The sequence below is a fragment of the Stenotrophomonas sp. YJH_SMC_122 genome (assembly GCF_059369535.1).
This window is the reverse complement of record NZ_JCAFST010000012.1, coordinates 56,817-113,019: the sequence shown is the minus strand read 5'-3', so window position 1 is coordinate 113,019 and position 56,203 is coordinate 56,817. Positions and strand designations below refer to the sequence as shown.

Genomic DNA, 56,203 nt, shown 5'->3' with positions numbered 1-56,203 from the left:
CCACAGGCCTGGGTGACCGACCTCAGCAATGGCCGCAGCCCGGCACGTCCCTACCTGCCGCATGTCTATGCGATGCAGCGCGTGGATGAACTGGCCGACTATGGTTTCACCGATGTGCCGGGGGCCTACAGCGACCTGGGTGGGCTGCTGATTCCCGAAGGTGCCGCGCTGGAGGCCGATGGCAGTGCCGTGCGCCTGGGGGATGACCGCTATTCCCTGCATTTCCAGCGCCAGCCGCACGCCGAAGATGATGGCGCACTGGACCGCTACACCTTGCAGGCGGGCGAGGGCGTGGCCCCGATCGTGGTTGAAGTGCCGTTCGGCACCTACTGATTGCAGCGCCGCGCTGGCTAGAATGCAGCGCGGCGCCGCCTGCCGTGCCTGTTCCGTGAGTCGCCGCCGTGTCCCTGCGCCCGTTGCTGCTGTCGCCCCTGCTGCTGTTGTCCGCCTGTGCGAGCGCGCCTCCGCCGCCCGCCCATTCCGATGCACTGTGGCGCCTGATCGAGCGTGACTGCCAGGCAGCTGACGGCCCGCGCGGCAGCTGCCTGCGGGTGGAGACGGCGGCCGGCCGCCGTGACGTGCTGGTCAAGGATGCACACGGTGACTACCAGTTCCTGCTGATGCCGCTGGACAAGGTAAGTGGCATCGAGAGCCGCGGTCTTTACCAGCGTGGGGCGCCCAACTATTTCGCGGCCGCCTGGCAGGCGCGCGCGCACACCGAACAGGCCCTGGGACAGCCATTGCCGCGCAACGTGGCCAGCCTGGCGCTGAACTCACCGCACGGACGGTCGCAGCACCAGTTGCATATCCATGTCGATTGCCTGCGCACGGACGTGTTGCAGGCCCTGGATGCACACGCCGGCACCCTGGGGCCACGCTGGTCACCGTTGCCGGTGCTTCTGCGCGGGCATCAGTACCAGGCCTATCTGTTGCCCGGTGCAGAAATGACCGCCAATCCGCTCAACCTGTTGGCCTATGGCCTGAGCGGCGTGGGCGATGTGGGCCAATGGAGCCTGGTGGTGGCCGGACGCGATGACGTGCAGGGCGGCCCCGGCTTCATCCTGCTGGCCACCCGCGTGGATGCCGCCAGCGGCAACGATGCCAGCGGCGAAGAACTGCAGGACCATGCCTGCACGGTGCTGACCGGCGCGGGTGCGGCACTGGAGCGGGTGCGCTAGCCGATCCGCTGCAGATTGCTGCGCCACGCCGGCGCGGTAAGCGCCAGCAGCTGGCGGTCATGCCATCCCTCGGCGTCCAGGTGGTAGTCGCGCAGGATGCCTTCGCGCATGAAGCCGTGGGCCTGCAGTGCCTGGGCGAAAGGGGTGGTGCAACCCGGCGGCAGTAGGACGAAGATGCGATGCAGGCCGACATTGTCGAACAGGAACGGGCACAGCGCGCGCAGCGTGGCCTGTGGATGCGCGTTGCGGTGCTGCAGCGACTGCAGTTCTGCGCAGCGCGAATGCAGCGACTGCAGGCGGACATGCAGCTGGTCGTGCAGGATGCCCTGCGCGTCGTCGAACACCCCCAGTACCAGCAGATCGTTGTCTTCCTGTAGGCGTGAACGATGGACGCTGGCGAGGAAGCGGGCCTCTTCATCAATGCCGTAGGACGGCCGTTGGCCGCGCTGGCGACGGTCGTCGAAGGTGCGCCAGCGCGGCAGATCGGTGCGCTGGAACGAACGCAGGGTGATGGGCGTTGCCTGTAGGTGCAGCAGGTGGCGGCGAAGGACGGGGCGCAGCGGGGCGAGGTGGGTGTAGGTGGCGCGGTTGGTCATCCATGCACGATGCGTATCCGAAAAGCGCCAGACCATGCAATTCATTGCAAAAGTGTGGCGGTGCCGTGGGTCCTTCTGATTCGGTTCAGGCATAAGCCCATCAGGGCTGGTCATTTCCGTTGAAACCACCCATTCAGGACACTTTCGTTACGGGATCGTTATGTGCCGCACAGGCCACGGCTCCCCCGTACCACCCGCCCACTCCCCCAGGAAGCCCATGTCCGCCTCCCACAAGGCGTTGCGCCCGCGTCCGCTGGTGCTCGCGCTGTCGTCCCTGATGCTGGTCTCGCTGCCGGCCTTCGCGCAGGAAAGCGCACCCACCACATTGCAGGAAGTGAAGGTCACCGGTTCGCGCATTCCGCGTGCCAGCGTCGAAGGGCCGTCGCCGGTAACGGTGATCAGCCGCGAGCAGATTGACGCGCAGGGCTACCGCAATGCCTTCGACGCGCTCAGTGCGTTGACCGAGAACACCGGCAACGTGCAGGGCGAGGACTTCGGCAATACCTTCACCCCGGCCGCCAACACCATCAACCTGCGCGGACTGGGTCCGAACCGCACGCTGGTGCTGGTCAACGGCCGCCGCCAGGCCGACTACCCGCTGGCCTACGAGGGCTCGGTGAACGTGGTCAACCTGGCCAACATTCCCAGCGCCCTGATCGAGCGCATCGAAGTGCTGGCTGCCGGTGCGTCGGCGGTGTACGGGTCCGACGCCATTGCCGGTGTGGTCAACATCATCCTCAAGGACCGTTTTGAAGGCGTGGACGTCAACGTGCGCGCCGGCGGCACCCAGCAGGGCGGGGGTGACAACCAGCGCGCGCAGGTGGTGGGCGGCAGTTCCGGCGAGCGTTGGGATGCGCTGTTCGGCTTCGAGTTCGATGTGCGCAAGGTGATCCACGCGCGCCAACGCGACTTCATGGATTCGCTGGACGATGATCCGGCCGGCAAGGCGCCGCAGGCAACGGCGATCGCCTACCGTCGCAACGCCGCCACCGGCCGCAACATCGATCCGGGCGTGAGCGGCTGCGACGCAGCGTCGGACATTTATGGCGGCAGCGTGTTCCGTGCCAGCAACCCGCGCCTGGGCTGGTACTGCGGCAGCAACGAGGCCGCGGCCAGCTACTGGACGGTGCAGACCGAGAAGCGAAACCTCAACGGCTATGGCCTGGCGACCTTCCACCTCAACGAGACCACCGACCTGTTCGCCGATGTCGCCGTGGGCAGCGCGCGCATCTACAACAACACGCGCGCGCCGACCTGGACGTCGTCACGCAACTACTTCTACAACCAGAACAGCGGGAACCTGGAGAGCTGGTACCGCCGCTTCGCGCCGGAAGAAATCGGTGGCCTGCCGCGCAATGCCAACCGGTTCCTGGAAAACTCGTGGTCGTTCAACGTGGGCGCACGCGGCCAGATCGGCGACAGCGGCTGGGACTACGAGGCGGTCTACAGCCGTTCGCGCTACGAGAACCGCACCCGTCGCCCGGTGCTGCTGGCCGGCATCAACGAGTACCTGCTGGGCCCGAAGCTGGGCGTGCGCAATGGCGTGGAGGTCTATGCGCCGGACCCGGCGCGCCTGTTCAAGCCTTTGACTCCGAACGAGTACGAGGGCCTGTCCGGCTACCAGGAAAGCCGCAACGCGGCGTGGCTGCAGACCTTCAGCGCCAGTGTCAATGGCCGCCTGTTCGCACTGCCGGGCGGCGATGCTGCGCTGGCGGCAGTGGTCGAGGCCGGCAGCCAGGGTTACCGCAACCGCCCGGACCCGCGGCTGGGCACCGGCGAGTTCTGGAACACCAGCGCCGGTATCGGTGCCGGCGGTGATCGTGACCGCTATGCGGCCGGCGTTGAACTGCAGTTGCCGTTGCTGCAATCGCTGACCACCACGCTGGCCGGCCGCTACGACCAGTACCGCGCAGGCGGCGAGCACATCGGCAAGGCGACCTGGAGCTTCGGCGTCGAGTTCCGCCCGATCGAGAGCCTGTTGATCCGCGGCTCTGCCGCGACCAGCTTCCGTGCGCCGGACATGAACTATGTGTTCGCGACCGAGACCCGCGGCTACAACCCGGGCATGACCGACTACTGGCGCTGCCGCACCGCAGGCCAGTCGTACGACAACTGCGACTACAACGGCCTGTCGATCGACTACAGCAACCGTGCCAACGCACAGCTGCAGCCGGAAACCGCCAAGTCCTATGGTTTCGGCGTGGTCTGGTCGCCGCTGTCCGGGCTGGACTTCAGTGCTGACTACTACGACATCCGCATCGACAACGAGGTCACCAGCCTCGACACCAGCCGCATCCTGCGTGATGAAGCCGATTGCCGCCTGGGCCGCACGCTGGGTGGCGAAGCGCGCGATATCGGTTCACCGCTGTGCCAGGACGCGCTGTCGCGGGTGATCCGCAACCCGTCAAATGCCACGGTGCAGCCGGACCAGGTAACCCGCGTGCTGATCAACCCGATCAACGCGGCCTCCGAATCGGTGCGCGGCCTGGACCTGAAGGGCAACTGGCGTTTCGATGCCGGCCGCTATGGCCGCTTCACCACGCGCCTGGCCTACACCGTGGTGCTGGAGCACACGTACCGGCAGTTCGCCGATGATCCGGAGCGTGACATCCGCAATTCGCTGGATGATTACCAGTGGCGCAGCAAGGCCAATGGCAGCATCACCTGGAACCAGGGAGACTGGACCACCACGCTGTACGGCAATCGTTTCGGTTCACTGCCGAAGACCGATGGCAGTGGCCGCATCGCGCCGTACATGACCTACAACGCCAGCGTGTTCCGCCAGTTCGGCGAGAACCTGTCGGTGGGCGTGATCGTCAACAACCTGCGTGACAGCCGCCCGCCGGCGGACAGGAACGGTGGCGGCTGGCCGTTCTACCCGGTCGGCAACTACGACCCCTATGGCCGCCAATACTGGGTACAGCTGGACTATCGGTTCCGCTGATCCGGCAGGCAGACAGAAGGCCTGGCAATGCCGGGCCTTCTGCTGTCGAGACACCGCGGTGATGGCGCGCGCCGGTCGCCTAGGGCAGCGCCTGTTGCAGGTACGACTCGATGACGTAGCTGAAGGGCTGCTGCTGGCGATCGCGTAGCAGCGCGCGCACTTCCAGGACCACGCCGTGGTCGCCTTGGCCACGCGGTGGCCAGAACGTCTGGTCGGCCAGTGTCTGGCGCTGGAAGCCGAGCGGGCCGACCACGCGGCCAAAGGGTTCGTCGGTGCTGTCCAGCACCTGGTTCATGGCCGGGCTGAGATGGTCCGGCAGGTACCAGTTGTCGGCCTCGGAGAGGACGCGGCTGCCACAGACCAGCTGTACCCGGCGGTAGCGCAGGGCGGTGCCCGGTTGCGTTGCGCCCAGCGCCTGCAGCACGTCGGCGGGGGCAGGCTTGTCCTGGCCGTGCACACGCACCGCGCGCACCCGCGCCTGTTCGGCCAGGCCGTGTTCGGCGCACCAGTGTTCCAGGGTGGCGGTGGCGCTCTGCCCGGACAGCACGCGCTGGTGCAACCGCTCGACCAGGGCAGCCGATGCGATGCGCTGTTGGCCAGGCGGTGCCTGCGGCGGCGCGGTAGCGGCCGCATCGGTGGCGGACAGGCTGGCGATCGGGGCAGCAGCGAGCAGGGACGCGGCCTGCCAGCGGCGGAGGCGATCGTGGCGGTCGGACGGGCCCATGCGGCATCACAACGGAAACAGGCGCCTATGGTACCCGTTCAGGCGTGTGCACGGCGTGGCTGCGAGCGATCGTGGCAGGGCGATCATCGGTCTGATGAATATCTGGCATCCAGATATTTCGTTGGCCGATGGTTTTGCGGAGGCGCACGCTGGCGCCATTCTTGGCTTTCCCGGAGTCCCCAATGACCCTCCAGTTCGTCCATGGCGGTGTAGACCGCTACGGCGCGCCACTGCATTTCCATATCCGTGGCGGCCGCATCAGTGGCCTCAATGGCGAGGCCTCGCCGGCCGACGGGGCAGAATGCGTCGACCTGCAGGGCTTCGCGGTCCTGCCCGGGCTGGTCGACGGCCACATCCATCTGGACAAGAGTTTTGTCGGCGACCGCTGGCACCCGCATCAGCCGGTGAACAGCCTGCGTGAGCGGCTGGCGGTGGAGAAGGCCGCGGTAGCGGGTGCCGCGCCGATGGTGGACCGTGCCGAGGCATTGATCCGCCAGTGCAGCCGCTTCGGCACCGTGGCGATGCGCTGCCACGTGGATGTGGATGGCAGCACCGGCCTGCGCCATCTCGAGGCGGTCCGCGAAGCGGCGCGGCGCTGTGCCGACCTCATGCGCATCCAGCTGGTGGCGTTCCCGCAGGCCGGGGTGATGTCCTGTCCGGGTACCGCCGCCGTACTGGAACAGGCGCTTTCCGCGGGCGTGGAGGTGCTCGGCGGCATCGACCCGACCACGCTGGATGGCGATGCTGAAGGCCAGCTGGCACTGCTGTTCGGCCTGGCCGAGCGCTATGGCGTGGGCCTGGACATCCACCTGCACGAGCCCGGCGAGACCGGACTGGCGCAGCTGCTGCGCATTGCCGCGCGGACCCGGGCCGCTGGCCTGCAGGGGCGGGTGGCGGTCAGTCATGCCTACTCGCTGGGCGACGTGCCGCTGGCGCGCGCGTTGCAGGTGGGCGAGGCGCTGGCGACGGCGGGCGTGGCGATCATGAGCAATGCCCCGGGTGATCATCCATTTCCGCCTTTGCGCGCACTGCATGATGCGAGCGTGCGCGTGTTCGCCGGCAATGACAACATCCGCGACTGCTGGTGGCCGTACGGCAACGGCGACCTGCTGCAGCGGGCGATGCTGCTGGGCTACCGTTCCGGGTTCTACACCGACGCCGACCTGATGCTGGCGCTGGACATGGTCACCACCCATGCCGCGCAGGTGATCGGCCTGCCGCAGCATGGCATTGCCGAAGGCCTGCCGGCGACGTTCGTGGCGGTTCGCGCCGACCACGGCCCGGCGGCGGTGGCCGGGGTGCCGGTGGAGCGCAAGGTGGTCGTTGATGGCCGCTGGCTGTAGATCCAGGCCGCGCGACCCCCTGTAGCGCCGAGCCATGCTCGGCGACCTTTCAGGCGTAATCGTCTGCGCGGGTGGCGACGAACTCTTCCAGCCACGCCAGCAGATGGGCGATGTCGATGACCTCGCCCTGCTCCACGCGCTTGAGCAGCAGGGTGCCGGCGCCGATCTGCAGGCTGCTGTCGGCGTAGCGCAGCACTGCATCGATGCCCCAGGCATCGGTGACCTGCATCCAGGCCAGGCCAGGCGCGCGCTGGGCCAGGGTGTCACCGAACGCGACGCCCAGGGCTTCCCAGCCGCCGCAGTCGTCACGATCGATCAGTTCGGCATCGACCACGCGCTGCAATGTGCTGGCGGCCAGCGGCCATTGCACCGGCAACGTCGGGAAGCTGGCGGCCACGCGTGCGGCGATCAGCGAGCGTTGGTGCTGCAGGTGCGTCTGCAGGGCGGCGGGCAGGGGATCGAAGCGGGTCGGGGTTTCGTCGGACATGGCGAGGCGCCGTGGAGCACGGAAACAAGGAGCACTTTACGAGGCGATGATGCCCGCCGTGCGGCAAGATTGATCAGATATCGATGATCAATGCGCGAAAGGCATCCACGCATGGCGTGGACCTACCGTGGTCAGTCCGGTTCGCGCTGCACCTGCCGCCACAGCTCGCTGGCCAGTGCCCGCACCGCATCATCGGCATCGGCACGATGCAGCAGGCCGATTTCGTAGTTGTCGATCACCGGCAGCCCACGCTCGCCATCGATGATGCGGTGCTCGCGCGTGACCGCGCGGCGCGGCAGCAGGCTGATGCCGATGCCATCGGCCACCGCGCCCTGGATGCCGCTCAGCGACGAACTGGTGAAGGCGATGCGCCAGCGCAGGCCCAGCGCTTCCACGGCGTGGATCATCTCGTCGCGGTACAGCCCGCGCGGCGGGAAGGTGACCAGCGGCAGCGGGTCCTGCTGCAGGCAGCTGCTGCGCAGGCTGTCGATCCAGTGCATCGGCTCGCGCCGGCAATGCACCGCCTGGCGGCTGTTGCGGCGTTGCTTGACCAGCACCAGGTCCAGCTCGCCGTGGTCGAAGCCCTGCGCCAGATCACGGCTCAGGCCGCTGCTGATCTCCAGCTTCACCTGCGGGTGGCGGCGGCTGAAGGCGGCCAGCATGCGGGTGGTCTGCGGGTTGACGAAGTCTTCGGGTACGCCGATGCGGACCGCGGTCTCCACCATCGCGCCGGCCAGCGCCTGGGCCATTTCCTCGTTCAGGTCGAGCATGCGCCGCGCGTAGCCGAGCAGGGTGTGGCCGGCGTCGGTGGGGTGCACATCGCGGTGGCCGCGCTCGAGCAGGCGATGCCCGGCCAGTTCCTCCAGCCGCCGCACCTTCTGGCTGACCGTGGACTGGGTCGAATGCAGGCGCGTGGCCGCCGTGGTGAAGCTGCCGCAGTCGGCCACCATCACCAGCGCCCGCAGCAGGTCCAGTTCGAACAGGGTTCTATTCGATTTGGCACTGTCTTGCATTTGAACATTTCACTTCTGGATACCCAGGCCGACTTCTACCATGCGGGGCAGGGGTCGGCAATGCGCGACCCCTGCGACCATCGCCCTGCGGCGATGGAGAAAAGGAGACACCGTGATGCGCTTCCATTGCCCCGCTGGCTGGCCTGCACCGTTCACGCGCGTGCTGCTGTGGTGTCTGCTGGCCATGGTCGCCCCTGCCTGCACTGCTACGTCCAGGGCCGACGCAGACGCGCGCCTGCGTGATGCCGCCAGTCGCGGCGACGCCGGGGCGGTGCGCGGAGCACTGGCCGATGGTGCTGATCTGGAGGCGCGTGACGGCCAGGGCCGCACGGCGCTGCTGCTGGCCACGCAGGGCAACAACGTGGATGCCGCGCGCGAACTGATCGAGGCCGGGGCGGACGTCAATGCCAAGGATGCGCTGCAGGACAGTGCTTACCTGTATGCCGGCGCGCGCGGCCTGGACGAGATCCTGGCGATGACCCTGGCGCACGGCGCCGATCTGCGCAGCACCAACCGCTATGGCGGCACCGCGTTGATTCCGGCCGCCGAGCGCGGCCATGTCGCCACCGTGCGCACGCTGCTGCGCGCAGGTGTGGCGGTGGACCATGTCAACCGCCTGCACTGGACCGCGCTGCTGGAAGCGATCCTGCTCGGCGATGGCGGTACACGCCATGTGCAGATCGTGCAGCTGCTGCTGGAGGCCGGTGCCGACCCGGAGCTGGCCGACGGCGATGGCGTAACGCCACTGGCGCACGCGCGCCAGCGTGGCTATGCCGGCATTGAAACCCTGCTGCGCCAGCACGGCGCGGCGCGCTGAACCGCTACTCCTTCCACCCGCACGCTGGCCGTGCCCATCAGGATGCTGTCCATCATGTTCCGTTCCCGTCCGTTGTCCCTTGCCATCCTCCTTGCGGTGGCGCCGCTGTCGGCATCTGCTGCCGAGCGCGCCGACCTGCTGATCCGTAACGCCACCGTGGTCGACGTCGAGCACGCCAGCACGCTGGCCGGGCAGAGCGTGGTGATCCGCGGCGAGGACATCGTTGCGGTGGGCCCGGACGCGCAGCTGCGCAGCCAGTGGAGCGCGGCCCGCCAGATCGATGCCAAGGGCAAATACCTGATCCCGGGGCTGTGGGACATGCACGTGCACTTCGGTGGTGGCCCGGCGCTGATCGAAGAGAACAAGGCACTGCTGCCGCTGTATATCGCGCACGGCATCACCACCGTGCGTGACTGCTCCGGCGATCTGCCCGAGCAGGTGCTGCAGTGGCGCGGCGAGATCGCCAGGGGCACGCTGTTCGGCCCGCGCCTGCTCAGTTCCGGCGCGAAGATCGAAGGCATCAAGCCGGTGTGGAAGGGCACGATCGAAGTGGGCAGCGAGGCCGACGTCGACAAGGCGATCACCCGCCTGCAGCACGACAAGGTCGATTTCGTGAAGATCACCGACAGCACGCTGAACCCGGATCTGTTCCTGTATTCGGCCAGCGCCGCGCGCAAGGCCGGATTCAAGGCGTCGGGCCACATTCCGATGGCACTGACCGTGGAGCAGGCGGTCGATGCCGGCCTGGCCTCGATCGAGCATCTGGACTACGCACTCAAGGCCGGCAGCAAGGACGAAGCGAAGATCGCCGCCGACTTCGGCGCCGGCCGCATCGACCGCGCCGAAGCCAACCGCCGCCTCGATGCCAGCTTCGACCGTGACACCGCGATGCGCGCCTACCGCGATTTCGCCAAGCGCGGCGTATTCGTGACCCCGACCCTCAACGGTGGCCGTATCCTCGATTTCCTTGACCAGGATGACCACGCCAACGATCCGTACCTGGCCTACATCGGCCCGGGCCTGCGCGCGACCTACCAGTGGCGCGTGGACCGCGCCGCGAAGGCGACGCCGGCACAGATCGAGGCGCGCCACGCGCAGTACCATCAGGTGGCGGCCGTGCTGCCGTTGCTGCAGGAGGCGGGCGTGACGATCATTGCCGGCACCGATGCGGGCTTCCTCAACTCGTTCAACTTCCCGGGCATCGCCCTGCACCAGGAACTGCAGCTGTTCGTGAAGGAGGGCCTGAGCGCGCCGCAGGCGCTGTCGGCCGCGATCCGTTCCGGCCCGGCCTGGTTCGGCCAGATGGACCGTTACGGTGGTGTCACGCAGGGCAAGGCCGCCGACCTGGTGCTGCTGACCGCCAACCCGCTGCAGGACATCGCCGCCACCGAGAAGATCGACAGCGTGATCCTGCGCGGCAACGTGTATGACCGCGCTGCGCTGGACAAGATGCTGGCCGAGACCAAGGCCAAGGTCGCAGCGTGGAACGCCGAGGCTGCGAAGGGGCAATGATCGACAGGGTCGGATCCCTTCCCGACGGGAAGCACCCTGACCCTGTGGTCTTGAACGAAATCCACGCCATGCGTGGATGATGCGGCCGGTGACCTAGCGCGGCGCCGGCCGCATTCCGTGCAGTTGCGGCAACGCGGCCTTCATCGCATCGATGAAGGCACGCAACCGTGGCGGTTGCTGGCGCGCGGCCGGGAACACCACGTGTACCGGCAGTGCCGGTGCCTGCCAGTCCGGCAGCAGCTGCACCAGCCGCCCTTGTGCGAGGTCGTCGGCCACCAGCCAGGCCGAGACCACCGCTGCGCCCAGCCCGGCGCGTGCAGCCTGCTGTACCACGAACAGGTTGTCGCTGAGCAGGCGTGGGCTGATTGACAGCGTATGCGCCCGGCCCTGCGCATCATGCAGCAGCAGGCGTTCGCGGTAGTAGGTGACCAGCGAGATCCACGGCAGTGATTGTGCCTGTTCCGGCGTACTGACCGCCGTGGCGTCCACCAGCGAGGGCGCTGCCACGACGATGCGCGGCACTTCTGCGAGTGGCAGTGCAACCATGCGCGGTTCGTCGACCGGACCCACCCGCACCGCGCAGTCGATACCTTCGGCGATGAAATCCGGGCGCCGATCTTCCAGGATCCACTCCAGGCTCAGCTGTGGGTGCTGGGCCAGGAACCCGAGCATGGTCGGCAGCAGCTGCGCCTGGCCAAAGGCGTGCGGCACCATCACCCGCAGGCGTCCGCGCAGCGTTTCCGGTTCGCCGTTCAGTTCGGCCTGCAGCGACTCCCATTCGTCGACCACGCGCTGCGCATGACGCTGGCAGCGCAGGCCGTCCTCGGTCAGTTGCAGGCCATGCGTGGAGCGCTGCAGCAGGCGCAGGCCGAGCTGCCGCTCCAGTGCCTGCAGGCGTCGGCTGACCGTCGGCTGGGTGGTGCCCAGCTGCAGGGCCGCAGCAGACAGGCTGCCGGCATCGACAATGCGCAGGAAGGTGCGCAGCAGATCCAGGCGATCAGCGCCGGTGGCGAGGTCATTCATGCGTGTGGCGTATGAAATATATGTGCCAGAGCCTACTACAGACGCTTGGCGAATACAGGCAGGATACGCCCACTTCCTCTACCGGGCTCCCCCATGTCTACCCCCTCGCTGTCTGTTGCGGCCGCACCGGCGACCGTACCTTCCACCCCATTGGTGCTGGCGATGGCGGCCGGTGCCGGCTTCTCGGTCGCGTCGCTGTATTACAGCCAGCCCATGCTGGGCCTGATCGCCCAGGACCTTGGCGCCGGTGAGCGCGCCGCCGGCCTGGTGCCAACCTTGACCCAGCTCGGCTACGCACTGGGCATCCTGCTGCTGGCACCGCTGGGCGATCGCTTCGACCGCCGCCATCTGATCCTGTTGAAGTCCGCGCTGCTGGCGCTGGCACTGGGCGCCGCCGCGATGGCTGGGCACCTGCCGGGCCTGCTGATGGCCAGCCTGCTGGTCGGGCTGATGGCAACGCTGGCGCAGGACATCGTTCCCGCCGCTGCGGTGCTGGCACCGGATGCGCAGCGCGGCCAGATCGTCGGCCGGGTGATGACCGGCCTGCTGCTCGGCATCCTGTTGTCGCGTGTGGTCAGTGGCGTGGTGGCTGAAGCGTGGGGTTGGCGCACGCAGTTCGTGCTGGCGGCGGTATCGGTGGCGGCGATGGGCGCGGTGATGGCGCGTGCGCTGCCGCGTTTTGCACCGACCAGCACGCTGCGCTATCCGGCGTTGCTGGGCTCATTGCTGGCGTTGTGGCGTGAGCAGCCGCAGCTGCGCCGTGCGGTGGCCAGCCAGTCGCTGCTGGCGGTCGGCTTCAGTGCGTTCTGGTCGACACTGGCGCTGATGCTGCATGCCCGCCTGGGGCTGGGCAGTGCGGCGGCGGGTGCGTTTGGTATTGCGGGTGCGGCCGGTGCGTTGGCCGCGCCGTTTGCCGGCCGTTTCGCTGATCGCCTGGGTTGCCATGCCGTGGCGCGGTTGGCGATCGCGGTGGCGCTGCTGGGCTTCGGCCTGCTGCTGGCCGAAGCCTGGTTGCCGGCCGCCGCGCTGCTGCCGCTGCTGGTGGTGAGTGCGCTGCTGTTCGACTTCGGCTTCCAGTCGGCGCTGGTGGCGCACCAGACGCTGGTCTACGGCCTGGTGCCACCGGCACGCAGCCGGCTCAATGCGTTGTTGTTCACCGGCATGTTCATCGGCATGGCCGCCGGTGGTGCGCTGGGCAGCCTGGCGCTGGCGCAGTGGGGGTGGCACGGCGTGGCCTGGCTGGCGGTGGTGTGTGCGGGCAGCAGCCTGCTGCTGCGTTTGAAGTAGGGGTGATTGGCAGGGCCTGCAGCGCTGCACCTGCGGTCTGTTGGAACCGCTCTCGGGGTCAGATCCATTTTCCGAAGGAAACCGGATCTGACCCCTGATTGATTTCGATATCTGACAGAAGTGTCGAACAAGGTCGACACCTACCAACCGCCATCGGAATCTGTCAGAGGTGGGGCGGTGTCGGAGTGCGGGGTGTCCGCGGCATGGATGCGGCTGCCAAGCTTACAGGGACGTACTTGCAGCGTCCCCGCACTCCGAAACCGCCCCGCCATCCCACGGAATCCAGGCTGTTGCTGTTGTTGTTGCCGTTGCTGCCGAGGTTGCCGGCCAGCGGCCGGCACTACCGCGGGTGCAGGGCTGCAGGCCCTGCCGAACAACCCCCTAATCGTGACCGCTGTCGTCCAGGCTGATGATGCCGCGCCGCAGCGCCTGGGTTACCGCATGCGTGCGATCACCCACGCCGAGCTTGTCCATCAGGCTTTTCATGTGCGCCTTCACCGTCTGCTCGGAAATCTGCATGCGCTCGCCGATGCGCTTGTTCGACAGCCCTCCGGCCACGTGCCGCAGTACCTCGGTCTCGCGGGGCGACAAGCGATCTTCCACTACATGCGCGGCGATGCTGGCCGCCACGGCCGGGGGAATCGGTGCGCGCCGGCCGCCGGCGACCATGCGGATGGTGTCGATCAGTTCATGGCGCAGCATGTCCTTCAGCAGGTAAGCGCTGGCGCCGGCCTGCAGCGCCCGCACCGCACGTACGTCACCGCGGTAAGTGGTCAGCACGATGATGCGCGCGCGTGGGTCCAGCGCGCGGATCCGCACGATGGCTTCCACGCCATCCAGGCGGGGCATCTGCAGGTCCATCAGCACGACGTCAGGTTGCAGCTGCTGGTAGCGCGCGATGGCTTCCTCGCCATCGGCGGCCTCGCCGAGCAGGCGCAGGTCGGCGTGAGCGCCTAGCAGTGCCGCCAGGCCATCACGCAGCAGCGGGTGGTCGTCGACCACCAGTACGCCGATCGGGGCAGGGGACTCAGTCATGGCTTTCTCTACTCCAGGGCCAATGCCAACGTGATCGGCGGCGGTGATACAGCCGCCGGGCCGGAACTGCCAGCGCGACTTCGGTACCCAGCCCGGGGCGGGTCCACAGCTGCAGTTCCGCGCCGAGGCGCTGGGCGCGCTCACGCATGCCCTGCAGGCCCCAATGGCCGTGGCCGGCGTTCTCGTCGGCAATGCCGGCGCCGTCGTCGCGCACGTGCAGCAGGAAACACCGCGTGCCATAGGACAGTTCCACTTCAATGGCACTGGCATTGGCATGGCGCAACGCATTGCGGATGGCCTCGCGCCCGATCAGGAACACCTCTTCGGCCGCGTCGGCCTGCAGCGGTGGCGTCGCGCCTTCCACGGTCAGGCGCAGGGGATTGATGCCATGCCCGGCGTATTCGGCGTGCACGTCGGCCAGCGCCGAAGCGAGGTCGCGGCCCGCGAACGGCGCCTCGCGCAGCGCATTGACCCGTTCGCGACCCTCGGCCAGGTTGCGCTCGGCCAGCTGCATCGCTGACTCAAGCTGGCTGCGCACCGGCTCGGGTGTCTGCGCTGACTGGCTGATCGCGTGCAGGCGCAGGATCAGGCCCTGGCTACCCTGCAGCAGGGTGTCGTGCAGGTCGCGCGCGATGCGTTCGCGCTCGCCGTTGCGTTCCTGCAGGCGCGCGCGGAACAGTGCGGCCAGCTGCCCGCTGCGGATGCGTACCGCCAGCACCAGCAGTGCAACGACGGCGACGGTGCACAGCAGCTTGAACCACACGGTCTGCATGAAGGTGGGAGCGATGCGGAAGCTGCGGCTGGCCGGTGCGGAGCTCCAGATGCCGTCCTCGTTGGCGGCTTCCACCTCGAACCGGTAGCTGCCGGGCGCGAGGTTGGTGTAATACGCACGCGTGCTGCTGCCAGCGTCCTGCCAGCCGTCATCGACGCCCGACAGGCGGTAGCGGTAGCGGTTGCGCTCCGGACGTGCCAAGGACAGCGCCACGTAATCGATCTGCAGCTGGCTGGTGCCGGCCGGGAGGCGCAGGCCATCGCGTAGCGGCACGTGCTCGCTGCCATACAGCACCTCGCCGATGCGCACGCTGGGAGCCATCGTATTGACGTGCGAGCGGGTGGTGTCCAGCCAGGCCAGGCCCTGGTTGGTGGCCAGCCACAGCAGGCCGTCGTCGGCCAGGGCGGCGGTGGAGATCGGTCCGCTCTGCAGGGCGATGCCGGGCATGCCGTCGATGGCGTCGAACAGGCGTGGCGTCACCGGCAGGCCGGTGCGCAGGGCACGGCGCAGCAACCCGCTTTCCATCCGTACCAGGCCACGGCTGCCGTTGAGCCACAGGTGTCCATTGGCATCGGCGACCATGCCGGTGATGCCCTCCAGGACACCGGCCATGTCGGTGCGCACCGGGACGAACCGGCCGTTGCCCAGCCGTGCCGCCAGCCCCGCTTCGCCGGCGACCAGCAGAAGGTCCCGGTGGTGCAGCATCGCGGTCACCGGCCCTACCGACAGGCCGTCCCCGGCGTCGAAGGTCTCGGTGCCATTCGCACCGAGGCGGCGCAGGCGGCCATCGGCATAGCCGAGCAGCAGCTGGCCATCGGCATCCAGCGCCAGCGATGAGCAGGCCTGCTCGGGCAGGCGGAGTTCACGTTGCCACTGGTCATGCTGGTAGTGCAGCACCCCGCGTTCGCCGGTGCAGACCCAGGCCTGTCCGTCATCGGGGAACAACAGGGCATGCAGCGGCTGCCCGGTGAACGGCGCCGGCAGCGGGATCAACGTGGTGTGGCCGGCGACCGTGCGCGCGAGGTTGACCCAGTCGAACTGCCAGATCGGCGTGGGTGCCTGGCGCGCGGCGGCCTGCAGCTGCGTGGCGCTGCCATCCAGCAGGGTGCGCCGCAGGTCGTAGGGCTTGAGGTCTTCGCCATAGCCATACACGTGGCCATCGCTGGCCCGCACCAGCGCGCGGTACGGATCGCTTGGGCCCACCGCCAGGGTGTGCACGCTGCGTGCGCGGAAGCGGTTGAGGCCGAGATTGGTGCCAATCCAGAGATTGCCTTCGCGATCGACGATGATCGGCACTGCTGATGTGGCGGTCAGTCCTTGCGGCGAATCGAAGCGTTCCATGCGCACGGCCCGGGTGCCGTCGAAGGTGATGCGGGCGACGCCGCCGTGCGGGCTCATCGTGGCCCACAGCGCGCCATCGGCAGTGAACTGCAGGCGCGCAGCAACCAGTTCCGGCAGCCGCCGCGCCTCACGTTCGCTGTCTGCCAGCAGACCCTGCGCGTTGGCCAGCGGCGAGGTGCCGCGCACCCGGTCGGCCAGCCACACTTCACCCTGCGGGCTTTCGGCCAGCGTCGCCATCTGCGAAACCGCGATGCCGGTGTCCTCGAACGCAGTCTGGCCGGCCGCACGCATCCAGATCTTCAGGTCGGCCAGCACCCAGAACCTGCCCCGGCTGTCGTGCAGCACCCACTGCACACGGCGCTCGGGCAGGCCGGCAGCGGCCGGCAGTGGCTGCCAGCGTTGTCCGTCGAAGCGGCGCAGCCCGCCATTGATCGCCGCCCAGAGCTGGCCCTGGCGATCCTGGCTGAAGCGTGGGACGACGCCGACCGGCACCCCCTGCTGGCGGCCGTAGCTGCGCAGCTGCCCATGCGCGAACTGGCTGATGCCGGCCTGGAAGTAGCCGATCCACAGCGCACCGCCGGCGGCATGCGCCAGCGTGACCATGTTGGTGGACGGGAACTGGCTGCCGGCGGGCGCTGCCTGCCGTTCGAAGCGACGGCCATCGAAGCGGTACAGGCCCGAGCCGGTAGCCAGCCACAACAGGCCCTCGCGGTCCTGGGCAATGTCCCAGATATCGCCTGGTGCGCCCTGGCCGACACGCCAGGCGGTGTGTTCGTAATCGGGCAGCCCGCCGCTCACCGGCGGGCGCTGCACGGCAAAGGCGGGCAGGGAGGTCAACAGCAGCAGGCACGTCAGCAGCGTCGGCAGGCGACGCAGGAACGGGAAGGGGCGGCCACGCATGGCGCGCATTCTGGCAGGTGTGGGGCAGTGCAGGGTGACCCGAACGGGGTAGGCGGCGTGCGCCGGGGTCGGCTATCACGCCGGCATGCCCTCCGGAGCCCCGCCATGCAGCGCCTGTTCCTGATGTTCCCCGACCGCGGTCCGGGCATCGGCCTGCTGTGGTTGCGGTTGTGCCTGTCCGCTGCACTGGTCACGCCCGGCATGCAGGCGGGCGGGTGGTCGGCGTTGTGCCTGCTGGCAGTGCCGATGCTCGTGCTGGGTGCGTTGACGCCGCTGGCGGCGCTGATGGCGGCCGTGGGCATGTTCGCGCAGCAGGCGCCGTGGCCACAGGTGGTGCTGCCATTGGCGCTGTTGATGCTGGGCCCTGGCGCCTATTCACTGGATGCGCGGTTGTTCGGGCGCCGCCTGCTCCGCCGTCGGCCTCCCCCATTCGGGTAGGTGCTGGCCTCGACCGACGGGGGTAGGGCGTCACGCAGGGGTCACGCACCATGGGGCACCCCTTCGCGGCGTCCCGCATGGCCACCATCTCCCCGCCTGATCCGCCCGCCGCTTCACTGGCACCGCAGCAGGCTGCCGCGTTGCAGCGCGCCCTGCGCTATGTCGATGAGCATCTGTCGCAGCCGCTGCGGGTGACCGAGCTGGCGGCGGCCGCCTGCGTCAGCCGCTTCCATCTGGTACGCCTGTTCCGCGCCGGTACCGGCGCCAGCCCGCTGCGCTATGTCCGCCGCCGTCGCATCGAGCGTGCGCGCCAGCTGCTGCCGGGCGCGCAGCTGCCGATGGCCTGCCTGGCCCAGCAGCTGGGCTTCTTCGACCAGAGCCATTTCGTCCGCAGCTTCCGCGCGGAGACCGGCTGCAGCCCCGGCCAGTACGTCGCCGGCGATGCCGCCCTGTTGCATCCCCTTGATCGTGTTTCCAACGGAGTCCACCCATGAGCCTTGCCACCGCCACTCCCGCCCCGGCGCTGCTGTCGCCGACTGACCACGCCCTGGTGCTGATCGACTTCCAGTCGCAGATGGCGTTCGCCACTCACACCATCGACATCTCCGCGCTGCGCAACAACGTGTCGCTGATCGGCAAGGGCGCCAAAGGCTTCAATGTACCGGTCGTGCTGACCACAGTCGCCGAAGCATCGTTCTCCGGGCCGATGTTCCCGGAACTGCCGCAGATCTTCCCTGGCCAGACGGTGTTCGATCGCACCTCGATGAACACCTGGGAAGACCAGCCTGTGATCGATGAGATCAACCGCATCGGCAAGCGCCGTCTGGTCATCGCCGGCCTGTGGACCAGTGTCTGCATCGTCGGCCCGGCGCTGTCGGCGCTGGCGCAGGGCTTCGAGGTGTATGTGATCACCGATGCCTGTGGCGATGTCAGCGAGGAAGCGCACGAGCGTGCGATCACCCGCATGGTGCAGGCCGGCGCGGTGCCGATGACCAGCGTGCAGTACCTGCTCGAACTGCAGCGCGACTGGGCACGGGGTGAAACCTACGACCTGACCACCGGCATTGCGCGCGACCACGCCGGCGGCTACGGCATCGGCATCCAGTACGCCAAGCGGATGTTCGGTGCGCAGGAAGGCGGGCACTGAGCATGGTTGCCGGCCATGGCCTCGACCTGGCCCTGCTGATGCTGCGCGTGGCGGCAGGAGGCTTCCTGCTGCCGCACGCGCTGGGCAAGCTGTTCGGCTGGTTCGGGGGGCCGGGGCTTTCCGGCTTCGCCACCGAGCTGCGCGGTTTCGGGCTGCCGGCAGTGGCACCGTTGCCATTGCTGTTGGCCGTGCTGCAGGTGTTGTCCGGGCTGGCCGTGCTGCTGGGGTGGCAGACCCGCATCGCCGCGCTTGCGGCGGCTGCCTTCATCGGCTTCACCGTGCTGTTGGCCCTGCCCAAGGGCTGGTTCTGGATGCGCGGCGGCAGTGAGTATCCGTTGATGTGGACCACGGTGCTGCTGGCCCTCGCGCTGGCCGGCCCCGGCGCCTGGGCGCTGGACGGCCAACGCTTTCCGGGAGAATCCGCATGAGTCACGATCCCCTCGATCACGGCCGCCGCAACGTGGTGCTGGCCAGCGGCGCCGCTGTTGCGCTCGGCCTGGCAGGTCGCGCCGGTGCCGCACTCGATTCCACTTCCAAGGAGCGTCGCATGAGCACGCTGGTCATCCGCAATGCCCGCATTACCACCCTCGACCCGCGGCAGCCGCATGCGCAGGCGCTGGCTGTACAGGAAGGCCGCATCGTCGCCGTCGGCAGCGACGAGGAGATCATGCGCGGCTGGGGCAATGAAGCGACGCTGATCGACGCGCAGGGCCGGCGCCTGCTGCCCGGCCTCAACGACAGCCATACTCACCTCATCCGTGGTGGCCTGAACTACAACCTGGAACTGCGCTGGGACGGCCTGCGTTCGCTGGGCGATGCCCTGGACATGCTGAAGGCCCAGGTAGACCGCACTCCCGCGCCGCAGTGGGTCCGCGTGGTCGGTGGCTTCACCGCCGCGCAGTTCAACGAGAAGCGCCTGCCGACGCTGCAGGAGCTCAACGACATCGCACCGGATACGCCGGTGTTCCTGCTGCACCTGTATGACCGCGCACTGCTCAACCGCGCCGCGCTGCGCGCCTGCGGCTACACCAAGGACACGCCGGATCCGCCGGGTGGCCAGATCGTGCGCGATTCGCTGGGCAACCCGACCGGACTGCTGCTGGCCAAGCCCAATGCGCTGATCCTGTACGCCACGCTGGCCAAGGGCCCGCGCCTGCCGATCGAATACCAGGCCAACTCGACGCGCCATTTCATGCGCGAACTGAACCGGCTTGGCATCACCTCGGTGATCGACGCCGGCGGTGGCTTCCAGAACTACCCCGAGGACTACCAGGTCATCGAGCAGCTGCATCGCGATGATCAGCTGACGGTGCGCATCGCCTACAACCTGTTCACCCAGAACAAGGGCAGGGAAGTGGATGACTTCCGTGGCTGGAGCGAGATCCTGCAGCCGCGCCAGGGCGATGACCTGCTGCGCCACAACGGCGCGGGCGAGATGCTGGTGTTCTCCGCCGCCGACTTCGAACTGTTCAACGAGCCGCGCCCGGAACTGCCGGCGGAGCTGGAGCCCGAACTGCACGACGTGGTGAAGCTGCTGGTCGAGAAGCGCTGGCCGTTCCGCATCCATGCCACCTACGACGAGAGCATCACCCGCATCCTCGATGTGTACGAACAGGTCAACCGCGAGGTGCCGTTCGATGGCCTGCACTGGTTCATCGACCACGCCGAGACCATCACCCCGCGCAATATCGAGCGCATCCGCGCGCTGGGTGGGGGTATCGCCGTGCAGCACCGCATGGCCTACCAGGGCGAGGCCTTCGTCGAGCGCTACGGCGTGCAGGCCGCGCGGCATACGCCGCCGGTCAAGCGCATGCTGGCCGAGGGCGTGCCGGTGGGCGCAGGCACCGACGCCACCCGCGTGGCCAGCTACAATCCGTGGGTGGCGTTGTCCTGGCTGGTGACCGGGCGCACCGTGGGCGGGTTGGCCCTGTATGGCGAGGAAAACCTGCTCGAACGCGAGCAGGCGCTGCGCCTGTGGACCCAGGGCAGCGCCTGGTTCTCCGGCGACGAAGCGGTGAAGGGCACGCTGAAAGTTGGCCAGCTGGCTGATTTCATCCTGCTTTCGGCCGACTTCTTCCGCGTTGATGACGCGCAGATCGCCGACATCACCAGCGTGCTGACGGTGGTCGGCGGGCGCATCGTGCACGCCGACGTCGATTATGCTGGGCTGGCGCCGCAGCTGCCGCCGGCGATGCCGGACTGGTCGCCGGTCAACCGCTTCGGTGGTTACCACGTTGGCGGTGCCGCCACCGGATTGACCGCCGCCCATCGCCACCATCACGGTGTGGCCTGCAGTACGCATGGTGCTCACGGTCATGCCGCGCAGCATGCGGCGCCTACCGGTGACCTGACCGCCTTCTGGGGCGCGATGGGATGCTCGTGCTTCGCGTTCTGAGCCTGGCGCTGCTGGCCGCGCCATCGCTGGCGCTGGCCTGCGAGGGGGGCCGCTGCAGCGACGCGGGCGACGGCCGGCTGCAGCTGGACGCATCGCTGCGCCTGCGCGGCCTGTACTACGACCCGACCCGGTTCGGCATCGGCGGCGGCGAAGATGGCTATGGCCTGCTGCGGGCACTGGCCTCGGCCACCTATGTGGAGGACAGCTGGCAGGCAAAGCTGCAGCTGGGCGTGCATGCCGAGAATGGCAAGGCAGGCGGCCCGGGCCGCACCGACCGTGGTGCCTTGGACGTGCAGCAGGCGTATTGGCGCTGGCAGCGCGGTGGCTTCCATGTGCAGCTCGGCCGGCAGGAAGCCGGCTATGGCAGTTCGCGGCTGTTGTCGGTGCGCGATGGGCCGAACATCCGCCTGGCCTTCGACGGTGCGCGCCTGGGCTGGAAGGGGCGGCTCGGCACGCTTGACCTGATGGCCTTGCGGCCGGTCGAGAACCGGCCGGGTGCCTTTGATGATCGGGGCGAACACGGTGCGCACCTGTGGGGTGCCTATGCCACCGCGGCACGCGGGCAGGGCGTGGGACAATGGGATCTGTACCTGCTGGACTATCGTCGCGACGGTGCGCGCTTTGCGGCAGGCTCGGGAACCGAGCGCCGGCAGACACTCGGTGCGCGCTGGTTCGGCCAGTCAGGTCTGCTGGACTGGAACAGTGAGCTGGTGGCGCAGGGCGGTGAACTGCGTGCCGCCACCGGCCCCCTCGACATCCGTGCCTGGACGCTGGCCACCGACACCGGCTGGCGCTGGACGGAGCGGCCGCTGCAACCGCGGCTGGGGCTGAAGGCCGACATCGCCAGTGGCGATGGCAAGCTGCACGATCGGCGATTGGGAACCTTCAATGCACTGTTCCCGAAATCGGCCTACTTCAGCGAGGCCAGCCTGCTGGCCCCGGCCAATCTGATGGACCTGCAGCCGACCCTGGCCCTGCGCCTGCACGACGCGGTGGCGACGGAGCTGGGCGTACAGATGGCCTGGAAGCATCGTCGTGCCGATGCGGTCTACACCACGCCGGCGCCGCTGGTGGCGTTGCCGGGCAGCGCCGGTGGCGCGCGCCGCATCGGCACCCAGTACAAATCCGAAACCCGCTGGCAGGCCAGCGAACACTGGCAATGGCAGCTGCAGCTGGCCTGGGTCGACGCCGGTCCTGCACTGAAGCAGGCTGGAGGCCAGGACACGCTGTTCGCCTCGATCGTTGGAGCATGGCAATGGTGAACGCAACCGCGTCGCAACACCCCGCACAGGCCGCAGGGGCCTGGTCTCCGCTGAAGATCCAGATGTTCCGTTCGATCTGGCTGGCAATCCTGGCCAGCAACATCGGCACCTGGGTCAATGATGTGGCCGCTGCCTGGGTGATGGCCGAGCGCACCGGTTCGCCGCTGATGGTGGCCCTGGTGCAGTCGGCCACCACGGTGCCGATCGTGCTGCTGGCGCTCGCTGCCGGCACCCTAGCCGACATTGTCGATCGTCGGAAGTACCTGTTGGCGACCCAAGGCTGGATGCTGCTGGTGGCCGCAGCGATGGCTGCATTGACCGCGATGGACCTGCTGACCCCGCAGTTGCTGGTGCTGCTGACCTTCTGCATGGGCTGCGGTGCGGCGATGGCTATGCCCGCGCAGGCCGCCATCGTCTCCGAACTGGTACCGCAGCCGATGCTGGCCTCGGCGGTGGCGCTGAACTCGATCGGCATCAATATCGCTCGTTCGATCGGCCCGGCCATCGGCGGCGTGATCGTCGCCCAGCTGGGTGCGGTCTGGGCGTTCGGCTTCAATGCCATCACCTTCGCCGCAATGTTGTTCGTGGTGTGGGGTTGGAAGCGCGACCCAAAGCAGTCGAGCTTGCCGCCGGAAGGCTTCGGTGCCGGATTGAAAGCGGGCCTGCGCTACGCCAGCCGTGCCGGACGGCTGCAGGCGGTGCTGATCAAGTCGGTCGGCTTCTTCTTCTTCGCCGCGGCAATGAACGCGCTGTTGCCGGTGGTGGTGCGTGGGCAGATGCAGGGTGGGGCGGGGCAGTACGGCATGCTGCTGGGCTGCATCGGGATCGGCGCAGTAGGCGGTGCGTTGCTGCTGCCGAAGCTGCGCGCACAGATGGATCGCGACCTGCTGGTGCTGCTGGCGACGTTGTCGCTGGCCCTGAGCCTGGTCGGGCTGGCGCTGACCCGCAGCTGGTACGTGCTTCCGGCGGTGATGCTGGTCAATGGATTTGCGTGGATCACCGTGCTGTCGTCACTGCAGATCGCTGCGCAGACTGCGGTTCCGGCATGGGTACGTGCGCGTGCGCTGGCGCTGTACATCATGGTGTTCTCTGCCGGCATGGCCGCCGGCGGCCTGAGCTGGGGCGCGCTCGCTCAGCGCACCTCACCCGAACTGGCGTTGCTGGTGGCAGCGGCCGGTGCGGTGATCGGTGGGTTGCTGGTATGGCGCGTGCGCATCGCCGGTACCGAAGACCTGAACCTGAGCCCGGCCGGGCACTGGCCGGCACCCGAGCTGTCGGTGCCGGTGTCGAACGATCGAGGCCCGGTGCTGGTCACCATCGAGTACCGCATCGATGATGCTGATCGTGCCGCGTTCCAGGCGCAGATGCGCGCGATGGGATCCATCCGTCGTCGCGATGGTGCAGTGGTCTGGGGCGTAGTCGAAGACGTGGCAACACCGGGGATCCACCTGGAGTATTTCGTGACCCCGTCATGGCTGGAGCACCTTCGCCAGCACGAGCGCATCACCGCCGACGACAAGGCGATCCAGGAAGAACTACGCGGATTGCATCGGGGAGAGCGCGCGCCGGTGGTGCGTCACTTCGTGGGTGGTCAGGATCCGCTGCCCGCCTCCGTGCCACATCACCATGCCGACATCTGAGCCGTCGCTGGTAGAGCCGGGCGCTGGCCGGCTGTGCAGCCTGCCAGGGGTAGAGCCGGGCGCTGGCCGGCTGTGCAGGATCGCGACGCGTTGATCGGGTTGCCGGCCAGCGGCCGGCACTACCGAAGGGGCGGCGGCACCGTTGCGGCGCCGCCGCGATACCTCACTTGCGTGCGAACGCCAGCAGGTCGGCGTTGAACTGGTCGGCGTGGGTGATGGTCAGGCCATGCGGCGCACCAGCGTACACCTTCAGTTCGGCATCCTCGATGATCTGCGAGGACAGCTTGGCCGAGGCATCGAACGGCACGATCTGGTCGTCGTCGCCGTGCACGACCAGCGCCGGCACGTCGATCTTCTTCAGGTCCTCGGTGTAGTCCACTTCCGAGAATTCGTGCACGCAGTCGTACTGGCCCTTGACGCCACCAAGCATGCCCTGCAGCCAGAACGCATCGCGCATGCCCTGGGTGACGTTGTTGCCATCCCGGTTGGCGCCGAAGAACGGCGTGGTCAGGTTCTTGAAGAACTGCGAACGGTCGCCGCCGGTACCCTTGCGGATGCCGTCGAAGACCTCCAGCGGCGTGCCGGCCGGGTTCGCGTCGGTCTTCAGCATCAGCGGCGGCACGGCGCCGACCAGCACCACCTTGGCCACGCGCGCGCTGCCGTGGCGGCCGATGTAATGGGCCACTTCACCGCCGCCGGTGGAATGGCCGACCAGGATCGCGTCCTTCAGGTCCAGCGCTTCGATCACCGCGGCCAGGTCATCGGCATAGGTGTCCATGTTGTTGCCATCCCATGTCTGGCTGGAGCGTCCGTGGCTGCGGCGATCGTGGGCGATCACGCGGAAGCCGTTCTGGCCCATGAACAGCATCTGCGGATCCCAGGCATCGGAAGACAGCGGCCAACCGTGGGCGAACACGATCGGCTGGCCGGTGCCCCAATCCTTGTAGAAGATGCGGGCGCCGTCGGCGACGGTGACGAAGTTGCTCATTGCAGGTTCCTTGGCGGAAGGGAGGGAAGGCTTCGGCAGGATGCCGGTGCCTTCGGCAGTACAGCGCAGATGCAGGCGACCGACTTGCACGGCTGTGCTGGATTGCATCGGATGTGACGCGTATCGCTCTGGCAGGACGGCAGCCGCGCGCCGAGGATGAGCGCAGCCCGCCACAGGAACGCACGGATGCCCGCCATGCGATGGTCGCTGATGCTGTGCCTGCTGCTGCCCATGGCAGCGCCGGCACAGACCCATGTCTACAAGTGCGTGGATGGACCGCACCCGGTCTACCAGCAGACACCTTGCCAGGGGCGTGCCGCATGGCGCTGGGACGTGCCCGCGGAGCAGTCATTGTCCCGCGGCGCTGTGGCGCCAGCGGCCTCGGCACCGAAGCCATCGCCCCGGCCACGGCGTGCGGCGCAGGCGCACGGTGCGCTGATCACGATCAGCACGGATGCGGCGGCCTGCGAGCGTGCCCGCCGCCAACGCGAGCAGGCGCTGCTCAAGCGTCGGCGCCTGGATTTCGTGCAGCGCCGGCAGCTGGATGACGCGGTCTACGACGCCTGCCAGTGATGCGGTGACCGTGAAGTGCCGAAAACGACAACGGCGCCATAGGGCGCCGTCGCGTGGAGTACCGTGGGTGCAGCTCTCAGCGACCGTCGCTGGCGGCGGCCGGCGCGGGCATGCTGTCCGGCTTGGGCAGGCTCAACTCCGGGTTGCCCTGTTCGGCCTGCAGGATCTGGATGCGGCGCTGCAGGGCGTCCAGCTGGCTGTTGGTGCTCTGCACATCGGTGCTCAGGCTCACGGCCTGTTGCTGGGCCTGCTGCAGGGCCGCGCTGACCTGGGCCGACTGCGCCTGCTGCTGTTCCATTTCCTGCTGCAGGGTGCGCAGGCGTTCCTCGTTGTAGGCCACCAGGCGCTCGGTGTAGCGCTTGCCGGCTTCAAGGCGGGTGGTGTCGATGTAGACCTGGGCCAGCTGTTCGGACTGCTGCGCGAAGGTGCGGTAGACACGCTCGGCGTTGTCCACCGCATCGGTCTTGATCACCCGCCAGAAGTTCTTCTCCTGGAACAGGGCCACGTAGTAGGTCAGGGTGTTGGCGTTGAACAGCAGGCTGGCGCCGTAGTTGCCATTGTAGGTGGTGCGCAGCTCGGTCAGCTGGCGCGAATCCATCAACTGCTTGAGTTCGTCCACGGTATTGCGCACCACCGGCGCGCTGCGCGCCGGTTCGGCGGCCGCCTCACGGTCGCCACGTGCGGCCATCGCTGCCGGTGCCACCAGCATCATCGCCACGGCCAGCACTGCCGCGCTGCGCGCGTGCCGGGCAAAGACCGCGCCCCCTGAAGTTTCTCGCATGTCTAGACCATCCACGGATGAGTGTGGGTTGAGTTGAAGGTGGTTCCCCGCCGGGAGTCTAGCATGGGTGTGGGCGCCGCCAAGGGCGCCCGTCACGGCTCGATTTCAGTAGACCAGCTGTGCGGCGCTGCACTGGATCGAATGCACGTTGACGTCGGTCCGGCCCAGTTCCAGGCCAAGCACGCTGGCCAGCAGGTTGGTCAGCAGGGTGCCGACGCTGTTGAGCACCGGTCGCAGTGCGGCCAGGATCGGCTTCAGCAGGGTGCACAGCAGTCCGCTGCAGCTGACGCTGCCATCGGGGTTGGTGACACCCGTTCCCCCAGCACCATCGAGAAAGCCCGCCGGTGCAGTCTGGATGTAGGACGCCAGATTGTTGCGCACGCAGCCGTTGTAATCGATCAGGTTGCCGAGCAGGCTGTCGCAGCGGTTGATCAGCAGGCCGCCGACCAGCGAGCCAAGCAGGCCATCGAGCAGGCCCAGGCCCTGGCCGGTGACGGTCGTCCTGTAACCGGTCCACACCGAACCGTCTTCCCAGCAGGTGGTCAGGCCCAGCAGGCAAGGCTTGGGGACGCCATTCTTCACCGTCCAGTTGCCCAGCGGGGCGAGATTGCGTGCCGGATCGCCATCGCGCAGCAGCGGGATGACCTGGTCGACGTTGTAGCGTCCGCCAGTCGGAAAGGCCGCCTGCAGGTAGCGATCGGCCAGCGCCTTGGCCGTGTCGTTGGCGCTCATGCCCTGCTTGGGCGAGCTGAGCATGCCTGACAGCACGCGCAGCAACTCGTTCACCAGCCCCGATACGGCGTCACCAACCGCGAGCGGGTTGATCCGGGTCGAGCCGGTCTCGCCGGCGGCCAGGGTCAGGGTCTGTGTGCTGGTCAGGGCGGGCAGGGTAATCCTGTCGTTGATCAATGGTTGGCCCAGCAGCTTCAGCAGCTGTTCGTCCTGCAGCGTGGCATCGCAGACATTGGCCCTGGAGAAGCGCTGTGCGGGGTCGACATTGCCGACGCAGGCGCGCAGCACTGACGAGTCCACCTGGATCGTGGCCTTGGGTGGACTGCCGCCGCACTGGATGCCGGTCAGTGTGCCCATGCCGTTGGCCACGTCGACGTGCAGCGGCAGGTGCAGGCGCGTGCCGAGCAGGCTCAGCAGCGGCCCCAGCGCGAACAGGTTGTTGCTGTCCACGTCCGCCATCAGCCGGACCTGCGCGTTGTAGGCACGGCTGCCGACACCGCCGATGGCGATCGATGGCGGCTCGACCACGCCGGCCTGGATCCTGATGCCCAGCAGGTCCAGTCCCTTGACCGCCACGCCATTGCCATCGTTGGCGATGGAGATCGCGGTGTTGATCAGGTTGAGCACGTTGATCTGTGACTCCAGTGCGCTGCCGACCGTGCCGTCGGGCGAGACAACTTCGGCAAACAGGCCACCGCCGCCGGACTGGCTGCCAAGCACGATGTTGAGCTTGTTGATGTCCAGCTGGGTGGCAACCAGATCGGACAGGGCGCGCAGCTGCACGCCCACCGTCGAGTCACGGCCGACCACGGTGGCGGTGGCATCGACCAGTTGCGCCAGCGAGATCTTGTTGACCGACAACAGGCGATTGAAGTCGGCCACGCTGAGGTTGGCGCTTACCGGTATGTTGAGCGCTTTCAGCAGGCCGGACGGAGTCACGTTGGCCTGCGCCAGGCCGTCATAGGACAGCACCGTGGCATTGGTGACGTCCAGGCCAACCAGGCGCAGGGTCGACAGCAGTACTGAATCGCCATTGGTCCGCAGCAGCTGCGAGCCGACGGCAAACACCGCGGTGGGTTCGGCGCGGCGCGCCACGGCCTGCACGCTCACGGTGGGCAGGCTGGAAGTCTGCCCGAAGAAGGGCAGCACGCTGCGCTCGGCGATCACCTGAACCGCATTGCGTGGATTGCTGGCATCGACGCTGGTGACGAAGCGGGTGCCGGTGCCACGGCTGGCGCTCCAGTTGCCGCAGCGGATCTGCAGGGTGCCTGCGAACCTGTTCTGGGCCAGCGCATTCTGCCGGGCAGCGCTGTTGTCGCTGTTGTCCGGGCTGCACAGCTCCAACCGCTGTGCGCCGGCCAGTGCGGCAAGGTCGGCCACCTTCTGCGCATCGCGCTTGGCCCAGAACAGATAGCCGATCTCGACCAGGCCCAGCATGGCCAACAGCGCCAGCATGACCAGCATCATCGTGACCGACATGCCGCCGCGTGCGCGGCTGAAACTGAACTGGCGTGGGCGTTTCATGGCCGACCTCAGCGTCCGGAGGAAGAGGCGTCCCCGGACCGGGCAACATCGGTCTCAAAGAAGTCCGGGATCTCGTGTTCGAAGCTCTTCAGGTAACGCGCATAGCTCAGCGTGGCCTGGTCACCCAGGATCGGCAGGCGCTGGCCGGCCTGCTGCCCGGAGGCCTGCAGGCGGAACAGGTTGCGGGTGGCCTCGCCGCTCTGCATGCGTGTGCGCGGTGTGGCCGGTGGTGCAACGTCGGCTGCGACGGTTGCCGGTTGCGCCCCAGTCACCTCGGCGGATGCGGCCGGTGCGGCCAACTCCACGGTGGGAAGCGGTTCGGCCTGCATCGGCACCGTGGCCGCTGGCGACGGCGAGGGGCCACCGAGCATCCGTCCGGTCAATGGCTGTTGCTGTGCCTGCACGGCACCGGCCACAAGCAGGCAGCACAGCACGGGCAACAGGCGTCGGGTCTGGCGCATCGCGGTCATGGTGTGCTTCCGGTCGGGTGGTCGGTGGCGCTGAAGCGTTCCAGCATCGATGGTGGCAGGCGCTGCGGATCGCGTTGGTCGCGCGGGTCGCGGCGGGGTTCGCCCGCCAGCCGTGCGCCGCCCGATGCACGAGCGCCACTCTCGACGCTGGCCGTATGTGCAGGTGTGGCTGCTTTGGCGGCGGCAGCGGCCTGTCGTTGCTGCAGGCGCGTGCGGATCTGCTGGGCCTGCTGCTGGATGCTTCGGCGCGTTTCTTCGTTGAGGCTGGCCTGTTCCGATAGCCGCTCCGCCGTGGCCTGGTCGCCGCGCAGTACCGCCCAGAGTGCAAGGTTGGCCGTTGCCTTGGCGTTGCCCGGTGAAAGTTCCAGGGCCTTGGCCAGCGGCTCGCGGGCCTGATCGAACTGGCCGGCACGCAGCCGTGCATAGCCCAGGTCGCCCAGGTAGTCGGTGTTCAAGGGCTGCAGCTGCGTGGCGCGCGCCAGCGCCTGTTCGCTGCCGGCGTCGTCGTCGCGGCGTGCAGCGATCAGGCCCAGGCCATGGGCGGCCGCCGCGGCCTGCGGCCCGCTGGACAGCTCGCGATACAGCATGACTGCCGCGTCGGTCTGGCCGGTCTCACGCAGTGCGTCGGCCTGCAGCAGGCGCAGGGCAGGGCGATCACCATAGCGTTGGCGGAAGGCTTCCACATGGGCCAGCGAGGCATACCAGGCGCCCTGCTGCTGCATGCGTTCGATCAGCTCCAGATAGGCGTTGCGGCTGTCCTGCGGAGCGGGTTCCGGCGGCGCAAGGCTGGGCGCCCGAACATACTTCGGTGTGGTCGAGGCGCAGCCACTGGCCAGGGCGGCGAGGGCGACGGCAAGCAGCAGGCGGGAGGTGCGCAGGGCAGGCATCAGGGAGATCCCATCTTGGACAGGGTGGTGGCCAGCGCGACCAGCGCCGGGCCGGCGAGCACCAGCATCAGTGCCGGCAACAGGGTCAGCATCATCACCACGGTCATCTTCACCGAGAGCTTGCCGACCTTTTCCTTCAACGCGTTGCGGCGCTGTTCGCGCAGCCGGATGCTGAACTGGCGCAGCGGCTCCTGCACTGCGCCGCCGTGCGCATGCACCTGCAGGATCAGCTGCATCAGGCTGGCCAGGTCATCATCGGCGTAGACCTCGCTCAGCCGCCGCAATGACTGCGCGCGCGTGCGGCCATGGGTATAGGCCACATTGGCTTCCTGCAGTTCGCCGCCGAGTACCGGCAATGCATCGCGCAGCTTGTCACCCAGCGTCTGCAGGCTCTGGTCCATGCTGAAGCCCACGCCCTGCAGCAGGCGCAGCAGGTCGATCAGCAGGGGCAGCTCGTTCTCGACCGCGCGGCGGCGGCGCTTGACCCACGACGACAGCACGAACTTGGGCAGCAGCAGCCCGGCCGCCAGCGCACCGATCACCACCATCACCTTGGCAAGCCCGTGCGCGCTGCTGAACGCCAGCGCCAGCGCCAGCACCAACAGGGCAAGCAGCAGGCGCAGGCCGAGATAGATGGCGGTGCCACGGCGCGTGTTCCAGCCAGCCAGGTCCAACAGCAGCTTGTCTTCGTTGGCAAGCAGCGCAGCCTCCAGGCGGCCGCCACTGAGCGAGCGCCCGAAGCGCTCGATCCAGCCCAGCGAGTCGCGGCGCGTGGCCTCGGTGTCGCGGCCTTCTTCACGAGGCTGCAGGGCGGTTTTCAGCGTGGCCGAGCTGCGGTGCTCGCGATGGCTGCGCACCCAGCCGGCGATACCGAGCAGGGCGACGCCGGCTGCCAGCACCAGCAGCGAAAGGGCGAACCAGGCGCTGGCGCTCATCGGGCACCTCCGGGGCGGCTGCGGACGGTCATAGCGATTTGGCCAGGCGGTACAGCAGGAACGCCCCGAGCAGTTCCAGGCCCAGTGCGATCAGCAGGATCCTGTGACCGAGCGGGTCGTGCAGCACCGGCTGGAAGAACGCCGGGCTGGAGATCGCCATCAGCACCGCACTGGAGGGTGGCAGCAGCCCCAGCACCCAGGCCGACATCCGTGTTTCCGAGGTGGTGGCCGCCAGTTCCTGCTGGGCCTGTTCCAGGTCGCGCATGAAATCGCCCATGCGTTGCAGGATCTGGTCGGCGCGGCCACCGATGCGCACGCTCACTCCGATCACCACTGCCAGCACCTTCAGTACGTCCATCCGGTACGGCTGCGCGGCCAGGCTCAATGCACGATCCAGGTCCATGCCGCTGCGCGCATAGCGCACCGTGGTGTCGAGCAGGCCGCGCAGTGGCGCGCTGGTCTGCATCGAAGACACCTGGAACGCGGCCTGCAGGCTGTTGCCCAGCGCAGTGAGGCGGACCAGGTTGTCGAGAAAGTCCGGCATCTGGTGCAGCAGCTGCGCGCGCAGCTTGGTGATCCGGCGCATCACCCACAGCCAGCAGCCCAGCAGGTACAGCAGCAGGGTCAGCGGAAACATCCAGGCCGTGCCCAGCCGCATCGCCGCCACGATCGCAAGCGCCAATCCTGGCACCAGCAGCATCAGTGGCAGCTTCCAGCCCGGCGCAAGGCCTGCGCGCTGCAGGACACCGTCCCACGGCAGTACGCGGGTTCCGGAGCTGGCCGGGCGGGTCGAATCGCTGGCCGCCGCAACGGCAGGCCCGGCCGGTACCGCGCCGGCCGCGCTGCCACGCGCCAGTTGTTGCTCGGCATGCTGCAGCGAGGCCTGGCGCTGCTCGCGGTTGCTGGCAGCGCCCCACAGCCAGACCGCCAGCGCCAGCAGCACCGAGATGATGCTCAACACGCCCAGCAGCAGGCCGGTGCCCATGCTCAGAAGTCCCCGTAGAGCGATTCACGCAGTTGCTGGCGGAACGGCTCCAGCTTGTGCGAGTGCGGATGGAAGCCCAGGCCGATCCAGCGGTCGATCTCGCGGCCGGCGGCGTCGATCTGCACCTCGTGGCGGAACATTTCCTGGGTGGTGATCAGGTTGTCACTGACTCCGGTGATCTCGGTGATCGAGACCAGCACCCGGCGTCCGCTGCCCAGCCGCGAGATCTGCACGATGAAGTCGATGGCGCTGGCAATCTGCCGCCGCAGGCTGTCCTCGCTGCCCTGGAAGCCGGCAAAGCCTGCCAGCATCTCGATGCGGTACAGGCAGTCGCGCGGCGTGTTGGCGTGGATGGTGGCCATCGATCCGTCATGGCCGGTGTTCATCGCCTGCAGCATTTCCAGCACTTCCGCGCCACGCACTTCGCCGACCACGATGCGGTCCGGGCGCATGCGCAGACTGTTGCGCACCAGGTCGCGGATGCTGACCGCGCCCTGGCCCTCGGCGCCGCCGATGCGGCTTTCCAGGCGCACTACGTGCGGATGGTTCAGCGAAAGCTCGGCGGTGTCCTCCACGGTGATGACGCGCTCGCTGGGCGGCACGTAGCTGGCCAGCGCGTTCAGCAGCGAGGTCTTGCCGGAACTGGTGCCGCCGGAGACCAGGATGTTGCAGCGGCCCAGCACCATCGCCTTCAGCAGGGCCTGCATCGGTGCGTCGAAGGTGCCCTTGGCGAGCAGTTCGTCGGGGGTGAACGGGTCCTTGCGGAACTTGCGGATGGACACCATCGGCCCGTCCACCGCCAGTGGCGAAATGATCGCGTTGAGGCGGCCGCCGTTGGGCAGGCGCGCATCGACCATGGGATTGGAATCATCCAGCCGGCGGCCAAGCGGCGCGAGGATGCGGCGCAGGATGCGCAGCAGGTGGGTGTCATCGGTGAAGCGCTGGGTGGCGCGCCGGAGCTGGCCACCCTGCGAAACGTGCACGTCCTTGAAACCGTTGATCAGGATGTCTTCAATGGTGGGGTCGTGGAGCAGGTCGTCCAGCGGGCCGAAACCGGTCAGCTCCTTGACCAGGCCCTCGGCAACCACCTGCATCTCTTCTTCGTTGATCGGGATGCGCCATTCCTGGATGAAGCCCACGGTCTGCACCTGCACCCAGCGGGCGATGGTATCCGGGGCCCAGGAATCGATGTCGATGCGCTCGTCCTCGATGCTGTTGAGCAGGTGCTCATGTGCGGCCGACAGCACCTTCTGATACTGCTCGGTCTGTGCGAACGGCAGGTGGCCCGGGCTCTCGTGCAGCAGCGGGCGGGCAACGGCATGCGGGAACGGGGTTACCTTGTCTTCCATTGCGATCCACCCAGGGCAAGGGAGAGTCTTTCCCGCAGGCCATGCGGCTGGACCTGGCAGGCAGCCGGGTCCAGCCGTGACACGAGCGGGGCGAGGGCACGCAGGTAGGGATCGCGCGGCGCATCCTGCAGCAGCAGGCGGCCCTGGCTGGCGGCAAGGCGCACACGCGGTCGTTCAGGCAATGTCGCCAGCAACGGCACTTCGAAGCGGCGTGCGATCTGTTCCGGGCTCATGCCGCTGCTGTCGTCGTGGCGGTTGATCACCAGCTGCAGGCGCTTCTCGCGCTCGCGCTGGCCTGCAAGATGCTTCAGCGCCTGGTCCAGCGAGACCAGCGTGGCGATTGACGCATCGGTGACCAGCCAGATCTCGTCTGCCTGGTCCAGCAACAGCGGCGGCAGCTGCCGCAGCGGGCAGCCGCCGGCATCACACAGCACGCTGGCGAACACCCCGCGCAGGCGCTGCAGCAGCGCGCCAGGGTCGGACGGGGGCACGGCATCACTGCCGCCGGCACGGTCCAGCAGCACCAGCCCGGAGTCATGGCGCGCCATCGCGGTGCGTGCGAGGGTGGCGTCGATGCGGCTGGCATTGCGCAGCGCATCCTCGTAGTGGAAGCGGCTGTCGAGATTGAGGTACAGCGCAAGGTCACCGGACGGCTGTGCCAGTTCCATCAACAGGCCGTCCTGCTGCATTGCATCGCCCTGGGCGAGGGCCCGCGTCTGTTGCGCCAGCACCGAAAGATGTGCGGCCAGGGTACTGGTGCCGACCCCTGCGCGCACGCCCAGCAGCACGATCAGGCGCGCCTTGTGCGCGTGCTGCGCCACCGCGGCCGGGCGCGGTGACAGCGCACGCCGCAGGGCCGCCTCGATGCCGGCGTTGTCACTGTCCAGGTCCAGCACATCGCGCAGGCCGGCGCGCAGGGCAATCACCACGCCTTCGACCTGGCCGGCGCTGGTGGCGCCGACCGCGACCAGGGCCAGGTCCGGCTGGGTCTGCTGCAGCTGCTGTGCCAGTACGCTCGAGGCAGCCGCGTGCTCGGGCCGGAAGTCAAGCAGCACCAGGCTCTGCGGGCCGCGTTGCAGGTCCTGCGCCGATGTCGGCGCACTGCTGTCCTGCCAGTGCAGGGTGGTGGTCGGCGGCAACTTGGCGGCCAGCCGGGGCAGCAGTTCGCGGTCGATGCCGTACAGGACCAGGTTCATCGGCGGTCCTTGCGGATGCAGCGGCTGGGCGGTGGCGTAGGGCATGGGCGTGGTTCCGCAGGCGTCATGGAAGTCAGCGCGAGAAGCCGGGCACCGGGTCCTGGCTGACCGGCCCCAGCAACCACGCCCCCCATTCGGGAAGATGCGGCTTGGCTTCGCGCTCGCCAGGCAGCGGCAGTTCGGTGTTGCGTGCCAGCGGCTGCACCAGACGCGGGGTGACGATGATCACCAGCTCCTTGTCCTGGCGCTTGTAGTCGAAGTTGCGGAAGAACGAACCAATGATCGGCAGGTCGCCCAGCAGTGGAATCTTGTTGACGTTGGAAACGATGTTGGAGCTGACCAGGCCACCGATGACGAAGCTCTCGCCATCGCCCAGCTCGACCGTGGTATCGGCGCGACGGGTGGTGATCGAGGGAATCTGCACGTTGTTGAGCACGATCGCGTTGCTGTAGTCCAGGTCGCTCGCCTCCGGCGCCACCTTCAGCGCGATCCGGTTCGGCGCCAGCACCGTTGGGGTCACGGTCAGGCCGATGCCGAAGGGCTTGTAGGTGATGGTGGTGGTGCCAAGCCCCTGCGGCTCCAGGATCGGCAGTTCGCCACCGGCCAGGAAGCTGGCGCTTTGGCCGGACAGTGCCACCAGCGTCGGCTCGGCCAGCACGCGGGCCATGCCATTGCTCTGCAGCAGTTCGACATCGGCGTTCCACAGTCCCTTGGTCGAGCCGAACACCAGCCGGAACGCCGAGGAAATCGGCGACACGGCCTCGTTGCTGCTGTTGCCTTCCTTCATGCCGGGCAGCAGGCCGGTATTGCCGGGCAGGCCAGTGCCGGGCCGCGCGAAGCCATAGGCGAAGCCGCCGTTGCGGTTCTGGAAGTTGATGCCGATCTGCTTCATCGCGGTCTTGTTGAACTCGACCACCTTGACCTCGACCTGGACCACGCCACCACTGCTGATGGTGGACGCATCGGCAAGCATGCCGTCCTTGCCCAGCGCCATCGCCGCAGTGCGCTGTTCCTGCATGTGCGTGAGCATGCTGTCGGTGCTTCCCTGCAGGAGGCCCTGCTGGTCCTGCTGGGTGAACACCAGACCGGTGCTGCCGGTGCTGGCGGCGCCCTGTACGGCGCTCTGCACCCGTACCGTCAACCGCTGTGGCTCGGCCTGTCTGCGGTGCCACAGCAGCAGGGTGGTGGTGCCGGGCATCTTGCCGACCAGCAGCGCCTGGCGCTGCCCGCGCAGCATCACGATGTCGGCCACACCCGGGTCGGCAATGGCCACCCGCTCCAGGTCGGCCGGCAGGTTCCAGGGACGCTGCTCGCGCGCCTGCAGCACCAGGTCATCGGCGGCCACGCTCGTTGCCGGCGCCAGCAGCACCAGCAGCAGGGCCAGCCAGCGCTGGCGGAGGGAGAGGCGTGGACGGCGGCGACGTTCGGTCATGGATGCACTCGATGCAGGTCAAAGGGAGGCACGGGATGTGGAACTGTCGCCGCGAATGATCTCGATCCCCGACGCGCGCGGTGCACTGCGACGTGGCGCCGACGCGCGCGCCGGTGCGTCCGGGGTGCTGCGTGGCGGTGCACTGCCACGTCCGGCCAGCGCGTCGCCGTCGAGACCAGCAAAAGCGTGGTTCTCCGGCCGCTGCAGGGCGAGCTGCTGTTCGGCGTCGAGCCCACGCAGCGGGTCGATCACTCCGCGCGATTGCGGGAACAACGCCAGGTCGGGCAGGCCGGTATCGGCGGGATTGCGCAGGGCCAGGAAAAGTTTGCCCTGCTGCGCACCCAGCAGCAGCCGGTTGGCGTCGGCCACCGGTACCGCAAGTACCGCGCTGCGTGCGGGTTGCGGCGCTTCATTGCTGCTGCTGTGCGTGCTGCCACTTCCGGTGATGTCGGCTGCGCGCGGGTCGTTGCGGGTGTCGGCCCCGCTGTCGGAAGCAGTCTCTGTGGCCACCGGCACAATGTCCTGCTGGCCATAGCTCAGGACGCGCAGGCGCGACAGCAGCAGGCGCGTCTGCGCGGCTTCGCCAGGGCCGTTGATGTTGGGCTGGGCGTTGCGCAGGTTGAGGAAGACGTCGACGAAATCACCGGGAAGGATGCGGTTGCCGGCACCGACCAGTTCGTCCACGGGCACGGCCAGTGCACGCTCGCCCGGCCGCAGCTGCAGCGAGAAGCCCTGAGCCAGTGCGCTGCTGTTGATCACACTGCCTTCGGCAATGTCCTGCACCGGCACCTTGCCGGTCACGGCGGCAATGCTGGCAGCGGCACCGGGGACGGGTGAGGTGCGCTGGGCCAGGCGCAGGCCGTTGGCGCTGATCGGCTCGCCCGCAGGCAGGCGTGCCACGGCTTCGACCACGGTGATCGCCTGCGTCTCGTTGTGAGCGACTGGCGCGACGGTTGCAGGTGCGGCGGGTTTGCGCCCGATCATGAGGGCGATCACCGCCAGCAGCACGGCCAGGCCGATCAGGGCGACGGCAGCGATGCGGGTCAACTTGAGCATGGAACCGTCTCCAAAGTACTGATCATCAATTGCCGCTGCCGAGATCGAGCTGCGCGACCGCGACGCTGCGGATGGGGGCCTGCATCACCCACTTGTAGAGCGTGGCGGTGCCGGGCAGGAAGGGATGGCTGGCATAGTCGTAGCTGACCGTCACGGTCATGCACTGGGCCGTGGCCAGACCGGCGCAGGGCGCCTGTGCCGACACCACGATGGCGTTGCTGCCCCCCGCGCTGCAGTCCACGTTCTGCTTGGAAAACTGCAGCAACCATTGCATCGAGGTGCGTGCGGCGACGCAGGCGGCGGTGCGTCGTTCGCTGGCGGTGCCGTAGCGCAGCGAGGCGCGCGCGCCTTCGGCCGAGGCGGTGGCCAGGGTCTGCTGCGCCGCCATGATCATCACCCCGGAGAAGGTGAACAGCAGCAGCGGCAACAGGCCGAGCATCAGCATCAGGGCGAACTCGATGCTGGCGACACCGCGTTGCAGGCGTGGGCTGCGGATGTTCATGGTGCACCTCCGTAGATGCTGGCCAGCACCCAGCCGATGGCGGCCAGTGCCAGGTAGGCTGCATAGGGAATGCCACGTCGTCCCTGGCGGGCGGCCTGCATGTCACGCAGCACCGGATGCGCCTGCCACTGCGTGCTGGTGCGATTGACCTGCATCTGCAGGTGGCCGGGCAGCAGCACGCCCAGGTGGCGACCGGCCAGCACCAGTACGGCATGCAACCCGGCCGCGAGGCTCGCGAACAGCCAGACCGGCAGCAGTGCCTGCCAGCCCAGCATCAGGCCCACCACGGCGAAGAACTTCACGTCCCCGGCGCCCATCCAGCGCAGGGCATGGAACGGCAGCAGCGCCAACAGGCCGATCACCGCGCCGGCAAGGTGGGGCAGCCACGGCTGGCGCGGCGCACTGAACTGGCCGACGGCGATCACCGCAGTGGCGATCACGCATGCGGCGACCAGCCAGGTGTTGGGCACCCGTCGGGCATACAGATCACTGATCGCGATCCGCAGGCACACGCCGATGGCCAACAATCCCAGCACTGTCATCGCACACTCCATCGTCCGTCACCGGACGGTCTTCGCCTGGTTCCATGCGCCCCGCCGTCGCGGCCCTGCCGGCCGCGCGCGGTCGCCGCTCAGGTCGTCGAGCCCGACGCCTTGGTGGCCAGTGCGGAGAGGTTCTTGAACAGCGTTTCGAAGAACCCCTTGATCTGGTCGTTGCCGACCGCAATCAGGACGCCTGCGATGACGGCAGCCAGCAGCCCGTACTCGAGCGCGGTGACGCCGTCTTCTTCCTTCAGGAATTTGCGGATCGATGCGTTCATGACCAATGTCTCCCTCTACCTGTCTGCGGATGCAGTACACCTGCGTTGGGCGGTGGCCCGGCTCCGCCGGGATCGTCCGTGGGCCTCCGCGCGTCCTGGCGGAGGAGGCACGGCGGGATAGGCCCGCTGTGCTCAAGCAGGGTGATCGTTTCCAGGCGGGACATTGGCCGCATGGTCGCGACCGGACGGCCCGGGGCCGGTGGTCGAGGCATCCAATGATGCGTGCGTGGTCATGCTGTCCCCCTGGGTGCGGCCAGATCAGATGGCCGATCACCGTAATGTCGACTTTGCCTGAATGGCGGTTGGCTGCAACCGGAACCTATATGCAAATTCGGCAGAAACCCCGGAAGCCTGAAAATCCCAGATGGTTTCTGTGACGAAAATCCGTTCGCAGGCAAAACGATTCATTGTCGTGCAGATAATGTGATTCGCTTTCCGGGTGCATGCGAAAACCGTGCCACCTGCTCAGACATTTTCTTCACTTGTGTATCCCTTTTCATCATTCCGGGCCGCGGGTTTACCTTTGCCGATTATTGGGCATACTCGCATTCAAGCTCTTGCATTGATTTGTACGATCGCATCGACGCCGGCGCCGCCGGCGTGGCAACGGAAATGGATTCTGGATCGTTGCGTGCCCTGTCAGGCAGTGGGGGCCGCAGCGGATGGCGGATCAACGGGGGGACAACACTGTCATGGTCGATGGTGGGGTAGAGGACAGCGACGACAGCGGCCTTCGGTCGATAGACCTGGCCACGCTGAGCGGCGTGCTTCGCGTCTGTGATGTCGAACTGCTGCTGCTGGATGGCAACGGGCCACGGGCAGCGTTCGCTTCGCGCGTGCACGAGGAAGCCCTGTTCTGCAGCATCAGCTGCGGCTTCCATTGCCGTGGCCGTTTCATGCTGCCGCCGGACTGGGCGATGCTGGGGTACCTGCAGGCCACCGATGAAACGATGAGCTGGTGCCACGGCGTGCCGCTCACGCCGGGCATGGCGCTGACGATCATGCCGGAGGGCATCAGTGAGTTCACCCTGAGCCCGGGCACGCACATGACCCTGATGCTGGTGCCGGTGGCCCGCGTCCAGCGCAAGCTGACCGAACTGAGCCTGCGCAGCACGCCACCTGCTGGCCAGGCACTTTCGCTGTTCAACCTGGCCAGCGATGCCACGCCGCTGGCACGCCATTACCAGCAGCTGCACCTGCAGCTGGGACAGGGCGCAGGCCTGCAGCCGGACGAGACCGAGAACCTGCTGCATGAGCATGTGCAGGCCCTGCTGGGCGCCGGTGCGGCAGATCGACCGGGCTGCACCCGTGCGCGGCGCACGCATTATCTGATCGCGCAGCGTGCAGAGAACTTCATGCGGCTCAACCTGCGTCGCAATATCTACATGAACGAGATCTGCGATGCCGCCGGCGTCAGCGAGCGCGGCCTGCGCTATGCGTTCGAGGACCTGTTTGGAACCTCGCCGAACCGCTACCTCTCGATGCTGCGCCTGTGCGCGGCCTGCCGCAGCCTGTCGATGGCAGACTCCAGCCGTCGCTCGGTGAAGGCGATCGCCCTGAGCTGCGGGCTGTGGGATCTTTCGCGGTTCGCCGACAATTACCGCAAGGTATTCGGCGAACTGCCGCGCGACACCCTGATGCGCGCACCCGCGCAGATCGGCCAACCGGCCTGATCCAGGCCGGGCAAGGGTTTTTGCGGTGTTTATGCCGGAATTGCGTATCCGCTTGCCGATCGTGTTGCCGCTTATGCATAGCCGGCTGCCGATTCCGGCCGTGGATTTGCCGGAATGCGTGATTGCCGTGCCGGATTGAAGTGCACCGCCCTCGTTGCAACCGCTGAAATGTCAGTCACCTGCCTAGCGGCAAGTCCACTGACATTCCAGTTGTTCGCCTACGGGGGAAATGCTCATGAACCGCATCTACCGGCGTGTATGGAACCGCCAGCTCAATGCTCTGGTTGTGGCCTCGGAACTGGCCACCGGCGACAGCGGCGGCAGCGCTGCACGCGATCCGCGCGCCTTCCTGCTGATGCCCACCGCCCTGGCCCTGGCACTGCTGTGCGCGCTGGCCAGCGGCCACGCAGGGGCCTCGGAAACCAATCAATCGCTGCGTGACCTTCAGGCACTCGCGGCAAAGTATGCGCAGCCGATGCCGGTCAAGGTTGACGCGGAAGTGGCCCTGGCTGCCGCCGCGCGACAGGCGCAGAACAGCCCCGCAATCAGTGCGGATGCTCGTCTGGGCCTGCAGTTGAACACCACGTCGCTGCCGGTGGTACGTGACGTGTTGCCGGCCACCGTGCAGGTGAAGCTGGCAGCGAACACCGTGCCGAAGCAGGTGGCCGTGCCGGCGCTGGCGGCTGATGTCCGCGCCAATGTTGGCGTGGGCAGCACCGCGGCCAGGGCGGCACAGGTGGATGCATCGCTGGCTGCGCATGTTGCGCCCGGCGCGCATGCGCCGCTGGGCGTCGCTGCCGATGCGCGCGCCAGGGCAAAGGTCGGCATCGCTGGCCGCCAGGTCGCTTCGATCGATACGGGTGCCCAGGCGGCCGCCGGCCTCAGCGGTGCAGCCGCGGGTTCACTGCCTGGGCTGAAAGCCACCGTCGATGGCAAGGCCGACACGCATCTGGCGGTCGCTGGCCATCCCATCGAAGGGCAGGGCCAGGCCAGGGCGACGGCGGCAGTCACGCTGCCGGCCAAGGAAGAATTGCCGGGTGAAACCCATGATCGTGCCATCAGTGCCGCGTTCGATGCCGGCATCGCCGGCAAGGTGCGCGTGCAGGCGCCAGACGGCCAGGAGGTAGTGGCCGATCGCAACCTGAAGCTCGCCGGACAGGCGACCGTAGCGGCGCAGCACAGCGCACTGGGCGTCGGCAACCTGGTCGGCGGTGCGGTGGGTGCTGTCGGCGGGACGCTTCACGGTGCTGCGGGTGCGGTTGGTAGCGCGGTGGGTGGCGCGCTGAACGGCACTGTTGGCACGGTTGGCGGTGCAGTGGGCGGCACGCTCAACAACACGGTAGGCGCAGTCGGTGGTGCAGTTGGCGGTGCTCTGAGCGGCACAGTCGGCACGGTTGGCGGCGCAGTCGGTGGCGCGCTGAACGGTACTGTCGGTACCGTTGGCAGTGCACTCAACGGCGCCGTTGGCCAGGTCGGCAGTGCAGTGGGCGGCACGCTCGACAACACGGTCGGCGCAGTCGGTGGCGCAGTCGGCGGTGCTCTGAACGGTACTGCTGGTACCGTCGGCAGTGCGGTGGGCGGCGCGCTCGACGCCACAGTTGGCCAGGTTGGCGGCGCAGTGGACGGTGCTCTGAACGGCACTGTCGGTACCGTTGGAAGTGCAGTGGGTGGCGCACTGAACGGCACCGTCGGCCAGGTCGGCAGCGCAGTGGGCGGCACGCTCAACAACACCGTCGCCACGGTCGGCGGCGCCGTGGGCGGCGTTCTCAACGGCACCACCGGCAGCCCCACCGGCGACCTGGGCGGCGTGCTGGGCAGCACGCTGGGCAGTGTCGGAAGCGCGGTGGGCAACCTGCTCAACGGCAATCTCAATGGCACCATCGGCAACCTGGGCAGCGCCGTGGGTGGCCTGGTGGGAGGCACGCTGGGCAGCCTCGGCCTGACCCAACCTTCGGCGATTCCGCCAACCAGTCCGAAGGCGCCGGCGCCGGCCGACCCGAATGCTGGGCTGATCATCGGCACCGGTGGCCTGGTCGGCAATGTCGGCCAGCTGATCGGGCCGACCACCACCAGCCTGTTCGGCGGCAACGGTTATCTGAGCAACGGCAATCTCAAGCTCAGCAACGCCAACGTCATGCAGACCTATTCGACGGTCAATGTACTGGGCCTGCCGGTGGTCAACCTGTCGCCGGTCGGCAGCACGCTCAACGGCCTGGGCGGCGCAGTCACGGGCGGCAGCTCGCACCTGACCCTGATCGGTGGCGTGACCTCCGACAGTTACATCTACAACATCAACAACGGCAATCCCGGTGGCCTGCTGGGCCTCCTTCTGCCAACCGACTCGCCGGCGTGGGCGGCCAAGTGCCTGGACATCGCGCTGGCCGATATTTCCTGCTGGGCGGTCAACGCGGCACAGGACTACCAGGTGTTGATGGGCGATGGCGCCTTCGCCAACGGGTCCAAGGAAGTGGTGATCGGTGCCAATGCACGCCATGAACTGCCGAAGGTCGATGCCAATGTCGCCTTCCCCGGCGATGGCGTGAACGATCCCAGCAATCCGACCGGCGTGCCGACCGCCGACTATGCCGCCCGCATGGGCCACTCGGTCGTCGTCGGTGACAGTGCCGTGGGCACCGCCAACGGACAGACCCTGCTGGGTGCCGAATCCACTTCCAATCAGGCCAACTCGGTCGCGCTGGGTTACCGCTCCGCTGCACTGCGCGGCGCGCAGGCCAGCTACAGCGCCTACGGCCTCACCGCACCGCAGGTCTCGGCCGGCGAAGTGTCGGTGGGCACGGCCGGTGGTGGCGAGCGCCAGATCACCAACCTTGCCGCGGGCAGCGCCAATACCGATGCTGTCAACGTGGCCCAGCTGAAGGGCGCCATCAGTCTGATCGACGATGTGGCCTCCGCAGCGGTCACCTATGACCTGGACGGCTCGGGCAACCCGAACTATCGCCGGGTCACGCTCGGCGCAGGCACCGGCACCACCACCATCGGCAATCTTGCCGCCGGCGCGGTCACCGCCGGCAGCCTGGAGGCGGTCAACGGCGGCCAGTTGGCGGCGACCAACAGTGCCATCGCCAGCTTCTTCGGTGGCCGTGCGGCTTTTGATCCGGCCAGCGGCATCTTTACTGCACCGTTGTTCGAGATCAGCACGATCTCCACTGGCGGTGCCATTGCCAAGGGCCTGTATGAGAATGCCACCGATGCCTTCGCCGCGGTCGATGGCTCGCTGGTCAACCTCAACACGCAGATCACCGACATCCGCAACGGTGGCACCAAGTACCTGCGGGTGAACTCGACCGGCACTGAGGCGGTGGCCAGTGGCACCGATGCGATCGCGGTCGGCACCAATGCGCGGGCGACGGCGGCCAACAGCATCGCGGTCGGTGCCGGCAGCCTGGCCGATCGAGCCAACTCGGTGTCGATCGGCACCGCCGGTGCCGAGCGCCAGGTCACCCACATGGCGGCCGGTACCGCAGCGACCGATGCGGTCAACGTGGGCCAGCTGCAGGCCTCGGAGCAGGGCGCGCTGCGCTATGACCTCAACGCCGATGGCAGTGTCAACTACGCCAGCGCCACGCTGGGCCAGACCGGCACGGCAACCACGCTGCGCAATCTCGGACCGGGCCAGGTCAGTGCCACCAGCGGTGAGGCCATCAATGGTGCCCAGCTGTTTGCCGCCAACCAGGCGGTGGCTACCCATCTGGGCGGTGGTGCCGCGGTCGATGCCAACGGCGTACTGACCGCGCCGACCTACTCGATCAACAACGTCGCCGCCAACGGCACCGTCACCAAGGGCGACTACAACGATGTCGGCACCGCCTTCGATGCGGTCAGCAACTCGTTGGCCAATGTCGCCGACCAGACCGGCGAGATCGACAAGCTGGCCGTGAAGTACGATGTCGATGGCAGTGGCAACGTGCTCAACAGCGTGACGCTGGCCGGTACCGGCACCGGCGCGGTGAAGATCACCAATGTCGCTGCCGGCAGCGTGCTGGCCGGCAGCAGTGATGCCATCACCGGCGACCAGCTGTTCAGCACGAACAGCACCATCGCCACCTACTTCGGCGGCACCACCGCCTACAACGGCACCACCAACGTGTGGACCGCGCCGACGTTCAGCATCTCCAGCATCGCCACCGATGGCACGTTCACCAGCGGCGACTACAACAACGTCACGGCCGCCTTCACCGCTGTCGACGGCTCGCTGAAGGTCCTCAACCAGCGCATCACCAATGGCGGTGGTGGCAGCGCATACCTGGCGGTCAACTCAACGGCGGCCGCAGCCACTGCAGCCGGTGCGGAAGCGGTGGCGGTCGGTCCGCAGGCCAGTGCAGCCGGTGCCAACAGCGTGGCGGTCGGCAACGGCGCCAGCAGCAGCGCCGGCAACAGCGTGGCGCTGGGCGCCGGTTCGGTCGCCAGCGTCGGTGCACAGAGCGGCTACACCGGCGCCTACGGGCAGACCGGTGCCAGCAACTCGGCCGGTGAGGTCTCGGTCGGCAGCGCCGGCAGCGAGCGCAAGATCACCCACGTTGCCGACGGCTCGGACACCTACGACGCGACCAATGTCGGCCAGCTGAAGAACGGCGTGAACTACGCCATCGACGAGTCGAAGAAGTACACCGACCAGAAGATCCAGAACATCACCAACGTGGCCGGCAGCTTCCGCGCCAACAACACCAACAACCTGGCCGATCCGTCCGCCAGCGGCGCCAACTCGGCCGCCGGTGGTGCAGGCTCCACTGCCGCCGGTGCCAACTCGACCGCGCTGGGCAATGGTTCGCAGGCGCAGGCCGACAACTCGGTGGCATTGGGTGCGGGTTCGGTGGCGAACCGGGCCAATACGGTCTCGGTGGGCGCCAGCGGTGCCGAGCGCCAGGTGGTCAACGTGGCCGACGGCTCGCAGGCCACCGATGCGGTCAACGTGCGCCAGCTGCAGGCCTCGCAGCAGGGCACCATCCGCTACGACACCACGGTCAACGGTGCGACCAACTACAACAGCGTCACGCTGGGATCCACCAGCAGCGGCCCGACCACGGTGCGCAACGTCGCCGCCGGTACTGCTGGCACCGATGCCGTCAATGTCGACCAGCTGAAGTCGGGCATGGCGCAGACCCTGGACTGGTCCAAGGCCTACACCGACGAGCGCATGGGCGGCTTCGAGCGCGACCTGCGCAAGACCGACAACCGTGCCTCGGCCGGTATCGCCTCGGCGATGGCCACCGCGGCGCTGCCGCAGCCCAGCGAGGCGGGCCGCAGCATGGCCTCGATCGCGGCTGGCAGCTACAACGGCGAATCGGGCGTGGCGCTCGGCATCTCCGGTGTCTCCGAAGGCGGCCGCTGGATCTACAAGTTCAGCGGTTCGACCAACAGCCGTGGCGAGGCCGGTGTGGCCGTCGGTGCCGGCATCCAGTGGTGATCCCCGCCGCCGGGCCGCACCCGCGGCCCGGCATCGCGGAAACGTCTACAGGGGGAATGACATGAAACAGCATCGCATCGCCCGCGCCGGCCAATGTGCCGCCACGCTGGGCCTGATCCTGGGGATGGGCCTGCTGGCCGCCTGCCGCAGCCATGCGCCGGCCGCCGATGGTCCTGCCGGAGCCACCGCTGTGCACTTCCCGGAGGCCTCCAAGGCCTCGCTGAAGGAAGGCATCTATCCCGACGTCGCCGACCTGCGCCGTTTCGCGCCGGGCATGAGCAAGCGGCAGCTGTACACGCTGCTGGGCACGCCGCACTTCAATGAAGGCATGTGGGGCGTGCGCGAGTGGAACTACCTGTTCAACTTCCGCACCGCGCAGGGCGCGGAGTACTTCACCTGCCAGTTCCAGGTGCGCTTCGACAGCAAGGGCATCGCGCAGGGCGGGTATTGGAAGCCGGAATCGTGCGCGGCCGTGCTCGAACCGCCGCGGCCACCGGCGCCGCTGGCACCGGCACCGCTGCCGGAACAGCCGCTGCGGCTGTCGGCCGACGCGCTGTTCGGCTTCGACAGCGCGGTGCTCAGCGCCGAAGGCCAGCAGGCGGTGCAGGGCATCCTGGCGCAGGTACGCGAGGCCGCGCAGGTGCAGTCGATCAGGGTAACCGGCTACACCGACCGCATCGGCAGCGCCAGCTACAACCAGGCACTGTCGCAGCGCCGCGCCGATGCCGTGCGCAACGCGCTGGTGCAGGGGGGCGTGCCTGCAGCCAGCATCAGTGCCGAAGGACGCGGCGCGGCCGAGCCGATCGTGCAGTGTGAACAGCGCAACCGGCGCGAGCTGATTGCCTGCCTGGCGCCGAACCGGCGCGTGCAGATCGCCGGGATGGCCCAGCCACATTGACCTTCCTGCGCCGGGGCGGTGTCCCGGCATCCCGAGTCCCCCCTGACCGCCGGCAGGCGTGGCAACGTCTCCCCCGTCGTCCACGCCTGCCTGCGGCTCAGGTTTTCAAACGGTGCACGCGATGAATGCCCAATTCCTGCCCCTCTCCATGAAGACGGAAGCTACGCTCAGCGTGTACGGCCAGCTCGGCAACCATGCCGTGGTGCGCATCCCCGGTCGGCGACTGCCAGGCCTGATCCTGCAGGCCGACACCGTGGCGGGGTTCCTGGCCCAGCTGCAGGAAGCCCAGGCCTGCCTGCGCAGTGGCCGCGCGCAGCGCACCGATGCCGAGCTGGACATGCTGATCGACGTGCTGCAGCAGTGGTACGCCCTGATCGAATCGCGCCTGGCCGACGCCGGCGAGACGCTCTAGCAAAAAAAGGGACGGAGGGGATTAAGTCGTTTCCGGCACAACCGGGGCATATGCGACTTAATCCCCTCCGTCCCCTTTTCTCAAGCGCGGGCGCGGATCAGCCAACAGGCGGCATCCACACGAACGCGGTCACCTTCGATGAACGGCGCGAATGCGGCCAATGCTTTTTCGCGAAGCACTGCGGCGCGGGCTTCCGGCATCGATCGCAGGGCCAGTCCCAAGGGTCCCAGGTGGCCGACATAGGTCGGCAGGTCTTTGCGGGTGAGCGAGCAGGGCACGTCCACCGCAACAACCTCCGCGTCATTCCAGCCGGCATTCTGCAGCAGGCACTGCACGCGCTCGCCATCGGCAAAGGCGAACTGTCCCGGTGCGCCGGGTACGCGGGGTGGGAGATCCAGTGCATCGCCGATGGCGCGCTCGGCCGTGGTCATGAATGGATTTTCATCGGCACTGCGCCAGGCGATGAAGCGCAGCCCAGCGCCGGGTGTCGTGGCACGGTGCAGGTTGGCGAACGCGGCCTGGCTGTCCTCGAAGAACATGACGCCCAGCCGCGACTGGATCCAGTCGAAGTGCGCCGGCGGCAGCGGATGGCGCTGCGCGTCTGCCACGATGAAGTCCGCGTCCAGTCCCGCAGCCTCGGCGCGCTGGCGGGCCAGCGCCAGCATCGGCGCGGAGATGTCCAGGCCGGTGCAATGTGCCGCTGGGCGCGCTGCGGCCGCGGCCAGCAGGCTGGCGCCGGTGCCGCAGCCGATGTCGAGCAGTTTTGTCACGGTCTCAGGAAGTTCGGTGACCAGCAGGTCGGCCATCGGCTGGAACAGGCCGTCAAGAACAGCCTGCTGCGCAACCCACGCCTGGCCGCCAGGGCCGTTCCACAGGGCGTTCTGATCGATGGGAGATGTGCTTGCCATGGCCTTGCTTCGTCGGGTAGTTGCCCATAGCTTGGTGCTTGAAGGTCACTTGAGGTCAAGCCCGTGCGTGAACTGGATATCGGCGAGGTGGTCAAGCGCAGTGGCGTGCCGGCCTCCACCCTGCGCTACTACGAACAGCTGGGGTTGTTGCAGGCGCTGGGGCGCCGCGGCCTGCGCCGGCAGTACGACGAGCGGGTGCTGGAACGGCTGGCCTTGATCGGCCTTGGCCAGGCGGCTGGCCTTTCGCTGCAGCAGATTGGTGCATCACTGCCGTCGCAGCATGGACGCATCTCACTGGACCGCGAGGCACTGCTGGCGCAGGCCGACGTGCTGCAGCGGCAGATCACCCGGTTGCAGCGGGTGCGCCGTCAGCTGCAACGCGCGGCGGCATGCCCGCGGGCGGAGGATGCCCGGTCGTGCGGTTCGTTCCGGAAACTGTTGCGCGCGCAGCAGCGGATGAGGGGATGAGAGAAGAGCCTCCACGCCCCGCGTGGATCAATCAATCGCGGGTGCTGACTTCCCAGGTGGCATGCAGCACGCCCGGCACCTGTTCCATCCGTGCCAGCACCACGTCCAGTTCATCGGCACTCACGGCCGTACTGACCAGCACCGCGATCACATCGGTAGGCGCGTCGGCATGCTCGACCACCTGCACATCACCCACCGGGTACTGCGCCGCTTCCAGCGCATCGACCAGGCGCTCGCGCACCCGCGGTACGGCGTCGGCATCCACGCTCAGGCGCACCTCGTAGGTGGCTTCAGTCGCTGCCTCGTTGATCGGAATGCGGTTGATGGCATTCACCAACGGCCGCAGCAGGGTGTTGCCGGCGATGATCAGCACGGTCAGCAGCACGCCCTCGGCCAGCATGTCCGCGCCGGTGCAGCTGCCGACCGCTGCCGAGCACCACAGGGTGGCGGCGGTGTTCAGGCCACGCACGTTCATGCCTTCCTTCATGATCACGCCGGCGCCGAGGAAGCCGACACCGGAGACCACGTAGGAGATCACCCGCACCGCCTCGGCACTGCCGGCGATACGCATGCCCAGGTCGACGAAGGCGGCGGCGCCGACTGCCACCAGCACGTTGGTGCGCAGGCCGGCGGTGCGTTGCCGGTACTGGCGCTCGGCACCGATCAACGTACCCAGCACGAAGGCGGCCAGCAGGCTGACCACGGTGTCGGCGAAAGGACCGGCCTGGAAGGTCTCAAGGAAGCGCATGGCCGGAGTCTACCCGGTCGAGGTGACAGTAGATCCACGCCATGCGTGGATACCCGGAAGTGCCAGAAGCGACTTAATCCCCTCCGTCCCCTTTTTGTCGGGTCAGTCGGTGTCGTCGACGCGCTCGCCCATCAGTTCGCGCTGGCGCTTGTCCAGTTCCTCGGCATAGCGCTTGCGTACGAAGGCTTCGGACACCACGCCCAGGACCTGGCCGTCAGCGGCGACCACCGCCAGTTCGTCGGCCTGGGTCTGGTCGAAGCGCTGCATCACGCTGACCACGTCCGCAGACGGCGACAGCGATACGTCCCGGTTCTCGGCCAGCTCGCCGATCACGGTCTCCGGCTTCACGCCGTCGCCGTAGACGCGCGGGATCTGTACGATGCCGGCGTAGTGCCCCTCGCTGTCGATCAGGATCACCCGGCTGCCCGAGCCCAGTGGGAAGCGCTGGCGGAAAGCGGCGGCATCGATATCGCCCGGCGCGGTGGCCACGCCCTTGCGCATCAGCCGGCCGGCGCTGAGGTTCTGTACCCAGCCCACGTCGCGGGCACTCTTGATGGTCTCCCCGCGCAGGTGCATGCGCCAGGTCGAGAACGAGTAGCCGAACCACTGCCGTACCAGCGTGCTGGAGACCAGCACCGCACTCATCACCACGCTGGTCAGCAGGAAGTCGTGGGTGCCTTCCAGCACCAGCATGGCCATGGTCATCGGCGCGCCCACCACGGCGGCGGCCAGCGCGGCCATCCCGGCCAGCGCGGCGGAGGTGGCGTCGATTACCGGCACGCCGGTGGCCATGGCCAGCAGGCCAGCGAACAGCGCGCCCACCAGGGTACCCATGAACAGCGAGGCGAAGAACAGGCCGCCGCGGAAACCGAACCCCAGCGAGATGCCCGAGGCCAGGCACTTCAGGGTCAGCAGGCCGCCGATCCAGATCAGCGGCAGATGCGTGGTCAGGTCCAGGTGCAGGGCGCCATGGCCGGACGACAGCACCTGCGGGCTGGCCAGGGCCAGCGGAATCAGCAGCAGGCCGCCCACCACCGGCCGACCCCAGGCAGGCAGCGGGCTGCGCTTGACCGTGCCCTCGATCGAGGCGATCAGCCGCATGATGACAATACCGACCATCGCGCAGCAGCAGCCGAGCAGGCCGTAGATGGCGTAGTCGGCGGCGCGCACGTCGATGGTCGAAGCGGCCGGCAGCAGGTAGGCCTCGATGCCGGCCTGGTCGGCCACGAAGGCGCCGGCCAGGGCGGCCACTGCCACCGGCGCCAGTGCGGCCGGCGTGTAGGCGCCGATGACGATCTCGAAGGCGTAGAACGCACCGGCCAATGGCGCACCGAAGGCGGCGGCAATGGCACCGGCGGCGCCGGCACCGACCAGGATGCGCACGTCGTTGCGGCGCAGGCGCATCACCCGGCCCAGCTGCGAGCCAGTGCCGGCCCCCATCTGCGTATACGAAGCTTCCAGCCCGACCGAGGCGCCGCAACCATTGGACAGCAGGGTCTGGGTCAGCACGATCAGGTTGTCGCGCATCGACATGCGGCCGCCGTGCAGGGCATTGGCTTCCACCGCATCGAGCAGGGGGCGTTTGAGCCGGGTCGCGGCCAGGCTGACCAGGCCGACCAGCAGGCCACCCAGCGGCAGCACCAGCAGCGCGGTCCATGTCAGCGAGGGCAGGGAGCTCAGGCGCATACCGTCGTCCAGCCCATACAGCGTGCCCTGCAGCCAGCGTGCGATGCCGGACTGCAGCAAGGTCAGGTAGCCGGCAAGCAGGCCGACCAGCAGGGCAAGCGCGATGAACCACAGGTCGCTGCCGCGCAGCCGCAGGCGCAGGCCCTGGAAGGCCGAATGCAGGCGCGATGGCGAAACAGGCAGTGACATGGTGGCGGCATGATACGCCGCCACCGTGATCGTCACCGTCACTGCATCGGGCGGTTACCGCTTCAGAAGCGGTAGCGGCCCTGCACGTAGAAGGTGCGCGGTGCGGCCACCATGCGGCCGGCGTTGCCATCGACGTTGCGGGTGTACCAGCGCTTGTCGGCCAGGTTGTTCACGCCCATCGCGATCTCGCTGTCACCCAGGCCCGGCACCTGCCAGGCCACCTGCGCGTTCCACAGGCGCACGCCCGGCACGCGGCCCACGCGCGCATCGGCGGTTTCTTCCCAGGTATTGGCGGCATCGGAGAACTGGCCGCTCTGGTGGGTGCTGGAGACATTGAAGGTCCACCCGGCGAGCGTGTAGCGGGCGCCGACGCTGTCGGTGTCGCGGGAGTAGAACGGCACGTCCAGGCCACGGTTGTCACCGGACTGCTGGATCGCCTTGGTCCAGGTGTAGTTGGCATACAGCTCCAACCCGGCCAGCGCACTGCCCTCGGTGAAGTGGTACTCCACCGCGCTCTCCACGCCCTTGTGGTCGGTGGCGCCGATGTTCTGGAAGGTCGGCGGGGTGATGCCCGGCACCTGCAGGATCTGGTTGTCGAAGCGCATCTTGAACACGGTCACTTCCGCGCGCAGTGCGCCGTCCCGCCAGCGCGCACCCAGCTCGGTGGTCCTGGCCACTTCCGGATTCAGCCGGTTGCTGGCCGTCTGCGAATTGAGCTGGATGTTCTGCACGGGCCCGAACGAGGTGGTGTAGTTGCCGAACACGGTCAGCTGCGGCGTCAGCAGGTAGGCGATGTTGAGCGAGGGCAGGGCCTTGTCGTTGCGGCTGCTGAAGGTCGCCGCGCCCGCGGCCTGGCGGCGGTCCATGTCGATCCATTCCATGCGCACGCCCGGGGTGATCCGCCACTGGCCGATCGCAATGCGGTCGTCGATGTAGAACGCGTGGGCGTCGGTGGCGTTGTCGAAGCGGTTGGTGGCGCTGGCCACGCCGGTGCGGCGGGTGACGGTGTAGCTGCGGTCGTTGCCACGCTCGCGCAGGAAGCGGTAGCCGGCAGTGATGTCGTGCACGCTGGCGCCCCAGTGCAGGCGCTGGGTGTAGCGTGGCTCGATGCCGAGCACGCGGTAGTCACGCGGCTGCACGGTCAGCTGGGTGTTGGCGGCGTTGATCAGCGAGCTGGCACGGCTGCTTTCGTTGTAATAGGCCAGCACCTCGAACTCGCTGTCGGCCGACAGCGTGTTGGTGTAGCCCAGGTCGATGCCGGTGCGGTGGCCCTTCCAGAAATCAGTGGGGCGGGTGTTCTGGAACGGGTCGGCCTCGTACTGGGCGCGGGTCAGGCCGCCCGGGGTCAGTGAACGCACGTCGTAGTAGGAGAGCTTGGCGCGCAGCTCCTGCTGTTCGTCGATCGCGTAAGCGAACTTCAGTGCGAGATCGTTGAAGCGGTCATCGCTGCCCTGGCGCCAGCCGCGGCCGTCCTGGCCGGAGTACAGCAGGGCCGCGCCCAGGCCATTGTCGCCGGTGCCGCCGAGGAAGGCGTTGTACTGGGTGCTGTCGCCGCCGCCGTGGTCGTAGGCGGTGTAGCGCACACCGGCTTCGCCATGCAGGCCGGTGCCGGTGGGAATGGCACGGGTACTGAAGTTGATGATGCCGCCCACGTTCTGCGGGCCGTAGCGTACCGCGCCGCCGCCACGCACCACGTCGATCGATTCGATGTTTGACAGGCTGGCCGGCGCGAACGAAAGCTGCGGCTGCCCATACGGTGCCACCGCCAGCGGCACGCCATCGAGCAGCACGGTCGAACGCGGCGAGTAGCGGCCTGTCAGGCCACGCACGCCGATGTTCAGCGACACGGAACTGCCGGCGGTGCCGGAGTTGTCGGTGACCTGCACGCCGGGGATGCGGCGCATGGCATCACCGATGCTGGCCGCGCCGCTGGCCTCGATGCGCTGGCGGTCGACCACCGTGCGCGCGCCGGCAAAGCGCTTGACGCTGTCATGCAGGCCGGTGCCCAGCCAGCTGCCCGAGACCTGGATGCTGTCCAGCGTAGTGGCGCTGTCCTGGGCAAAGGCGCGGGTGGCCGGAAGCAGGCACAGGGCGAGGGTGGCGGCCAGGGGCAGCCGGGCCGGTTGCAGGGCGTGGATGGCCATCGGTAGAGGGTGTGGAAGGTCGCAAATGAGAATTATTGCTGATTCCATTCGCTATTGGAATGCGCCCCCGGTTCATGCCTGTGCCCCGGTGATAGAGTGGGCGATTGTTTCCTGACTCGCTGAGAATCCGCCATGTCCCAAGCCGCCTTCTACCCCGTCGGAACCCCTGGCCAGCCGTGGGGAGCGGCGGAACGGGAGCTGTGGCGTGGCCGCCAGCAGCGCCTGCGTCGGTACGACAAGGAGGTGCTGCCGCGGATCGAGTCGCTGGCCTCGCGCTTCGACAAGGTGGCCTATGGTCAGCTCGACTACGCCGGCGAGAGCTACACCCTGTTCGCCCTGCGCAGCCGCGACTGGAACACGGCGCTGCCCGCCGCGCTGGTCACCGGCGGCGTGCACGGTTATGAGACCAGCGGCGTGATGGGCGCGCTGGAATTCCTCGAGGAGCACGCCGCTGACTATGCCGGCAAGGCCAACCTGCTGGTTGCGCCGTGCGTGAATCCGTGGGGCTTCGAGCGCATCAACCGCTGGAACTTCGATGCGATCGACCCGAACCGCAACTTCCGCACGGATGGTCCGGCCCGTGAGTCGACCGCGTTGATCGAGCTGATCGCGCCTGACAAGGGCCAGTTCGTGCTGCACATCGACCTGCACGAGACCACCGACAGCGACGAGAGCGAATTCCGCCCGGCGCTGGCCGCACGTGACGGCAAGCCTTTCGAGCCGGGCCTGATCCCCGATGGCTTCTACCTGGTGGATGACAGCGAGAACCCGCAGCCGGCCTTCCAGCAGGCGGTCATCGCTGCCGTGGAGAAGGTCACCCATATCGCCCCCGCCGATGACAAAGGCGAGATCATCGGTTCGCCGGTGATCGCCCACGGCGTGATCGAGTATCCGCTGGTGAAGCTCGGACTGTGCGCGGGCATCACCGGTGCGAAGTTCACCACGACCACCGAGGTCTACCCGGACAGCCCACGGGCGACCCCGCAGCAGTGCAACGACGCGCAGGTGGCCGCGGTGTGCGCGGCGCTGGATTACGCGCTCGCCCATCGTTGACCGGTAGTACCGGCCGCTGGCCGGCAACTGAAAAGGGGACGGAGGGGATTAAGTCGTTTGTGGCACAAACGACTTAATCCCCTCCGTCCCCTTTTTCGTGTCATCCCAACGCGTCGGCCCACCACAGTGCGGCCGGTCCCGGCGGCGCGTCGCGGCGCCAGAGCAGGTCGCTGTGGATGCGCCGCGGCCAGCCGGGCAGCGTCAGTTCCACCAGTCGCCCGCGGTCGTAACGCTGCACCAGTGCCCGCGGCAGCTCGGCCCAGCCGATGCCGTCCTCGGCCATCTCCATCACCATCAGATAGTCGGTGGCGGTCCAGGCCAGGCCGGTGACGATGTGGGATTGATCGACCTCCGCACTCAATCGCACCTGCCGGTGCCGCGCCAGCTGTGCGGCGCTGCGACGGCCGGCGTTGGCCAGTGGGTGCTCGCGCGCCACGTACACCGACAGTTCGCTGTGATGGGCCAACGGCCGGGCCATCAGGCCATCCGGATAGCTTTCCTGTTGCGGCAGCAGGCCCAGCGCGGCGCGGCCGCTGCCGACCAGCTCCAGCACGTCATCGCCTTCGGCATCCAGCCATTCCAGTTCGATCTCCGGGAATGCTTCGGCAAAGCGCTGCAGCACGCGCTGCTCCGGATCGAGCTGGTACACATCGGAAAACACCACCGTCAGCCGCGCTTCGACCGGCGCGGCCAGGCGCACGCTCAACTGCTGCAGGCGGGCATCGGCGGCGAGGATTTCCTGGGCATGGCCGAGCACCTGGCGCCCGGCCTCGGTCAACTGGGGGTAACGCCCGCTGCGGTCGAACAGGCTCACGCCCAGGTCGGCCTCCAGATGGGCAATGGCGGTACTGACCGTTGACTGCGTCTTGCGCAGGCGGCGCGCCGCCGCCGAGAACGAGCCCAGCGCGGCCGCTTCCACGAAGGCCTGCAGGGATTCGGGGGAATAGGGCATTGATCCATCGCTCCTGTCGATGGGATCCATTTTGGTACCACCGTAAAAGGCGATGATACTGGCCGCCGTCGCCCCTGTCTGCGGGCGTTCCGGACCCTCCACGCATGCCGTGGACCCATTGAAGAGGCGGCGCGGTCCCCGCCCTGCAAGGAGCTTCACATGTCCCGTACTGTTCCCGCCCGTGGCGCGCTGGCCGCCTGGGCCTGCCTGACCGTGGCGATCATCGCCGAGGTGGTCGGCACCTCGTTCATGGCCCATGCCGCCCGCGACGGCGGCTGGAGCGGCTACTACCTGATCATGGCCGGCGCGCTGGCGCTGTCCTACTTCTTCCTCGCGCAGTCGGTGCGCCGCATTGCTGTGGGCGTGGCCTACGCGGTGTGGGAAGGCCTCGGCCTGACCCTGCTGACCGTGGTCGGCCTCACCGTGTTCGGCGAGAGCCTGTCGCTGCAGCAGCTGGCCGGCCTGATGCTGGCGGTGGCCGGCATCGTCTGCGTCACCCTCGGGGAGGCGCACTGATGAACACCCTGGCCCTGTTTTTCGTGATCTGCTCGGCGCTGATCGACGTCGCCGCCAACATGATGGTGGCCAAGTCGCAGGGTTTCCGTCGTTGGCGCTGGGGCGTCGGTGCGATCGTCCTGGTCTGGATCGCCTTCGCCCTGCTGGGCCAGGCCGTGCGCTACATGGATCTGGCCACGGCCTATGCGATGTGGGGGGCGATCGGCGTGATCGGCACCGCCAGCTGCGGCCGCCTGTTGTTCGGCAACCGCCTGCGGCCGATCGGCTGGGTTGGCATCGCCCTGGTCACGGCGGCGGTACTGCTGCTCAGCACCGCCAAGTAGCAGCACGCCCGGTCGCGAGCGGGGCGGCGATGATGCAGCGATTTGCGAAGTCGCCCTTGCTCATCGACACTGCGGTTTTCCACATGGAGTGTCCGCATGTTCAGCCACATCACCGTAGGAACGAACGACATGGATGCCGCACGTCGCTTCTACGACGCCCTGTTCGCCGCGATGGACGCGCGTCCGGGCGTATTCGACGAGAAGGGACGGCTGCTGTACTTCAAGGATGGGCGGATGTTCGGTGTAACCGCGCCGATCGATGGGCAACCAGCGTGCCATGCCAACGGCGGCACCATCGGTTTCAGTCTGGGCAGTGCAGAGGCCGTGCGTGCCTGGCAGGAAGCTGGCGTGGCTCACGGTGGCAGCGCAATCGAAGATCCGCCCGGCGTCCGCAACATGTCCGGTCGGCAGGTGTTCCTGGCCTATCTGCGTGACCCGGATGGCAACAAGCTGTGTGCGGTGCATGTAATGTCGTGATCGGACAGGATGCGCGTGGCCGCACCGCGGCCCGCGCGGGCAAGGTTGCGCTCCGGCGCGCGCGTGATACCACGGAATGAGCGGACGGGCCTGCGACCTCAGCCCGCAACTTCATGCTCTGTCCACTGCGGTTCAGCCAGAATCGGTCGGCTAACCCTTTGATCTACCGGAGAACGCCGCCCCATGGACGTACTGGAGCCGCAACAATCCCCGGTGCGCACCCTTCGGCCTGTGTTCGCCTTCGCGG

General features: G+C 67.9%; 51 protein-coding genes (2 of these 51 only partly in view). 25 read left to right on the top strand and 26 right to left on the bottom strand.

What is annotated here, in order from left to right:
• Positions 1-333: the 3' portion of a hypothetical protein gene (locus tag AC5P66_RS16075; protein WP_049414568.1), read on the top strand. It extends 327 nt beyond the left edge of the window; the window shows 333 of its 660 coding nt (coding positions 328-660); its start codon lies off the left edge, out of view; the stop codon is at positions 331-333.
• A gap of 68 nt (positions 334-401) precedes the next feature.
• Positions 402-1,178, top strand: coding sequence for a CDP-diacylglycerol diphosphatase (locus AC5P66_RS16070; protein ID WP_049414569.1), 777 nt, complete (start codon positions 402-404; stop codon positions 1,176-1,178).
• Here the strand turns inward: AC5P66_RS16070 and AC5P66_RS16065 are convergent.
• Positions 1,175-1,774: a GNAT family N-acetyltransferase gene (locus AC5P66_RS16065; RefSeq protein ID WP_414485893.1), complete on the bottom strand. Its 600-nt coding sequence runs from the start codon at positions 1,772-1,774 to the stop codon at positions 1,175-1,177. The two genes, AC5P66_RS16070 and AC5P66_RS16065, sit on opposite strands and share 4 nt — an antisense overlap.
• Positions 1,775-1,991: 217 nt before the next feature.
• Here AC5P66_RS16065 and AC5P66_RS16060 point away from each other — a divergent pair, with 217 nt between their 5' ends.
• Positions 1,992-4,718 carry a TonB-dependent receptor plug domain-containing protein gene (locus AC5P66_RS16060; protein WP_495216497.1) on the top strand — a complete coding sequence of 909 codons (2,727 nt, stop codon included), beginning with the start codon at positions 1,992-1,994 and terminating at the stop codon, positions 4,716-4,718.
• 79 nt (positions 4,719-4,797) lie between these two features.
• Here AC5P66_RS16060 and AC5P66_RS16055 read toward each other — a convergent pair whose 3' ends face one another.
• Positions 4,798-5,442 (bottom strand): hypothetical protein, encoded by a 645-nt coding sequence (locus tag AC5P66_RS16055; RefSeq protein ID WP_049414575.1) that lies wholly within the window; start codon positions 5,440-5,442, stop codon positions 4,798-4,800.
• Between the two features lie 182 nt (positions 5,443-5,624).
• Here AC5P66_RS16055 and AC5P66_RS16050 point away from each other — a divergent pair, with 182 nt between their 5' ends.
• Positions 5,625-6,785: an amidohydrolase family protein gene (locus tag AC5P66_RS16050; protein ID WP_049440174.1), complete on the top strand. Its 1,161-nt coding sequence runs from the start codon at positions 5,625-5,627 to the stop codon at positions 6,783-6,785.
• 49 nt (positions 6,786-6,834) lie between these two features.
• Here the strand turns inward: AC5P66_RS16050 and AC5P66_RS16045 are convergent, their stop codons facing one another.
• Both AC5P66_RS16045 and AC5P66_RS16040 read right to left on the bottom strand, forming a co-directional pair.
• Entirely contained in the window at positions 6,835-7,272 is a 438-nt protein-coding gene (locus AC5P66_RS16045) for a DUF3806 domain-containing protein (RefSeq protein ID WP_049440172.1), read from the bottom strand.
• Between the two features lie 131 nt (positions 7,273-7,403).
• Positions 7,404-8,285: a LysR substrate-binding domain-containing protein gene (locus tag AC5P66_RS16040; protein WP_049440171.1), complete on the bottom strand. Its 882-nt coding sequence runs from the start codon at positions 8,283-8,285 to the stop codon at positions 7,404-7,406.
• A 115-nt stretch (positions 8,286-8,400) separates the two neighbouring features.
• Between AC5P66_RS16040 and AC5P66_RS16035 the strand changes: the two genes are divergently transcribed.
• Together AC5P66_RS16035 and AC5P66_RS16030 are read left to right on the top strand one after the other, a co-directional pair.
• Positions 8,401-9,102, top strand: a complete 702-nt coding sequence (locus AC5P66_RS16035) for an ankyrin repeat domain-containing protein (protein ID WP_099495807.1) — start codon at positions 8,401-8,403, stop codon at positions 9,100-9,102.
• A gap of 54 nt (positions 9,103-9,156) precedes the next feature.
• Complete coding sequence (locus AC5P66_RS16030) at positions 9,157-10,614, top strand: amidohydrolase family protein (RefSeq protein ID WP_099495833.1); 1,458 nt, start codon at positions 9,157-9,159, stop codon at positions 10,612-10,614.
• A gap of 93 nt (positions 10,615-10,707) precedes the next feature.
• On the opposite strand, the gene AC5P66_RS16025 is transcribed toward AC5P66_RS16030, so the two are convergent.
• Positions 10,708-11,637, bottom strand: coding sequence for a LysR family transcriptional regulator (locus AC5P66_RS16025; RefSeq protein WP_049414582.1), 930 nt, complete (start codon positions 11,635-11,637; stop codon positions 10,708-10,710).
• Between the two features lie 93 nt (positions 11,638-11,730).
• On the opposite strand from AC5P66_RS16025, the gene AC5P66_RS16020 reads away from it, so the two are divergent.
• Positions 11,731-12,924: an MFS transporter gene (locus AC5P66_RS16020; RefSeq protein WP_099495808.1), complete on the top strand. Its 1,194-nt coding sequence runs from the start codon at positions 11,731-11,733 to the stop codon at positions 12,922-12,924.
• Between the two features lie 381 nt (positions 12,925-13,305).
• Here the strand turns inward: AC5P66_RS16020 and AC5P66_RS16015 are convergent, their stop codons facing one another.
• Together AC5P66_RS16015 and AC5P66_RS16010 are read right to left on the bottom strand one after the other, a co-directional pair.
• On the bottom strand, positions 13,306-13,959 hold the full coding sequence (locus tag AC5P66_RS16015) for a response regulator (protein ID WP_049413726.1): 654 nt from the start codon (positions 13,957-13,959) through the stop codon (positions 13,306-13,308).
• Positions 13,952-16,981, bottom strand: a complete 3,030-nt coding sequence (locus tag AC5P66_RS16010) for a sensor histidine kinase (RefSeq protein ID WP_099495810.1) — start codon at positions 16,979-16,981, stop codon at positions 13,952-13,954. The genes AC5P66_RS16015 and AC5P66_RS16010 overlap by 8 nt, the downstream gene beginning before the upstream one ends.
• Positions 16,982-17,077: 96 nt before the next feature.
• On the opposite strand from AC5P66_RS16010, the gene AC5P66_RS16005 reads away from it, so the two are divergent.
• The 7 genes from AC5P66_RS16005 to AC5P66_RS15975 all read left to right on the top strand — a co-directional run bounded on the left by AC5P66_RS16005 (position 17,078) and on the right by AC5P66_RS15975 (position 23,854).
• Complete coding sequence (locus AC5P66_RS16005) at positions 17,078-17,410, top strand: hypothetical protein (protein ID WP_049413729.1); 333 nt, start codon at positions 17,078-17,080, stop codon at positions 17,408-17,410.
• Between the two features lie 50 nt (positions 17,411-17,460).
• Positions 17,461-17,904 (top strand): helix-turn-helix transcriptional regulator, encoded by a 444-nt coding sequence (locus AC5P66_RS16000; protein ID WP_053091543.1) that lies wholly within the window; start codon positions 17,461-17,463, stop codon positions 17,902-17,904.
• Complete coding sequence (locus AC5P66_RS15995) at positions 17,901-18,557, top strand: hydrolase (protein WP_005417006.1); 657 nt, start codon at positions 17,901-17,903, stop codon at positions 18,555-18,557. Before AC5P66_RS16000 ends, AC5P66_RS15995 begins: the two co-directional genes overlap by 4 nt.
• 2 nt (positions 18,558-18,559) lie before the next feature.
• Positions 18,560-18,985 (top strand): DoxX family protein, encoded by a 426-nt coding sequence (locus tag AC5P66_RS15990; RefSeq protein ID WP_049413733.1) that lies wholly within the window; start codon positions 18,560-18,562, stop codon positions 18,983-18,985.
• 119 nt (positions 18,986-19,104) lie between these two features.
• Complete coding sequence (locus tag AC5P66_RS15985) at positions 19,105-20,952, top strand: amidohydrolase (RefSeq protein ID WP_199161083.1); 1,848 nt, start codon at positions 19,105-19,107, stop codon at positions 20,950-20,952.
• On the top strand, positions 20,931-22,214 hold the full coding sequence (locus AC5P66_RS15980; RefSeq protein WP_495216495.1) for an alginate export family protein: 1,284 nt from the start codon (positions 20,931-20,933) through the stop codon (positions 22,212-22,214). Before AC5P66_RS15985 ends, AC5P66_RS15980 begins: the two co-directional genes overlap by 22 nt.
• On the top strand, positions 22,208-23,854 hold the full coding sequence (locus AC5P66_RS15975) for an MFS transporter (protein WP_099495813.1): 1,647 nt from the start codon (positions 22,208-22,210) through the stop codon (positions 23,852-23,854). The genes AC5P66_RS15980 and AC5P66_RS15975 overlap by 7 nt, the downstream gene beginning before the upstream one ends.
• A 163-nt stretch (positions 23,855-24,017) precedes the next feature.
• Here AC5P66_RS15975 and AC5P66_RS15970 read toward each other — a convergent pair whose 3' ends face one another.
• Complete coding sequence (locus AC5P66_RS15970) at positions 24,018-24,842, bottom strand: alpha/beta fold hydrolase (RefSeq protein WP_099495814.1); 825 nt, start codon at positions 24,840-24,842, stop codon at positions 24,018-24,020.
• Positions 24,843-25,028: 186 nt separating this feature from the next.
• Between AC5P66_RS15970 and AC5P66_RS15965 the strand changes: the two genes are divergently transcribed.
• On the top strand, positions 25,029-25,415 hold the full coding sequence (locus AC5P66_RS15965) for a hypothetical protein (RefSeq protein ID WP_099495815.1): 387 nt from the start codon (positions 25,029-25,031) through the stop codon (positions 25,413-25,415).
• 76 nt (positions 25,416-25,491) lie between these two features.
• Here AC5P66_RS15965 and AC5P66_RS15960 read toward each other — a convergent pair whose 3' ends face one another.
• The 13 genes from AC5P66_RS15960 to AC5P66_RS15900 all read right to left on the bottom strand — a co-directional run bounded on the left by AC5P66_RS15960 (position 25,492) and on the right by AC5P66_RS15900 (position 38,084).
• Positions 25,492-26,196: a DUF2968 domain-containing protein gene (locus AC5P66_RS15960; RefSeq protein WP_049413511.1), complete on the bottom strand. Its 705-nt coding sequence runs from the start codon at positions 26,194-26,196 to the stop codon at positions 25,492-25,494.
• A gap of 105 nt (positions 26,197-26,301) precedes the next feature.
• Positions 26,302-28,452, bottom strand: coding sequence for a TadG family pilus assembly protein (locus tag AC5P66_RS15955; RefSeq protein WP_099495816.1), 2,151 nt, complete (start codon positions 28,450-28,452; stop codon positions 26,302-26,304).
• Positions 28,453-28,460: 8 nt separating this feature from the next.
• On the bottom strand, positions 28,461-28,922 hold the full coding sequence (locus AC5P66_RS15950) for a DUF3613 domain-containing protein (RefSeq protein ID WP_495216494.1): 462 nt from the start codon (positions 28,920-28,922) through the stop codon (positions 28,461-28,463).
• Complete coding sequence (locus AC5P66_RS15945) at positions 28,919-29,809, bottom strand: tetratricopeptide repeat protein (RefSeq protein ID WP_099495818.1); 891 nt, start codon at positions 29,807-29,809, stop codon at positions 28,919-28,921. Before AC5P66_RS15945 ends, AC5P66_RS15950 begins: the two co-directional genes overlap by 4 nt.
• Positions 29,809-30,744: a type II secretion system F family protein gene (locus AC5P66_RS15940; RefSeq protein ID WP_049413519.1), complete on the bottom strand. Its 936-nt coding sequence runs from the start codon at positions 30,742-30,744 to the stop codon at positions 29,809-29,811. The genes AC5P66_RS15945 and AC5P66_RS15940 overlap by 1 nt, the downstream gene beginning before the upstream one ends.
• 28 nt (positions 30,745-30,772) lie before the next feature.
• Positions 30,773-31,729 carry a type II secretion system F family protein gene (locus AC5P66_RS15935; RefSeq protein WP_099495819.1) on the bottom strand — a complete coding sequence of 319 codons (957 nt, stop codon included), beginning with the start codon at positions 31,727-31,729 and terminating at the stop codon, positions 30,773-30,775.
• 2 nt (positions 31,730-31,731) lie between these two features.
• A complete protein-coding gene (locus AC5P66_RS15930) occupies positions 31,732-33,078 on the bottom strand; it encodes a TadA family conjugal transfer-associated ATPase (protein ID WP_049413524.1) in 1,347 nt (448 codons plus the stop codon).
• The gene (locus tag AC5P66_RS15925; protein WP_099495820.1) at positions 33,063-34,319 is read right to left on the bottom strand and encodes a CpaE/TadZ family protein; all 1,257 of its coding nucleotides are present in this window, start codon (positions 34,317-34,319) and stop codon (positions 33,063-33,065) included. Before AC5P66_RS15925 ends, AC5P66_RS15930 begins: the two co-directional genes overlap by 16 nt.
• Before the next feature lie 28 nt (positions 34,320-34,347).
• Positions 34,348-35,706, bottom strand: coding sequence for a type II and III secretion system protein family protein (locus AC5P66_RS15920; RefSeq protein WP_100478293.1), 1,359 nt, complete (start codon positions 35,704-35,706; stop codon positions 34,348-34,350).
• A gap of 18 nt (positions 35,707-35,724) precedes the next feature.
• Positions 35,725-36,762, bottom strand: a complete 1,038-nt coding sequence (gene cpaB / locus AC5P66_RS15915) for a Flp pilus assembly protein CpaB (RefSeq protein WP_495216493.1) — start codon at positions 36,760-36,762, stop codon at positions 35,725-35,727.
• A 25-nt stretch (positions 36,763-36,787) separates the two neighbouring features.
• Positions 36,788-37,264 (bottom strand): TadE/TadG family type IV pilus assembly protein, encoded by a 477-nt coding sequence (locus tag AC5P66_RS15910; protein ID WP_061479834.1) that lies wholly within the window; start codon positions 37,262-37,264, stop codon positions 36,788-36,790.
• Positions 37,261-37,806, bottom strand: a complete 546-nt coding sequence (locus AC5P66_RS15905) for an A24 family peptidase (RefSeq protein WP_049437836.1) — start codon at positions 37,804-37,806, stop codon at positions 37,261-37,263. Before AC5P66_RS15905 ends, AC5P66_RS15910 begins: the two co-directional genes overlap by 4 nt.
• Positions 37,807-37,895: 89 nt before the next feature.
• Entirely contained in the window at positions 37,896-38,084 is a 189-nt protein-coding gene (locus tag AC5P66_RS15900; protein WP_005416979.1) for a Flp family type IVb pilin, read from the bottom strand.
• A gap of 692 nt (positions 38,085-38,776) precedes the next feature.
• On the opposite strand from AC5P66_RS15900, the gene AC5P66_RS15895 reads away from it, so the two are divergent.
• The 4 genes from AC5P66_RS15895 to AC5P66_RS15880 all read left to right on the top strand — a co-directional run bounded on the left by AC5P66_RS15895 (position 38,777) and on the right by AC5P66_RS15880 (position 46,492).
• Complete coding sequence (locus AC5P66_RS15895; protein ID WP_049410973.1) at positions 38,777-39,757, top strand: AraC family transcriptional regulator; 981 nt, start codon at positions 38,777-38,779, stop codon at positions 39,755-39,757.
• 235 nt (positions 39,758-39,992) lie between these two features.
• Complete coding sequence (locus tag AC5P66_RS15890; RefSeq protein WP_099495824.1) at positions 39,993-45,182, top strand: YadA-like family protein; 5,190 nt, start codon at positions 39,993-39,995, stop codon at positions 45,180-45,182.
• 61 nt (positions 45,183-45,243) lie between these two features.
• A complete protein-coding gene (locus tag AC5P66_RS15885) occupies positions 45,244-46,080 on the top strand; it encodes an OmpA family protein (RefSeq protein ID WP_049410976.1) in 837 nt (278 codons plus the stop codon).
• 148 nt (positions 46,081-46,228) lie between these two features.
• Positions 46,229-46,492, top strand: a complete 264-nt coding sequence (locus AC5P66_RS15880) for a DUF6959 family protein (RefSeq protein ID WP_238378475.1) — start codon at positions 46,229-46,231, stop codon at positions 46,490-46,492.
• Between the two features lie 80 nt (positions 46,493-46,572).
• Here the strand turns inward: AC5P66_RS15880 and AC5P66_RS15875 are convergent, their stop codons facing one another.
• On the bottom strand, positions 46,573-47,400 hold the full coding sequence (locus AC5P66_RS15875) for a class I SAM-dependent methyltransferase (RefSeq protein ID WP_099488231.1): 828 nt from the start codon (positions 47,398-47,400) through the stop codon (positions 46,573-46,575).
• A gap of 63 nt (positions 47,401-47,463) precedes the next feature.
• Between AC5P66_RS15875 and AC5P66_RS15870 the strand changes: the two genes are divergently transcribed.
• The gene (locus AC5P66_RS15870; RefSeq protein ID WP_049410985.1) at positions 47,464-47,868 is read left to right on the top strand and encodes a MerR family transcriptional regulator; all 405 of its coding nucleotides are present in this window, start codon (positions 47,464-47,466) and stop codon (positions 47,866-47,868) included.
• A 31-nt stretch (positions 47,869-47,899) separates the two neighbouring features.
• Here AC5P66_RS15870 and AC5P66_RS15865 read toward each other — a convergent pair whose 3' ends face one another.
• The 3 genes from AC5P66_RS15865 to AC5P66_RS15855 all read right to left on the bottom strand — a co-directional run bounded on the left by AC5P66_RS15865 (position 47,900) and on the right by AC5P66_RS15855 (position 52,635).
• Positions 47,900-48,616: an MgtC/SapB family protein gene (locus AC5P66_RS15865; protein WP_049410988.1), complete on the bottom strand. Its 717-nt coding sequence runs from the start codon at positions 48,614-48,616 to the stop codon at positions 47,900-47,902.
• A gap of 102 nt (positions 48,617-48,718) precedes the next feature.
• Positions 48,719-50,491, bottom strand: coding sequence for a chloride channel protein (locus AC5P66_RS15860; RefSeq protein WP_049410995.1), 1,773 nt, complete (start codon positions 50,489-50,491; stop codon positions 48,719-48,721).
• Positions 50,492-50,553: 62 nt separating this feature from the next.
• Entirely contained in the window at positions 50,554-52,635 is a 2,082-nt protein-coding gene (locus tag AC5P66_RS15855) for a TonB-dependent receptor family protein (RefSeq protein ID WP_099495825.1), read from the bottom strand.
• A gap of 132 nt (positions 52,636-52,767) precedes the next feature.
• Here AC5P66_RS15855 and AC5P66_RS15850 point away from each other — a divergent pair, with 132 nt between their 5' ends.
• A complete protein-coding gene (locus AC5P66_RS15850) occupies positions 52,768-53,688 on the top strand; it encodes a M14 family metallopeptidase (RefSeq protein WP_099495826.1) in 921 nt (306 codons plus the stop codon).
• A gap of 100 nt (positions 53,689-53,788) precedes the next feature.
• On the opposite strand, the gene AC5P66_RS15845 is transcribed toward AC5P66_RS15850, so the two are convergent.
• A complete protein-coding gene (locus tag AC5P66_RS15845; protein ID WP_049413941.1) occupies positions 53,789-54,640 on the bottom strand; it encodes a LysR family transcriptional regulator in 852 nt (283 codons plus the stop codon).
• A 159-nt stretch (positions 54,641-54,799) separates the two neighbouring features.
• Between AC5P66_RS15845 and AC5P66_RS15840 the strand changes: the two genes are divergently transcribed.
• The 4 genes from AC5P66_RS15840 to betT form a co-directional block, all read left to right on the top strand.
• Positions 54,800-55,156 carry a DMT family transporter gene (locus AC5P66_RS15840; protein WP_099495827.1) on the top strand — a complete coding sequence of 119 codons (357 nt, stop codon included), beginning with the start codon at positions 54,800-54,802 and terminating at the stop codon, positions 55,154-55,156.
• Complete coding sequence (locus AC5P66_RS15835; RefSeq protein WP_134968381.1) at positions 55,156-55,479, top strand: DMT family transporter; 324 nt, start codon at positions 55,156-55,158, stop codon at positions 55,477-55,479. Before AC5P66_RS15840 ends, AC5P66_RS15835 begins: the two co-directional genes overlap by 1 nt.
• A gap of 96 nt (positions 55,480-55,575) precedes the next feature.
• A complete protein-coding gene (locus AC5P66_RS15830; RefSeq protein ID WP_099495829.1) occupies positions 55,576-55,956 on the top strand; it encodes a VOC family protein in 381 nt (126 codons plus the stop codon).
• 183 nt (positions 55,957-56,139) lie between these two features.
• Positions 56,140-56,203 carry the 5' portion of a choline BCCT transporter BetT gene (gene betT / locus AC5P66_RS15825; RefSeq protein ID WP_099495830.1) on the top strand. The gene runs 1,916 nt beyond the window's last position, so the window shows 64 of its 1,980 coding nt (coding positions 1-64); the start codon lies at positions 56,140-56,142; its stop codon lies beyond the right edge, outside the window.

Bases quoted from the DNA above. Each gene is read 5' to 3' on its own strand.
- AC5P66_RS16055 (WP_049414575.1), bottom strand. From the start codon at position 5,442: ATGGGCCCGTCCGACCGCCACGATCGCCTCCGCCGCTGGCAGGCCGCG.
- AC5P66_RS15920 (WP_100478293.1), bottom strand. From the start codon at position 35,706: ATGACCGAACGTCGCCGCCGTCCACGCCTCTCCCTCCGCCAGCGCTGG.
- AC5P66_RS15830 (WP_099495829.1), top strand. From the start codon at position 55,576: ATGTTCAGCCACATCACCGTAGGAACGAACGACATGGATGCCGCACGT.
- AC5P66_RS15890 (WP_099495824.1), top strand. From the start codon at position 39,993: ATGAACCGCATCTACCGGCGTGTATGGAACCGCCAGCTCAATGCTCTG.
- AC5P66_RS15935 (WP_099495819.1), bottom strand. From the start codon at position 31,729: ATGGGCACCGGCCTGCTGCTGGGCGTGTTGAGCATCATCTCGGTGCTG.
- AC5P66_RS15835 (WP_134968381.1), top strand. From the start codon at position 55,156: ATGAACACCCTGGCCCTGTTTTTCGTGATCTGCTCGGCGCTGATCGAC.
- AC5P66_RS15905 (WP_049437836.1), bottom strand. From the start codon at position 37,806: ATGACAGTGCTGGGATTGTTGGCCATCGGCGTGTGCCTGCGGATCGCG.
- AC5P66_RS16045 (WP_049440172.1), bottom strand. From the start codon at position 7,272: ATGTCCGACGAAACCCCGACCCGCTTCGATCCCCTGCCCGCCGCCCTG.
- AC5P66_RS15855 (WP_099495825.1), bottom strand. From the start codon at position 52,635: ATGGCCATCCACGCCCTGCAACCGGCCCGGCTGCCCCTGGCCGCCACC.
- cpaB (WP_495216493.1), bottom strand. From the start codon at position 36,762: ATGCTCAAGTTGACCCGCATCGCTGCCGTCGCCCTGATCGGCCTGGCC.
- AC5P66_RS16020 (WP_099495808.1), top strand. From the start codon at position 11,731: ATGTCTACCCCCTCGCTGTCTGTTGCGGCCGCACCGGCGACCGTACCT.
- AC5P66_RS15840 (WP_099495827.1), top strand. From the start codon at position 54,800: ATGTCCCGTACTGTTCCCGCCCGTGGCGCGCTGGCCGCCTGGGCCTGC.
- AC5P66_RS15970 (WP_099495814.1), bottom strand. From the start codon at position 24,842: ATGAGCAACTTCGTCACCGTCGCCGACGGCGCCCGCATCTTCTACAAG.
- AC5P66_RS15965 (WP_099495815.1), top strand. From the start codon at position 25,029: ATGCCCGCCATGCGATGGTCGCTGATGCTGTGCCTGCTGCTGCCCATG.
- AC5P66_RS16035 (WP_099495807.1), top strand. From the start codon at position 8,401: ATGCGCTTCCATTGCCCCGCTGGCTGGCCTGCACCGTTCACGCGCGTG.
- AC5P66_RS15975 (WP_099495813.1), top strand. From the start codon at position 22,208: ATGGTGAACGCAACCGCGTCGCAACACCCCGCACAGGCCGCAGGGGCC.
- AC5P66_RS15945 (WP_099495818.1), bottom strand. From the start codon at position 29,809: ATGCCTGCCCTGCGCACCTCCCGCCTGCTGCTTGCCGTCGCCCTCGCC.
- AC5P66_RS15950 (WP_495216494.1), bottom strand. From the start codon at position 28,922: ATGACCGCGATGCGCCAGACCCGACGCCTGTTGCCCGTGCTGTGCTGC.
- AC5P66_RS16025 (WP_049414582.1), bottom strand. From the start codon at position 11,637: ATGAATGACCTCGCCACCGGCGCTGATCGCCTGGATCTGCTGCGCACC.
- AC5P66_RS15895 (WP_049410973.1), top strand. From the start codon at position 38,777: ATGGTCGATGGTGGGGTAGAGGACAGCGACGACAGCGGCCTTCGGTCG.
- AC5P66_RS15900 (WP_005416979.1), bottom strand. From the start codon at position 38,084: ATGAACGCATCGATCCGCAAATTCCTGAAGGAAGAAGACGGCGTCACC.
- AC5P66_RS16005 (WP_049413729.1), top strand. From the start codon at position 17,078: ATGCAGCGCCTGTTCCTGATGTTCCCCGACCGCGGTCCGGGCATCGGC.
- AC5P66_RS16015 (WP_049413726.1), bottom strand. From the start codon at position 13,959: ATGACTGAGTCCCCTGCCCCGATCGGCGTACTGGTGGTCGACGACCAC.
- AC5P66_RS15925 (WP_099495820.1), bottom strand. From the start codon at position 34,319: ATGCCCTACGCCACCGCCCAGCCGCTGCATCCGCAAGGACCGCCGATG.
- AC5P66_RS15980 (WP_495216495.1), top strand. From the start codon at position 20,931: ATGCTCGTGCTTCGCGTTCTGAGCCTGGCGCTGCTGGCCGCGCCATCG.
- AC5P66_RS16050 (WP_049440174.1), top strand. From the start codon at position 5,625: ATGACCCTCCAGTTCGTCCATGGCGGTGTAGACCGCTACGGCGCGCCA.
- AC5P66_RS15930 (WP_049413524.1), bottom strand. From the start codon at position 33,078: ATGGAAGACAAGGTAACCCCGTTCCCGCATGCCGTTGCCCGCCCGCTG.
- AC5P66_RS16010 (WP_099495810.1), bottom strand. From the start codon at position 16,981: ATGCGCGCCATGCGTGGCCGCCCCTTCCCGTTCCTGCGTCGCCTGCCG.
- AC5P66_RS15885 (WP_049410976.1), top strand. From the start codon at position 45,244: ATGAAACAGCATCGCATCGCCCGCGCCGGCCAATGTGCCGCCACGCTG.
- AC5P66_RS15875 (WP_099488231.1), bottom strand. From the start codon at position 47,400: ATGGCAAGCACATCTCCCATCGATCAGAACGCCCTGTGGAACGGCCCT.
- AC5P66_RS15880 (WP_238378475.1), top strand. From the start codon at position 46,229: ATGAAGACGGAAGCTACGCTCAGCGTGTACGGCCAGCTCGGCAACCAT.
- AC5P66_RS16000 (WP_053091543.1), top strand. From the start codon at position 17,461: ATGGGGCACCCCTTCGCGGCGTCCCGCATGGCCACCATCTCCCCGCCT.
- AC5P66_RS15910 (WP_061479834.1), bottom strand. From the start codon at position 37,264: ATGAACATCCGCAGCCCACGCCTGCAACGCGGTGTCGCCAGCATCGAG.
- AC5P66_RS15990 (WP_049413733.1), top strand. From the start codon at position 18,560: ATGGTTGCCGGCCATGGCCTCGACCTGGCCCTGCTGATGCTGCGCGTG.
- AC5P66_RS15985 (WP_199161083.1), top strand. From the start codon at position 19,105: ATGAGCACGCTGGTCATCCGCAATGCCCGCATTACCACCCTCGACCCG.
- AC5P66_RS16065 (WP_414485893.1), bottom strand. From the start codon at position 1,774: ATGACCAACCGCGCCACCTACACCCACCTCGCCCCGCTGCGCCCCGTC.
- AC5P66_RS15865 (WP_049410988.1), bottom strand. From the start codon at position 48,616: ATGCGCTTCCTTGAGACCTTCCAGGCCGGTCCTTTCGCCGACACCGTG.
- AC5P66_RS16060 (WP_495216497.1), top strand. From the start codon at position 1,992: ATGTCCGCCTCCCACAAGGCGTTGCGCCCGCGTCCGCTGGTGCTCGCG.
- AC5P66_RS15995 (WP_005417006.1), top strand. From the start codon at position 17,901: ATGAGCCTTGCCACCGCCACTCCCGCCCCGGCGCTGCTGTCGCCGACT.
- AC5P66_RS16030 (WP_099495833.1), top strand. From the start codon at position 9,157: ATGTTCCGTTCCCGTCCGTTGTCCCTTGCCATCCTCCTTGCGGTGGCG.
- AC5P66_RS16040 (WP_049440171.1), bottom strand. From the start codon at position 8,285: ATGCAAGACAGTGCCAAATCGAATAGAACCCTGTTCGAACTGGACCTG.
- AC5P66_RS15955 (WP_099495816.1), bottom strand. From the start codon at position 28,452: ATGAAACGCCCACGCCAGTTCAGTTTCAGCCGCGCACGCGGCGGCATG.
- AC5P66_RS15940 (WP_049413519.1), bottom strand. From the start codon at position 30,744: ATGAGCGCCAGCGCCTGGTTCGCCCTTTCGCTGCTGGTGCTGGCAGCC.
- AC5P66_RS15845 (WP_049413941.1), bottom strand. From the start codon at position 54,640: ATGCCCTATTCCCCCGAATCCCTGCAGGCCTTCGTGGAAGCGGCCGCG.
- AC5P66_RS15860 (WP_049410995.1), bottom strand. From the start codon at position 50,491: ATGTCACTGCCTGTTTCGCCATCGCGCCTGCATTCGGCCTTCCAGGGC.
- AC5P66_RS15850 (WP_099495826.1), top strand. From the start codon at position 52,768: ATGTCCCAAGCCGCCTTCTACCCCGTCGGAACCCCTGGCCAGCCGTGG.
- AC5P66_RS15960 (WP_049413511.1), bottom strand. From the start codon at position 26,196: ATGCGAGAAACTTCAGGGGGCGCGGTCTTTGCCCGGCACGCGCGCAGC.